Source organism: Pseudoalteromonas sp. SR45-6 (assembly GCF_014163545.1).
GTDB lineage: Bacteria > Pseudomonadota > Gammaproteobacteria > Enterobacterales > Alteromonadaceae > Pseudoalteromonas > Pseudoalteromonas rhizosphaerae.
In genome coordinates this window covers 1-46,691 of sequence record NZ_JACJDM010000040.1, presented here as the reverse complement: position 1 = coordinate 46,691, position 46,691 = coordinate 1, and the positions used below count along the sequence as shown (strand labels likewise).

General features: G+C 41.4%; 45 protein-coding genes. 11 read left to right on the top strand and 34 right to left on the bottom strand.

What is annotated here, in order from left to right; all coding sequences use genetic code 11:
- Window positions 1-894 precede the first annotated feature (894 nt).
- The 18 genes from rplQ to H5158_RS15975 form a co-directional block, all read right to left on the bottom strand.
- Entirely contained in the window at window positions 895-1,296 is a 402-nt protein-coding gene (gene rplQ / locus H5158_RS16060) for a 50S ribosomal protein L17 (RefSeq protein WP_016710207.1), read from the bottom strand.
- A 39-nt stretch (window positions 1,297-1,335) separates the two neighbouring features.
- Window positions 1,336-2,322 carry a DNA-directed RNA polymerase subunit alpha gene (locus tag H5158_RS16055; RefSeq protein WP_145241913.1) on the bottom strand — a complete coding sequence of 329 codons (987 nt, stop codon included), beginning with the start codon at window positions 2,320-2,322 and terminating at the stop codon, window positions 1,336-1,338.
- Between the two features lie 24 nt (window positions 2,323-2,346).
- Window positions 2,347-2,967 carry a 30S ribosomal protein S4 gene (gene rpsD, locus H5158_RS16050; RefSeq protein ID WP_016710205.1) on the bottom strand — a complete coding sequence of 207 codons (621 nt, stop codon included), beginning with the start codon at window positions 2,965-2,967 and terminating at the stop codon, window positions 2,347-2,349.
- Between the two features lie 21 nt (window positions 2,968-2,988).
- Window positions 2,989-3,375, bottom strand: a complete 387-nt coding sequence (gene rpsK, locus H5158_RS16045; protein WP_002959471.1) for a 30S ribosomal protein S11 — start codon at window positions 3,373-3,375, stop codon at window positions 2,989-2,991.
- A gap of 12 nt (window positions 3,376-3,387) precedes the next feature.
- Entirely contained in the window at window positions 3,388-3,744 is a 357-nt protein-coding gene (rpsM, locus tag H5158_RS16040; protein WP_145241916.1) for a 30S ribosomal protein S13, read from the bottom strand.
- 125 nt (window positions 3,745-3,869) lie between these two features.
- Window positions 3,870-3,983: a 50S ribosomal protein L36 gene (gene rpmJ / locus H5158_RS16035; protein ID WP_002959476.1), complete on the bottom strand. Its 114-nt coding sequence runs from the start codon at window positions 3,981-3,983 to the stop codon at window positions 3,870-3,872.
- Window positions 3,984-4,005: 22 nt separating this feature from the next.
- Entirely contained in the window at window positions 4,006-5,334 is a 1,329-nt protein-coding gene (secY, locus tag H5158_RS16030; protein ID WP_145241918.1) for a preprotein translocase subunit SecY, read from the bottom strand.
- 10 nt (window positions 5,335-5,344) lie between these two features.
- Window positions 5,345-5,779: a 50S ribosomal protein L15 gene (rplO, locus tag H5158_RS16025; RefSeq protein ID WP_064668467.1), complete on the bottom strand. Its 435-nt coding sequence runs from the start codon at window positions 5,777-5,779 to the stop codon at window positions 5,345-5,347.
- 5 nt (window positions 5,780-5,784) lie between these two features.
- Window positions 5,785-5,967, bottom strand: coding sequence for a 50S ribosomal protein L30 (gene rpmD / locus H5158_RS16020; RefSeq protein ID WP_016710201.1), 183 nt, complete (start codon window positions 5,965-5,967; stop codon window positions 5,785-5,787).
- 3 nt (window positions 5,968-5,970) lie between these two features.
- Entirely contained in the window at window positions 5,971-6,477 is a 507-nt protein-coding gene (gene rpsE, locus H5158_RS16015) for a 30S ribosomal protein S5 (protein ID WP_002959485.1), read from the bottom strand.
- Window positions 6,478-6,486: 9 nt separating this feature from the next.
- Entirely contained in the window at window positions 6,487-6,837 is a 351-nt protein-coding gene (gene rplR / locus H5158_RS16010) for a 50S ribosomal protein L18 (RefSeq protein ID WP_008115388.1), read from the bottom strand.
- 9 nt (window positions 6,838-6,846) lie between these two features.
- Window positions 6,847-7,380: a 50S ribosomal protein L6 gene (gene rplF / locus H5158_RS16005; RefSeq protein ID WP_145241920.1), complete on the bottom strand. Its 534-nt coding sequence runs from the start codon at window positions 7,378-7,380 to the stop codon at window positions 6,847-6,849.
- Window positions 7,381-7,393: 13 nt separating this feature from the next.
- Window positions 7,394-7,786: a 30S ribosomal protein S8 gene (rpsH, locus tag H5158_RS16000; RefSeq protein WP_145241923.1), complete on the bottom strand. Its 393-nt coding sequence runs from the start codon at window positions 7,784-7,786 to the stop codon at window positions 7,394-7,396.
- A gap of 21 nt (window positions 7,787-7,807) precedes the next feature.
- Window positions 7,808-8,113: a 30S ribosomal protein S14 gene (gene rpsN / locus H5158_RS15995; RefSeq protein WP_058562128.1), complete on the bottom strand. Its 306-nt coding sequence runs from the start codon at window positions 8,111-8,113 to the stop codon at window positions 7,808-7,810.
- A gap of 10 nt (window positions 8,114-8,123) precedes the next feature.
- Window positions 8,124-8,663 (bottom strand): 50S ribosomal protein L5, encoded by a 540-nt coding sequence (gene rplE, locus H5158_RS15990; RefSeq protein ID WP_016710195.1) that lies wholly within the window; start codon window positions 8,661-8,663, stop codon window positions 8,124-8,126.
- A 16-nt stretch (window positions 8,664-8,679) separates the two neighbouring features.
- Complete coding sequence (rplX, locus tag H5158_RS15985; protein ID WP_016710194.1) at window positions 8,680-8,994, bottom strand: 50S ribosomal protein L24; 315 nt, start codon at window positions 8,992-8,994, stop codon at window positions 8,680-8,682.
- Between the two features lie 10 nt (window positions 8,995-9,004).
- Entirely contained in the window at window positions 9,005-9,373 is a 369-nt protein-coding gene (rplN, locus tag H5158_RS15980; protein WP_011329449.1) for a 50S ribosomal protein L14, read from the bottom strand.
- A 277-nt stretch (window positions 9,374-9,650) separates the two neighbouring features.
- The gene (locus tag H5158_RS15975) at window positions 9,651-11,591 is read right to left on the bottom strand and encodes an AsmA family protein (protein ID WP_182740423.1); all 1,941 of its coding nucleotides are present in this window, start codon (window positions 11,589-11,591) and stop codon (window positions 9,651-9,653) included.
- Window positions 11,592-11,733: 142 nt separating this feature from the next.
- On the opposite strand from H5158_RS15975, the gene H5158_RS15970 reads away from it, so the two are divergent.
- The 3 genes from H5158_RS15970 (at window position 11,734) to H5158_RS15960 (ending at window position 14,213) form a co-directional block, all read left to right on the top strand.
- A complete protein-coding gene (locus tag H5158_RS15970) occupies window positions 11,734-11,925 on the top strand; it encodes a helix-turn-helix transcriptional regulator (protein WP_182719227.1) in 192 nt (63 codons plus the stop codon).
- 157 nt (window positions 11,926-12,082) lie between these two features.
- Window positions 12,083-13,246, top strand: a complete 1,164-nt coding sequence (locus tag H5158_RS15965) for a hypothetical protein (protein ID WP_145241931.1) — start codon at window positions 12,083-12,085, stop codon at window positions 13,244-13,246.
- Window positions 13,247-13,535: 289 nt separating this feature from the next.
- Window positions 13,536-14,213 carry a TorF family putative porin gene (locus tag H5158_RS15960; RefSeq protein ID WP_182740422.1) on the top strand — a complete coding sequence of 226 codons (678 nt, stop codon included), beginning with the start codon at window positions 13,536-13,538 and terminating at the stop codon, window positions 14,211-14,213.
- A 148-nt stretch (window positions 14,214-14,361) separates the two neighbouring features.
- Here H5158_RS15960 and H5158_RS15955 read toward each other — a convergent pair whose 3' ends face one another.
- Window positions 14,362-15,255 carry an aldo/keto reductase family oxidoreductase gene (locus H5158_RS15955; protein ID WP_182740421.1) on the bottom strand — a complete coding sequence of 298 codons (894 nt, stop codon included), beginning with the start codon at window positions 15,253-15,255 and terminating at the stop codon, window positions 14,362-14,364.
- Between the two features lie 254 nt (window positions 15,256-15,509).
- Between H5158_RS15955 and H5158_RS15950 the strand changes: the two genes are divergently transcribed.
- Window positions 15,510-15,884 carry a DUF5329 domain-containing protein gene (locus H5158_RS15950; protein WP_149983095.1) on the top strand — a complete coding sequence of 125 codons (375 nt, stop codon included), beginning with the start codon at window positions 15,510-15,512 and terminating at the stop codon, window positions 15,882-15,884.
- Window positions 15,885-16,407: 523 nt separating this feature from the next.
- On the opposite strand, the gene H5158_RS15945 is transcribed toward H5158_RS15950, so the two are convergent.
- From H5158_RS15945 to H5158_RS15925, 5 genes are all read right to left on the bottom strand, one after another.
- Window positions 16,408-17,346, bottom strand: a complete 939-nt coding sequence (locus H5158_RS15945) for a FecR domain-containing protein (protein ID WP_182740420.1) — start codon at window positions 17,344-17,346, stop codon at window positions 16,408-16,410.
- Between the two features lie 2 nt (window positions 17,347-17,348).
- Window positions 17,349-17,864, bottom strand: coding sequence for a sigma-70 family RNA polymerase sigma factor (locus H5158_RS15940; RefSeq protein WP_149983093.1), 516 nt, complete (start codon window positions 17,862-17,864; stop codon window positions 17,349-17,351).
- A gap of 108 nt (window positions 17,865-17,972) precedes the next feature.
- Window positions 17,973-19,469 (bottom strand): surface lipoprotein assembly modifier, encoded by a 1,497-nt coding sequence (locus tag H5158_RS15935; RefSeq protein ID WP_149983092.1) that lies wholly within the window; start codon window positions 19,467-19,469, stop codon window positions 17,973-17,975.
- A 61-nt stretch (window positions 19,470-19,530) separates the two neighbouring features.
- Window positions 19,531-20,241 (bottom strand): Slam-dependent surface lipoprotein, encoded by a 711-nt coding sequence (locus tag H5158_RS15930; protein ID WP_149983091.1) that lies wholly within the window; start codon window positions 20,239-20,241, stop codon window positions 19,531-19,533.
- Window positions 20,242-20,387: 146 nt separating this feature from the next.
- The gene (locus H5158_RS15925) at window positions 20,388-23,387 is read right to left on the bottom strand and encodes a TonB-dependent receptor (RefSeq protein WP_182740419.1); all 3,000 of its coding nucleotides are present in this window, start codon (window positions 23,385-23,387) and stop codon (window positions 20,388-20,390) included.
- A gap of 250 nt (window positions 23,388-23,637) precedes the next feature.
- Here H5158_RS15925 and H5158_RS15920 point away from each other — a divergent pair, with 250 nt between their 5' ends.
- Window positions 23,638-24,315 carry a nitroreductase family protein gene (locus H5158_RS15920; RefSeq protein WP_182740418.1) on the top strand — a complete coding sequence of 226 codons (678 nt, stop codon included), beginning with the start codon at window positions 23,638-23,640 and terminating at the stop codon, window positions 24,313-24,315.
- Here the strand turns inward: H5158_RS15920 and H5158_RS15915 are convergent.
- From H5158_RS15915 to H5158_RS15905, 3 genes are read right to left on the bottom strand one after another with little or no spacing between them, the layout of a single operon-like run.
- Window positions 24,308-25,369, bottom strand: a complete 1,062-nt coding sequence (locus H5158_RS15915) for an efflux RND transporter periplasmic adaptor subunit (RefSeq protein WP_182740417.1) — start codon at window positions 25,367-25,369, stop codon at window positions 24,308-24,310. The two genes, H5158_RS15920 and H5158_RS15915, sit on opposite strands and share 8 nt — an antisense overlap.
- Window positions 25,359-28,646: an efflux RND transporter permease subunit gene (locus H5158_RS15910; RefSeq protein ID WP_182740416.1), complete on the bottom strand. Its 3,288-nt coding sequence runs from the start codon at window positions 28,644-28,646 to the stop codon at window positions 25,359-25,361. Before H5158_RS15910 ends, H5158_RS15915 begins: the two co-directional genes overlap by 11 nt.
- Window positions 28,647-28,650: 4 nt before the next feature.
- The gene (locus H5158_RS15905; protein ID WP_149983086.1) at window positions 28,651-28,953 is read right to left on the bottom strand and encodes a metalloregulator ArsR/SmtB family transcription factor; all 303 of its coding nucleotides are present in this window, start codon (window positions 28,951-28,953) and stop codon (window positions 28,651-28,653) included.
- Between the two features lie 130 nt (window positions 28,954-29,083).
- Between H5158_RS15905 and H5158_RS15900 the strand changes: the two genes are divergently transcribed.
- From H5158_RS15900 to H5158_RS15890, 3 genes are all read left to right on the top strand, one after another.
- Window positions 29,084-29,272: a DUF2892 domain-containing protein gene (locus tag H5158_RS15900; RefSeq protein ID WP_149983085.1), complete on the top strand. Its 189-nt coding sequence runs from the start codon at window positions 29,084-29,086 to the stop codon at window positions 29,270-29,272.
- Between the two features lies 1 nt (window position 29,273).
- The gene (locus tag H5158_RS15895; protein WP_182732369.1) at window positions 29,274-29,618 is read left to right on the top strand and encodes a rhodanese-like domain-containing protein; all 345 of its coding nucleotides are present in this window, start codon (window positions 29,274-29,276) and stop codon (window positions 29,616-29,618) included.
- Window positions 29,619-29,697: 79 nt separating this feature from the next.
- Window positions 29,698-31,479, top strand: a complete 1,782-nt coding sequence (locus tag H5158_RS15890) for an alkaline phosphatase (RefSeq protein WP_182740415.1) — start codon at window positions 29,698-29,700, stop codon at window positions 31,477-31,479.
- Window positions 31,480-31,566: 87 nt separating this feature from the next.
- Here the strand turns inward: H5158_RS15890 and H5158_RS15885 are convergent, their stop codons facing one another.
- Both H5158_RS15885 and H5158_RS15880 read right to left on the bottom strand, forming a co-directional pair.
- Window positions 31,567-32,481: a DMT family transporter gene (locus H5158_RS15885; RefSeq protein WP_182740414.1), complete on the bottom strand. Its 915-nt coding sequence runs from the start codon at window positions 32,479-32,481 to the stop codon at window positions 31,567-31,569.
- A gap of 402 nt (window positions 32,482-32,883) precedes the next feature.
- A complete protein-coding gene (locus H5158_RS15880) occupies window positions 32,884-33,429 on the bottom strand; it encodes a PH domain-containing protein (RefSeq protein ID WP_182719217.1) in 546 nt (181 codons plus the stop codon).
- A 215-nt stretch (window positions 33,430-33,644) separates the two neighbouring features.
- Here H5158_RS15880 and H5158_RS15875 point away from each other — a divergent pair, with 215 nt between their 5' ends.
- Together H5158_RS15875 and H5158_RS15870 are read left to right on the top strand one after the other, a co-directional pair.
- Window positions 33,645-34,568: a homocysteine S-methyltransferase family protein gene (locus H5158_RS15875; protein ID WP_182740413.1), complete on the top strand. Its 924-nt coding sequence runs from the start codon at window positions 33,645-33,647 to the stop codon at window positions 34,566-34,568.
- 25 nt (window positions 34,569-34,593) lie between these two features.
- Window positions 34,594-35,919: a basic amino acid/polyamine antiporter gene (locus tag H5158_RS15870; protein WP_182740412.1), complete on the top strand. Its 1,326-nt coding sequence runs from the start codon at window positions 34,594-34,596 to the stop codon at window positions 35,917-35,919.
- Between the two features lie 127 nt (window positions 35,920-36,046).
- Here the strand turns inward: H5158_RS15870 and H5158_RS15865 are convergent, their stop codons facing one another.
- The 5 genes from H5158_RS15865 to H5158_RS15845 all read right to left on the bottom strand — a co-directional run bounded on the left by H5158_RS15865 (window position 36,047) and on the right by H5158_RS15845 (window position 44,790).
- The gene (locus H5158_RS15865; RefSeq protein WP_182740411.1) at window positions 36,047-40,357 is read right to left on the bottom strand and encodes an alpha-1,6-glucosidase domain-containing protein; all 4,311 of its coding nucleotides are present in this window, start codon (window positions 40,355-40,357) and stop codon (window positions 36,047-36,049) included.
- Window positions 40,358-40,378: 21 nt separating this feature from the next.
- Window positions 40,379-43,261 (bottom strand): TonB-dependent receptor, encoded by a 2,883-nt coding sequence (locus tag H5158_RS15860; RefSeq protein WP_182740410.1) that lies wholly within the window; start codon window positions 43,259-43,261, stop codon window positions 40,379-40,381.
- Between the two features lie 303 nt (window positions 43,262-43,564).
- The gene (locus H5158_RS15855) at window positions 43,565-44,182 is read right to left on the bottom strand and encodes a LysE family translocator (RefSeq protein WP_145241971.1); all 618 of its coding nucleotides are present in this window, start codon (window positions 44,180-44,182) and stop codon (window positions 43,565-43,567) included.
- A 9-nt stretch (window positions 44,183-44,191) separates the two neighbouring features.
- A complete protein-coding gene (locus H5158_RS15850; protein WP_145241973.1) occupies window positions 44,192-44,380 on the bottom strand; it encodes a hypothetical protein in 189 nt (62 codons plus the stop codon).
- Window positions 44,381-44,391: 11 nt separating this feature from the next.
- Entirely contained in the window at window positions 44,392-44,790 is a 399-nt protein-coding gene (locus H5158_RS15845; protein WP_145241975.1) for a DUF3224 domain-containing protein, read from the bottom strand.
- 78 nt (window positions 44,791-44,868) lie between these two features.
- On the opposite strand from H5158_RS15845, the gene H5158_RS15840 reads away from it, so the two are divergent.
- Window positions 44,869-46,650, top strand: a complete 1,782-nt coding sequence (locus tag H5158_RS15840) for an ABC transporter transmembrane domain-containing protein (RefSeq protein ID WP_182740409.1) — start codon at window positions 44,869-44,871, stop codon at window positions 46,648-46,650.
- Window positions 46,651-46,691 lie beyond the last annotated feature (41 nt).

Below are 46,691 nucleotides of genomic sequence, written 5' to 3'. Positions count from 1 at the left end.
AATTGAGACTCTAAATTTTTTGCCTTGCTTAGCTATCTAAAAGAAAGTTAAGCTCGGCTGTTAGAACTCAATCTGTACGAGTGCCCACACAGATGATTGCTTTATATTGTTAAAGAACGTTGCGATTAAAGTTAAACTTTATCTCGCTAGGGCTGCGCATATTACGCTTTCCTATTTTTTTGTCAACACTTAATTTTAAACTTTATTAAAAATCTAAACTTAAGTTTTACTCGACTAACTGATTAACTCTTGCCTCGCTAAGCGTTGCTGTCTGCCGTCTCAGTGGGGTCGCATTATAGGGAGATCCAAAAACAGATCAACCTTTTTTTGAAGAAAACTTAAAATAAAACACTGTTCGCTGAGTATTTAAGCTAAACGCTCAAAAACAACACTAAACTAGACTGTTTTTAACTATATAAGTGCAAGTTAAATGAAGAAACCCAGATTCAATCTTTAATCGAAAAAACGATCCACTACTGAAATGATCAATATTTTGATCAAATGACCTAAGTTTATAATCTTTACCTATGTATATTGTTAATAACTTATGAGGGTCAAACACTGACAGTCGCAGTTATCACGCATTTAAATCATAGGTAAAAGTAGACTCTATAGATTTATACAGCTACATATTCAGTAGCAAGATAACTTTCAAAGCTATAAATGTTATTACCGACCATGAAATTTAAATTAACAAGCTAGTTGAATAACAAATGGTTATTAAGGGAAGTAGATTCTAGTGACGCTTAGTGGGCTTACAAAGATGTTGGTTTGATAATGGTATAGTTGAAATGTTGCGCTATATACAGGGATACTGATAGCGATATTATTTTTTGCCAAATTTTAGATATTAAAAAGCCGAGCTTATGCTCGGCTTTTTGGTGTCTTTAAGACTTACTCAGCAGACTGCGCGTCTTCTTGAACTTCTTCGTTCGCAGATGTGCGACCTACTAGTTCAATATAAGCCATTGGTGCATTGTCACCAGCACGGAAGCCACACTTAATAATACGAGTGTAACCACCTGGACGGTCTGTATTGCGAGGACCGATTTCACTGAACAACTTACCAACTACTTCTTTATCACGCGTGCGAGCAAACGCTAAACGGCGATTTGCTACACTGTCAGTCTTAGCCAGTGTGATTAAAGGTTCAATTACACGACGTAACTCTTTCGCTTTTGGCAAAGTAGTTTTGATGATTTCATGTTTCACCAAAGAACCTGCCATATTGCTGAACATCGCTTTACGATGGCTGCTGTTACGGTTTAATTGACGACCACTCTTACGATGGCGCATGACCCTATCCTTCTAACTAAACTAATATAGTGATTTAGATTATTCAGCTAGGCTTGCAGGTGGCCAATTTTCTAGGCGCATACCTAGAGATAGACCACGTGAAGCTAGCACGTCTTTAATTTCAGTCAGAGACTTCTTGCCTAAGTTAGGCGTTTTAAGAAGCTCGACTTCTGTGCGCTGAACTAAATCACCGATATATTGAATTTGCTCGGCTTTCAAACAGTTTGCTGAACGCACTGTTAGTTCAAGATCATCAACTGGACGAAGTAGAATAGGATCGAATTCTGGCTTCTCTTCTTTCTCTTCTGGCTCAGTAACATCACGTAAGTCTACGAATGCTTCTAGCTGCTCAGCTAAGATAGTCGACGCACGGCGGATCGCTTCTTCTGGATCTATAGTGCCGTTTGTTTCCATATCAATGATTAACTTGTCTAAGTCTGTACGTTGTTCAACACGTGCTGATTCAACCGAGTACGCAATACGTTCAACTGGGCTAAATGATGCATCAAGCAACAATCTACCAATTGGACGCTCATCGTCATCAGAGGATAAACGGCTAGATGCCGGCACATACCCACGACCACGTTCAACACGAATTCGCATGCTGATCGCACTATTATCTGCCGTTAAATGACAAATAATATGATCTGGGTTGGCAATGGTTACATCGCCGTCGTGCTGAATATCAGCCGCAGTCACAGGGCCTACACCAGACTTAGTCAGGGTAAGAAAAACTTCATCTTTACCTTCCAAAGTAACTGCTAGACCTTTAAGATTTAACAGAATTTCAATGATGTCTTCTTGTACGCCTTCTTTCGCGCTGTATTCGTGCAACACACCGTCGATTTCAACTTCGGTTACTGCACATCCTGGCATTGACGAAAGAAGTATACGGCGTAAGGCATTCCCAAGAGTATGACCGAAGCCACGCTCTAATGGCTCTAAAACTACTTTAGAACGAGTTGGGTTAATAGCGTCGATATCGACTAACCTTGGTTTTAGAAATTCTGTAACAGAACCCTGCATTTTATCCTCTCTTAACTCTTAACTTTACTTAGAGTAAAGTTCGACGATTAGTTGTTCATTGATGTCCGCAGACAGGTCTGAACGCTCTGGTAGGCGTTTGAAATTACCTTCCATTTTCTTACCGTCAACTTCAACCCAAGTCGGTTTTTCACGTTGCTCGGCTAGTTCTAGAGCAGCGATGATACGAGCTTGTGTCTTAGACTTTTCACGGATAACTACTACATCTTCTGGAGTAATTACGAATGAAGGAATGTTCACTACACGACCATTAACTAAAACCGCTTTGTGGCTTACTAACTGACGTGCTTCAGCACGTGTGCTTGCAAAACCCATGCGGTATACAACATTGTCTAAACGTTGCTCTAAAAGCTGTAACAAGTTTTCACCTGTGTTGCCCTTAAGGCGAGCAGCTTCTTTGTAGTAGTTACGGAATTGCTTTTCTAATACACCGTAGATACGACGTACTTTTTGCTTTTCACGTAATTGTAAACCGTAATCAGATAAGCGACCTTTACGAGCGCCGTGCTGACCAGGTGCAGTCTCAAGTTTACACTTAGAGTCGATAGCTCTTACGCCGCTCTTAAGGAACAGGTCAGTACCTTCACGACGACTCAGCTTGAGCTTAGGGCCCAAATATCTTGCCATGTTATTTCTCCTAACCTATTGTTAAACGCGACGTTTCTTCGGTGGACGACAACCATTGTGTGGTATTGGCGTCACGTCAGTAATGTTGGTGATACGGTAACCAGCAGCATTCAAAGCACGTACAGCAGATTCACGACCTGGACCTGGACCTTTGATGAAAACTTCTAGATTTTTTAAACCGTATTCTTGAGCAGCAGTACCTGCACGCTCTGCAGCAACCTGAGCAGCGAATGGTGTAGATTTACGTGAACCACGGAAACCTGAACCACCGGCAGTAGCCCATGATAGTGCATTACCTTGACGGTCGGTAATTGTAACAATAGTGTTGTTGAAAGAAGCATGAACATGAGCCATACCATCAGCAACTTGCTTTTTAACCTTTTTACGACGAATTGGTGTCTTAGCCATAATACTATCCCCTTATCGCTTAATAGGCTTACGAGGACCCTTACGGGTACGCGCGTTAGTCTTTGTTCTTTGACCACGTAGTGGTAAAGAGCGACGGTGACGTAGGCCACGGTAACAACCAAGGTCCATAAGGCGCTTGATATTCAAAGTAACTTCACGACGAAGATCACCTTCTACAGTGTACTTGCCAACTGCTTCACGCAATACGTCAAGTGTTTCGTCTGAAAGTTCACCGATTTTTGTGGTTTCGGCGATACCAGTCGCTACTAAGATAGCCTTAGAGCGAGTCTTACCTATGCCATAAATAGCTGTTAAACCAATAACTGCATGTTTATGATCAGGGACGTTAATGCCAGCGATACGGGCCACTAACACATCTCCTATATTTGAATTCGGTTATCATCTGTTTGAAGAGCCCGTAAGGATACTCAAACGAAGACCAAATCACAACTGAAAACACAGGCCGAGAAACCTCAGCCTGCACGACTTATAAATTAACCTTGCCTTTGCTTATGCTTAGGCTCACTGCAAATTACACGTACAACACCGGCACGTTTAATAACTTTACAGTTACGGCATATTTTCTTAACGGAAGCACGTACTTTCATTGCTCAACTCCGTAAACTGACCTTATCGACCGTAGCCTTTAAGGTTCGCTTTTTTCAGCACAGAATCATATTGATGAGACATCATATGAGTCTGTACTTGTGCCATAAAGTCCATGATCACAACAACGATAATCAAAATTGATGTACCGCCGAAGTAGAATGGCGTTTGCCATGCCATGGTCATGAATTCGGGCACCAGACAGATAAAGGTTATATACAAAGCACCTGCCAATGTCAGGCGTGTCATCACTTTATCAATGTATTTCGATGTCTGCTCGCCTGGACGAATACCTGGGATAAATGCGCCAGATTTTTTCAGGTTATCTGCTGTTTCACGTGGGTTAAAAACCAACGCTGTGTAGAAAAAGCAGAAGAAGATAATAGCCGCAGCTAAAACTATTGCATACAAAGGCTGACCTGGAGTCAACGTTGTAGCAATCGCTTGTAGCACATCAGCGACAGGACCTTCACCCTGGCCGAACCAGCTGGCAATAGTACCAGGGAACAGAATTATACTGCTAGCAAAGATTGGTGGAATAACACCCGCCATGTTTACTTTTAGTGGTAAATGCGTGCTTTGGGCAGCAAATACTTGACGACCTTGTTGGCGCTTTGCGTAGTTAACGACGATACGACGTTGTCCACGTTCAAAGAACACTACAAGATAAGTAACAGCGAATACGATTACCGCAATCAATAACAGTGCTAAAACATGTAAATCACCTTGGCGCGCCATTTCGGCTGTCGAACCAATAGCAGACGGCAGGTTAGCTACAATACCAACAAATATTAGAACTGAGATACCGTTACCGATACCACGTTCAGTTATTTGCTCGCCCAACCACATCAGGAACATAGTACCAGTTACTAAACTCACCACTGCGGTGAAGTAGAAACCGAGACCTGGGTTAACAACTAACCCGTCCATCATACCCGGTAAGCTTGTGGCAATACCGATCGATTGGATAGTAGCAAGCAAGAGCGTGCCGTAGCGTGTGTACTGGCTAATTTTCTTACGACCTTGTTCACCTTCTTTCTTAAGCTCTATAAACGGAGGATACATATGCGTTAATAGTTGCGTAATAATTGAAGCTGTGATGTAAGGCATTATACCCAGTGCTAACACCGAAGCGCGCTCAAGCGCACCACCGCTGAACATGTTGAACATTTCAACAATGGTGCCCTTTTGTTGCTCGAAGAAATCGGCAAGTACAGCGGCGTCAATCCCAGGGATTGGCACAAATGAACCTAGACGGTAAATAATGATAGCGCCCAATACGAATAGTAATCGACGTTTCAATTCCGAAAGCCCACTTTGTGCACTTTGTGTATCTTGACCTGGTTTAGCCATTAGTACTTCCTTAGTCTTCTACCTTGCCTCCGGCGGCTTCGATAGCTTCGCGAGCACCTTTAGAGGCTTTAAGGCCTTTAACGGTAACAGCGCGTGAAACTTCGCCAGATTTAACAACTTTAACGAACAGAACGTTCTTTTTAACTAGACCAGCTGCCTGTAGCGTACCTAGGTCTACCACATCGCCTTCAACTTTAGCGATCTCGTATAGGTTTATTTCTGCAGATACTAAAGATTTGCGAGAAGTGAAACCAAACTTAGGTAGACGACGTTGCATAGGCATTTGACCGCCTTCAAAACCAACGCGTACTTTACCGCCAGAACGTGACTTTTGACCTTTGTGACCACGGCCACCAGTCTTACCTAGACCAGAACCGATACCACGACCAACACGTTTACCAGCAGATTTAGAACCTGCAGCAGGAGAAAGTGTATTCAAATGCATTCGAATTACCCCTCAACCTTAACCATGTATGAAACTTGGTTGATCATACCACGTACACATGCTGTGTCTTCTAACTCAACAGTGTGATTGATACGACGTAAACCAAGACCGCGTAATGTAGCTTTATGTTTCGGTAAACGACCGATAGAGCTCTTTACTTGTGTTACTTTTACAGTTTTATTAGCCATGGTTTACCCCAGAATCTCGTCTACTCGAAGACCACGTTTTGCAGCGATCGACTGAGGAGAATTCATATTCTCAAGAGCTGAGATCGTTGCACGTACAACGTTGATCGGGTTAGTAGAACCGTAACATTTAGAAAGTACGTTCTGCACACCAGTAACTTCTAGTACTGCACGCATAGCACCACCTGCGATGATACCAGTACCTTCAGATGCTGGTTTCATAAACACAAGAGAGCCAGCATGACGTCCTTTAACAGGATGCTGTAATGTGTTGCCATTTAGGTCTACGTTGATCATGTTACGACGTGCTTTTTCCATTGCTTTTTGAATAGCAGCTGGAACTTCACGTGCTTTACCATAACCGAAACCTACTTTACCTGCGCCGTCACCAACTACAGTTAGTGCAGTGAAGCTAAAGATACGACCACCTTTAACTACTTTAGACACACGGTTCACCGCGATTAGCTTTTCAGCTAGATCAGGCTGTTGTTGCTTTGCTTCTACGTTAGCCATTGTCTACTCCTAGAATTGCAAACCGGCTTCACGCGCAGCATCTGCTAGCGCCTTCACACGGCCGTGATATTTAAAGCCACTGCGATCAAAAGCAATCTTTTCGATGCCTTTGTCAGCCGCACGTTCAGCAACCGCTTTACCAACTGCTTGCGCAGCTGCAACGTTGCCTGTGCCTTTAACTGTTTCGCTAATAGCTTTCTCAACAGTAGAAGCAGCAGCCAGTACATTACCCTCAGCGTTTACAACTTGAGCGTAAATGTGACGTGGCGTGCGGTGGATAACAAGACGCGTTGTGCCTTGTTCAATATAATTTCTACGAGTGCGTTTAGCACGACGTAGACGAGCTGTTTTTTTATCCATCGTCTTACCTTACTTCTTCTTAGCCTCTTTACGGCGTACATTCTCATCTGAATAACGAACACCTTTACCTTTATAAGGCTCAGGTTTACGGTATGCACGAATGTTAGCAGCTGTTTGACCAACTAACTGCTTATCTACGCCCTTAACTAGAACTTCTGTTTGGCTTGGAGTTTCAATCGTAATTCCTTCAGGAACTGCGAAATTAACTGGGTGTGAGAAACCAAGAGTTAAATCTAATGTTTTACCCTTAGCTGCAGCACGGTAACCAACGCCTACTAACTGAAGTTTCTTCTCGTAACCTTCATGCGTACCAACAATCATATTGTTGATTAGAGCGCGAGCAGTACCTGCTTGTGCCCATGCATTGGCTACGCCTTCACGAGGTAAAGTTGTAATAACGTTGTCGTTAAGTTGTACTTCAACTGCAGAGTTGATAGTACGCGTTAATTCGCCGTTTTTGCCTTTAACTGTGATGTCCTGGCCTTTTAATGTAACTTCTACACCGGCAGGAACATTAATTGGTGCCTTTGCTATGCGAGACATAGTTCCCCTCCGATTAAGCTACAAAACCAATGATTTCACCACCAACACCAGCACTACGTGCGGCGCGGTCTGTCATTAGGCCTTTAGAAGTTGATACGATAGCGATACCTAGACCACCCATTACCTTTGGTAATTCGTCACGTCTCTTATAGATACGCAAACCAGGGCGGCTAACACGCTGGATATTTTCAATAACAGCTTTGCCTTCGAAGTATTTCAACTCGATAGAAAGCTCAGGTTTAACATCACCGCTGATTGTGAAATCAACGATATAACCTTCATCTTTTAATACTTTAGCTAATGCTACTTTCAGCTTTGAATTAGGCATCGTTACAGATACTTTTTTCGCTGACTGACCGTTACGAATTCGTGTAAACAAATCCGCGATAGGATCTTGCAAGCTCATAGTCTTACTCCCGTGATTCTATTACCAGCTAGCCTTTTTAAGGCCAGGAATTTCACCGCGCATAGCTGCTTCGCGAACTTTGATACGGCTCATGCCGAATTTGCGAAGGTAACCATGTGGGCGGCCCGTAATGTTACAACGATTACGTTGACGTGCAGGGCTAGAATCACGTGGTAAAGCTTGTAGCTTAAGTACCGCGTCCCAACGATCATCGTCAGATGTTTTCACATCACTGATGATAGCTTTTAGTGCTGCGCGCTTTTCAGCGAACTGAGCAACTAATTTCGTGCGCTTTGCTTCGCGCGCTTTCATAGAATTCTTTGCCATAACCCTACCCTTATTTCTTGAATGGGAAGTTAAACGCTTCTAACAACGCACGGCCTTCCTCATCTGTTTTCGCAGATGTAGTGATTGTGATATCCATACCGCGTACGCGGTCTACTTTATCATAATCAATTTCTGGGAAGATGATTTGTTCACGTACGCCCATGCTGTAGTTACCACGTCCATCAAAAGACTTAGCACTTACACCACGGAAGTCACGGATACGTGGGATAGCGATTGAAACCAAACGCTCAAAAAAGTCCCACATACGCTCGCCGCGTAGGGTTACTTTACAACCAATTGGGTAGCCTTCACGTACTTTAAAGCCAGCAACAGATTTGCGTGCTTTAGTAATGAGTGGCTTCTGACCAGCGATTGCTTCTAGATCCGCAACAGCGTTGTCTAGAATTTTCTTGTCAGCTAGGGCTTCGCCCACGCCCATATTCAATGTGATCTTTTCGATCTGAGGGACTTGCATGACAGAGCTGAAACCAAACTTCTCTTGAAGTTCAGCAACTACTTTGTCTTTATATACTTCATGCAGTTTCGCCATCATTCTACTCCAACTATTAGATAGTTTTACCAGTAGATTTAAAGATACGTAATTTCTTACCATCTTCAATCTTGAAACCTACACGATCTGCTTTACTCGTTTCCGAGTTGAAGATCGCAACGTTTGATACGTCAATAGACGCTTCTTTCTCAACAATACCACCTGGCTGGTTCAATTGTGGAACCGGCTTTTGGTGCTTCTTGATTAAGTTAATGCCTTCGACAAATACTCGACCAGACTCGGTAACAACTGAAAGCACTTTGCCGCGCTTACCTTTGTCTTTACCTGCTAGAACGATTACTTCGTCATCACGACGGATTTTTGCTGCCATGATTGACTCCTTACAGTACTTCTGGGGCTAGTGAAACGATTTTCATGAACTTATCATTACGAAGTTCGCGAGTCACAGGGCCGAAAATACGTGTACCAATTGGCTGCAAGTTATCATTTAAGATAACAGCCGCATTGCTGTCAAAACGGATCAAAGAACCATCTGGACGACGAACGCCTTTCTTAGTACGCACAACTACCGCGTTTTTAACATCACCTTTCTTCACTTTACCGCGAGGAATCGCTTCTTTAACAGAAACTTTAATGATGTCACCAATCGCTGCATAACGACGGTGCGAACCGCCTAAGACTTTAATACACTGCACTTTGCGAGCGCCGCTGTTATCAGCAACTTCCAGCTGAGTTTGCATTTGGATCATGTTAATGACCTCCGGTGTAGTTATTACAACTGTCTTAAATTTGTTTAAAATCAAGACATTTAGGTTAAAAACCACTCAAAAAACAATCTAGTTGTCTCCCAAGGGCGGGCAATTGTATCAGCATTGCGGGGGTAGTGGTAGGTTATTTTTTAATTAATTTAGAATAACGAGGATGGTTGTTTTGTCGATGAAACATATTTTGCTATTTTAGCATTGATTATAAAACAATCAGGGTAATTTTATGCCCTGATTGTTTTATCACCGAATAAAATCGGCATTATTTGCCAAACAAACCTTTTAACTTATCTTTAATTTTATCTTTCGCTTTTTCTTTTACTTCATCTTCTGCCGCTTTGCTTACATCTAAGCTGATGCCAACATCATGAAATGGTCCTTTGATTCGTACTGGAATTTTAAAGCCGGTACTATCATCTTTGGTCCCCTGCCCTTCGAGTGAATCGACTATGCCTGTCACTAAGCGGTAGTTAACTGTCGTTGCGGGTAGATTAACATCCCCTTCACCACTAATACGTACTAATGGACTTAACAAACTCAGATCTGTGTTTTTACCTACGCCATTGGTAAAGTTAAAGCTACCCGTTAGCGCAGAGAAGTCAGTTTGCTGGGAATTATCAAAGCCAGTATCTAGCCCTTCGGATATTGCACCAAAGTTACCCTTAATTAGCTCTTTGCCTTTGCGAACCATTTCAGCAATGTTGGCGCCTTTTACTGCACCATCGGCAAATTCAAATGCTAGTTTACCCTGTAGGGCACTCATAAAGTCTTTTTGGCTCTGACCTGATGTTGCTAAGTCCCAATTGAGTGAGCCTTTGCCCATTAGCTTATCGAAGCCAGCGGCATCTGTCAGCAATGGTTGTGCGTCTATTTTATCTAACGAGAAGTTGGTGCTGATTTTGTAAGGAGCTTGTTTCGCATTAACTGTTACAGTGCCTTTACCATTACCTTCGTAGGCGGCAAACTTATCTAGGCTAATTTTCGCTACGCCTTTGTTAAGGTTTACAGTGAATTGATTAGCGCCAAGTTTGATTTCATTTGCTTTTAAGCCACTTGAACGGATCACCACATTCGCATCTAAGGCATTTAAGCCACTTAAATCCATTTTTGTGTCATCCCATACAATTGGTTTGGCTGGCTCGTCACTTTTAGGTTCTGGTTTCTCTGCTGGCGCTACCACCTCAGGTAAGTAAGGATTTAAGTCCAGCATACCTAAATCGATGTCAGCATTAACGGCTAAACGCTTACCTAAATTAAGCTCGCTTTTTCCTTTGATCTCTAATGCATCAAGAGTGGCGACTAATTCAGCTAGGTTGAACTTATCACCTTGCATACGCATTTTGCCACTAACACTAAATGCATTAAAGGCGCTTTCTTTAGCGTTCAGCTCGACTCCCTGCCATTTAGCAATGTCTTTTACTGAATCACCACTGAGCGCTAATTGACCTTGAATATCTTTACCTTGACCGGCTATTAAGCCTTTAAACTCAACATCAACTAACTTTGAAGTGACATCAGTTGTCACATTAAATGTATCACCTGCTATTGCTTTAGCTGGGTTATCAACTGTTACATCAAGCTCAAAGCGCTCTTGCATATAAGTGATCCCACCTTTGACTTCGAGTGATTTATGCAGTGAAGGCAGTAAGATAGCCAATTCTAAATCGCTAATTTGCTGTTTAGCTCCCGTTTGACCATCTAAATAAGTAAACGACCCACCATATATAGCCACTTCACCTAATTGAATATCAAAGTTTTCAGGTAGTTTGACTGCCTCACCTGCTTGAGTTTGCTGCTCAGGTTTCGCAGCTACTGCATCAAATAACTGCCAGTTAGCTTTACCATTTTTATCTGTTTCAAGCAGAATATTGGGTTCATTGATCACAAACTTTTCTAGTTTAAGTTCACCACCAAATAGCGAAAACCAAGGAATATGAACTGCAAGTTGCTGCATGCTTGCCATATCTGCACGTGAGCCAGTTTTCATATTGGCAAAATGCACATCTTCAAGTTCAAGCTTCAAAGAAGGAAAAACGGATAATGTTTTATCGCCTTTAATAGTTAAAGTACGCCCAGTGGTTTGCTCAACCTGCTCAGAGACTTTATTAAAAATGGCATCGGTTGGAATTAAAAACGGTGCAGCAATAATTAAAGCAACAAGCAATAATAATATGACACCAATAACTTTAAATAAGGTCTTCATGATGGTCCTTTCAAATGTGCAAATAATGTTCTTATCATAGCGGGAGTTAGCATTAAAATCATTGTGCAACGAAGAAAAATGCAATTTCCTGCATTCTACAGTGAATATATGAATTGTTACTGAAACATTTTGATACCTTTAGCTGCAAAACCATATAGCTGAATTTCGCAAAGCCGCGGGGCTTTCACAGCAAGAGCTAGCCGATGCTAGCGCCGTTTCACGCAAAACAATCAGCACGGTCGAAACATCACGCTTTACACCTTCAGTGATCATTGCATTGAAGATAGCTCGGCAGTTTGAAACTACTGTAGAGCAGTTATTTTCACTTGAATAAGCAGATTAAACCCTTTAAATGCAATCTTGTGCAGATTTAACTTATCAAGATTGCATCCCCTGTATTCTTCGGTATGATGCACAGCCCTGTTGTTTTAAGACGTTTTGCGCTAAAATTAAACAACTGAAAAATGTATTTAACCGGAGTACCATCAGGCATGAAAAAATTGCTCATTTCACCTTCACAAATGGCATTAGGCGAACAAGAAGGCCATATTTATCAAAATATTCTAAAGCAGGCTTCTGAAATCAGCTTAAACCTGATGGCGGTGAAAATAGAAAATCATCCTGAAGACTTCTTAGGTTGGTGCTATGAACTACTTAATGCTAGCCGTGACCGTATTAATCATGATTTACTCGAAACCAATCAATTACCAATTTTAAAAAAGCTTAATGACTTATTAGTTTCAGCAATTAGCTTCTTACAATTGAAAACATTACGCGTAGCGCCTTGGCCTGTAGTTAGTGTATTTATAGAGCAGCATAAAGATGTGTTAGCCCTTGATGAACAGTTACGCCTTGCCAACTATATAGCTGGTATTCGCGAGCAATCACTGAAAGAGATGATCCCTGAAGATTTATTAGCATTTAGTGGTAAACATACTTCTGCACTGGATCCAAGTAGTTATAATTTTGATGTCGAATGGTTTAGCTCTACTAAAAGCGCCAAAGCTTTTCATCAAATGCTTGCCGACCTGCCGGCATTATTTGATGAAGCATTAGCACATATACCTTTAGAAGGTGAAGTAACTGAAGCTGATTACCAAGAATTTGTGGTCAAATATTTAAAAGCCTTTACTGATAGCAATGAAAAGCCAACGCTTGCACCGGCAACTCGTCTATTAGCAATGCGCCGCCCAGATGTTTTTACACCAATTAATAACACCCGTTTAGATGCACTTTGTTCAGCATTGGCTATTACTAAATTAAATAATCGTGACTTTGCGCGTTATTGGCAGGATATTGTCCAAGCAGTTCATGGTATGTCTTGGTTTAAAATGGCAAGTGGTGACAGCGAGCTGGATCAACAACTTGTTGCAATCAAAGCATTAATTCCGTGCTTTTTCTATCATGCAGACAAAAACACGCCTGAAAACTCTAACTACATCAAGTTATTGAGCAAGCCAAAGCGTACAACTACCACTGGCACTAGAAAAGTGCGTCGTGGTAAAGAGTCTGCTGAAATACTTGTTGATCGCGCACTTGCTGCTGACGATATGCCTGAGCATATTCGCGCAAAGCGTGATTCAATTATCAGCGAAGTACAAAAAGGCCGTGGCGTGAACGAAACAATCAGCCTAATGCGTACTATTTTTGGTTAAACCACAGTAAAAAATACAAAAACCCGCTGCAACTGAGTTGTGCATGCGGGTTTTTTTACGCACCAATAAAGTGCGCAAGCTTCGTAAAAAACAATCTCCTCCTTTCACTATAAATATTTATACCTTTGTTTATAAAGTAATTTAAATATAAATTATTGCTTTTCATTTAACTTGGCACAAGCAGTGCTATTACCCTAGTAGACAACTAAAAATAGGATCCGCAATTATAGACTGCAATCTAATTAATAATTGCGAGCCAAAAAATCAGCATAACAACAGGATACCAAACATGTTAAAACTAAAATCAGCAATTGCGATCAGCACACTTGTACTCATGGGTGCAACATCTACAGCAGCATATGCAGAAGTAACAGCCAATGCCGCAGCAACTTCAAACTACTTATGGCGTGGTCAAGAACAAACCGGTGGTGATGCTGCAATTTCAGGTGGTATTGATTATGCCAACGAATCAGGTTTTTATGCTGGTACTTGGGCTTCAAATGCAAGCTGGGCCGATGAAATGACCTACGAGCTTGATCTCTATGCTGGTTTTGGTGGCGATATTAATGAAAATATGAGCTACGACGTTGGCTACATCTATTACGCTTACCCTGATGCAGCTTCTGGCGCAGACGCTGATTTTTCTGAAATTTACGGTAGCATCAGTATGGGTGGCTTTAGCTTTGGCGCATCAGTTCTTGCAACTTCAGCCGCAAGCGGTGATGGCACAGACTTTGGTGATTCGTTATACCTGACTGCAGATTACGGTTTCGCTGTTGGCAGTAATGGCACTGAAATGGCTTTACACTTAGGTCACTACTCTGGTGATTTTATTGGTGATGACGATATCATCGACTACGGCGTATCTATCTCTAAAGATGGCTTCACTTTTGGTCTATCTGATACCGATATGGATGACAGTGAGATTAAGGCTTACGTTGCTTTTTCAATGGACTTTAGCCTATAAAAAGAATGTGTTACTTGCTGCAACACTAAGGGCCGTAAGGCCCTTTCTCGATCTTGGTAAGCGGTAAAAGTGACTAAGTTCAGATTTTATGTCAAGACTTCCCCTAAACTCAGACTGCTTAAAACTTATAGCTTAAAACTTACAACTCCTACGGTACACTGTGCCCTGTTGAACCTTGCCAAATACGATACCATTGTTCGCGACTGAGTTTTAACTGCTTAGCAGCAACAGCCGATTTAACACGCTCAATGTTGCCAGTGCCCAGTACCACTGATGGGGAACTTGGGTGCATTAATAACCACGCGTAAACCACTTGATCAATAGAACTTGCACCAATTTCGCTGCCGACTTGCTCAAGTACTTGACGCAGGCGAATCGCTTTTTCATCATTTTCTGCAAAAATGCGACCGCCAGCCAAAGGTGACCAACACATAGGTTTAATATCAAGTAACTGACATTGGTCTAAACTACCATCATCAAGTGCTTGCATTTCATACGGTGAAAATTCAATTTGATTGGTCACCAATTCAAAATCAAGACGCGACTGCAATAAACTTAGTTGTGATGGCGTAAAGTTTGATACACCAAACTCGAGTACATCACCATTTTGCTTAAGAGTAGTGAATGCCTCAGCTACTTCGTCTGCATTCATCAAATAATCAGGGCGATGAATAAGTAATGCATCTAATCTATCGGTATTAAAATGCTTTAACGATTGCTGTGCTGAGCTAATAATATGTGCGGCACTCGAATCGTAATGATTAGCTTGGCCTGCTAACCCTAAGCTTGCAAAAGCAGGTTTGATACCACACTTAGTAATAATTTTGATCTCATCACGAATACTTGGCTTTAAAGCTAAAGCTTTACCAAACTCTGCCTCACAACCATATCCACCGTAAATGTCAGCGTGATCGGTGTGCCTTACGCCGGCTTCAATTGCTTGCTCAAGAAAAGTTAAACACTGTTGTGGAGTAATTTGCCAATCTAATAATCGCCAAAACCCAAGTACTAGTTCGTCAATAGCGCGATCTGAGCTGTTCATATTTCTACCTTTATTTTTGTAAAAAATATTGTCCCGGCAAGTTCAATGCAAGTACCAAAACAGTATCCCAATAAGCCATGATAATTTAATTGACCTTATTGATGTATTATTCTACATAATAAATAAGGTATTAATAGCTGAAAGTTATACCAGCACATGCATTAGCACATCAGTTTTATTCAGAGCTTTACCTTTTTTTGATGGCACAAGTCACAGGTAACGTAATAAACTTTTTGGATTAAATGAGGCTACAGATGAAAGACTTAACCCACACTATATACAGGCTGATGGCTTGCCTTTTACTCACGGTTAGTCAGTTGAGCTTTGCAGCAACCACTGAACAAGAAGTCACTCATTTGCTCAGCTTTATCGCGCAAAGCAACGCGACTTTCATTCGTAACGGTGATCAACACACCAGCACCGAAGCCGCTGATCATCTTGCTATGAAATACCACAAAGGTAAACGCTACGCTAAAACTACTGATGAGTTTATTGAAAATCTTGCCAGTAAAAGCTCATGGAGTGGCAAACCTTATACCGTTATTCTCAAAGATGGTACAAAAATAATCAGTAAAAAATGGCTTACAAACGAGTTAGCTCATTTTAGAACCACAGAAAAGCCGCAATAAGTGCGGCTTGGTTTCACTCTTAGGAGGGGTGATTTAAATTCTGAAATACAAACGATTCTTGAGCTGATATTTGTGAGTTCAAGAAATTGCTTAACTTTCATATTATTCATTTAATGAAGTATCATATGCAAACATAGCTGAACATTTTGTGAACACAACCTTAAAATAATAATCAAATAAAAATAAAATAGCAAAGTTGTAAACTAGATAGTACTTGCACCTGATTTTGCCACGAATGCTAAAACGAAACACAAAAAATAATCACCGATTTTAACTAAAAGTGAAAGCCACACAACAGCACAGTAATCAAATAGTAGCTCTGTAAGTGATACTAGCATTATCACTATAATTTCGTCATGCTGGATAGTAATAACATTTTGGCTTGCCTAATTTCAGCGCGCAAACAGCTGCATAGTTGTTTGATGTTAAAGCGAATAATAAACCCAATTAATACACTCAGCTATGCATATCTGCAGCGCCTTTTCATTAGCACTGAATTATAAGCCTGTAGAGCTATGACACTTTAATTTCGTTCTTTAATTGATAACCAGAAAGGCAAGCGATAGTGGATTTCTATAGGCAATATTTCACTCAAGTGCCGTAGAGTTTTATCTGTATCCTTTGTTGAAAAAGTCCCTGTAACTTTATACTTCGCAAGCTGCGGTTCAACACTGATAACACCCCGTCGGTAACGAGCAAGTTCGGCAATAAAATCGGTTAATTTGCTGCCATTTGCTTGTATTTTATGCTCAAGCCATAACGGCTTAGTTGTGAGTAAATGCTGTATTAGCATAATACTGTTTATATCAAAAACAGCTTGCTGCTTGGCTTTCAATCTAAGTAACTCTACGCCCTGCTTGGGTCGAAGCTCCACAACCCCTTCATAGACTTCAACTAAAGTGCGATACTCTTGTTGCTTGACAGTAAAACGTGTACCAATTGGCACAGCTTTTCCATCTCGCGTGGTCACATATAAAGGGGCTGTATGGCGTGCGCTGGTGACAGATATTTCTCCTTGTAATAAGTGTAATCTTCGTGCTGACTGATCGAAGTCAATATAAACGAGAGTATCTGTATTCAAAGCCATGATCGTACCGTCATTTAGGGTAACGGTTTTAATTTCTCCAACGGCAGTAACATATTCACGCCCACGAGGTTGGCTTGCTCGCCCCGCAAAAATCAAACTCAGATTCGCTAGGCTAAAGAGACCTAATACAAGTAGCTGTCGCCGTGATAATCCCTTTTTCTTACGTGCTAATACTGCACGACTAAGTTCAGATTGCGGAGCTTGATGAAATGTCTCCTGCAGTTGCTCTAACCGCTGCCATACTAAGGCATGTTCGGGCTCAGCCTCATACCAAGTTTTAAAAGCACTTTTATCATCTTGGCTAACATCTTCAGCCCATAATCTAGCCATCCAAACCGCGGCTTGTTGTATTGTCTCAGGCGAGATTTGCGTCATGATTAAAACAACATTTCTAGGTTAACCATTAAACAACTTTGTAATGCTCTGGCTATGTATTTTTCTACCGACGACACAGAAACATTTAATTGCTTTGCTATTTGTTTATAACTCATATTTTCAAGCTGACGCATCAATAATGCTTGGCGGACTTTTTCGGGTAACCGCTGCAAAAGATTATCTATTTCCGTCAGCGCTTCAATCATTAGCAGCTGAGACTCTGCAGATGCCGACAGAGCAATAGGATCATTTGCAATTAACTCTAAATACGCAGCTTCTACATTGCGCTTGCGATACAAATCTATCACCAACCCTTTAGCAATATGCGTTAAATAACGCCGAGAGTCTCGCATGCTTGGTAGTGTTGTTTTTGCTAACATGCGCAAATAAGTATCTTGTACTAAATCTGCTGTGGTTTCAGGACAACCTAAGCGGCGTTGAATATAAATAGACAGCCAGTTACTGTGCTTTTTATACATATCATCAATACACGCTATATTGACAGGATTGCTTATCATTCTGTATCACCCCTAAAAATGAATGCGAATGATAATACTTATTAATTGCAGTTAATTCAAGGCAAACCTCCTTTTGCCTTTACATTAACTTGTGAATAAAGAGAGTTTTTAAAACTTTTTCTCAAACTTTAAACTGACACTGTTTTTATCATAACTATATAGCCAATCTACATTACTGTTAACAGCAGTATGATTTAAGGTAAAAATTGGTGTCATACTAAATACAGCTAGATTTGGCATGCTTACAATCAGTGTGTAATTTTGCTCAAGGTCTTTACGCTTTTGCGCCAATAAAGCACTATACTGTTCATATTTACGCGATCTGAGCGATGCAAAGAAAGTTGTCTCTACCCCATTACTCCAGCGCTTATTGACACCAAATCTACTCGAAAATAATTGGTAAGCATGTACCTGTTCACTGTTATTCTTTTTACTGTAATCTAGACCACCAAACAGTAACCATTGTTCATTAAGCTGATACCAAAGGGTATTGTAATTTGCCAATTGTGTACCGGATTGATAACTATAGTGCTGAGGTTGATAAGACTGCTGTTCAATTTCAAGCTCAAGTTTTACATTTAGTTTTTTCGACAGGTTTGTTAGCCAATCAAGCTTAACACCCGCAGCACTGTAAAGCGTACTATTGCCTAATGCATTGTATTTAAATTGCCCAGATGCTGAAAATTGCTCATAAGCCGTTTGATAGCTATAACCTAAATTAGCAATCACAGTGTGCTCATTATATTCACTGTTACTTAGATAATTACTGCCATACGCAAGACCTCGGAAACTCAATCCGTGGTGACCAGAATAAGCGAATCGTTTACTAATATTTGCATCAAAGTCAACACCGTCTCCCGATACAGCCTGAGGGGTTTCACGCTCAATTAAACACTCTTCGCTCGGCAGCGAAAGCAAACACGTATAACTTTGTGATGACTGATTCAAGTTATCGCTAAAACTTGGCCCTAACGCAAAAGACCCCCGCCAAGCTTGACGATAGTTAAGCGCATCAATAAAACTATTTACAGTGTGGCGCACACCGTCAACCTTAGGGTTGTCATTTGGTAACTGCTCAGCAATATGTTCAAACAATATAAGCGCATCAGTATTTTTATTATTATCAAACAACACCCGCGCCAACTCTAATTGACTAGGTAAAAAGTCTTGTCGCTGAGCTAATACAGCCAAATGTTGCTGTTCAGCTTCGTTTAAACGTCCAGCAGATCGAGCAATCGCACCTTGCGCATAATGAGCTAGCATTACATCGTAATTTTTTAGTGCCACATAGCGAGATAAAAAATCTTGTGCTGCTGGCCATTGTTTATGCTGAACTAACAAATAGACTGCTTGGCCTAATTCATGAACATTGTTATTAACTTGGATTTGCTGACCATTAATTGTAAAAGAGGAAGACTTAGCTGAATCATGCGCCGCATCGGCAACCATTGAATGCTCATTTTGTTTTATATTTTGCTCTATACGTTGCTGTAAATGTAATCGCGTTTCAGTCGATGCAGATAAGAGAGGGGAGTTTAACACTAACATTACTACCCATAATTGCACTGTATTACGGTAATAATGACTTTTATTTTGATGGTTCATAATAATACTCAAAAGCGTCAATTAAAGGGGCCAAATATTAGCCCCAACTAAATAATTGCGATTACTTTTTAGTTCCACCAAACGCAGTATCTAATTGACGATCAGCAAAGGTAGCAATACCTGCAAGTGACGCAGCATCAGCACCAAAGAAATGGCCTGTAGCTACACCCCGAGAAGTACCATTTGCTAACGAGGTACCATTAAATGCAGCTGTGGATGATGTTATGTTTGCATTCACTGTTAATGAAAGAGATGAATTAGCTAGGCTACCTGTTAACTTCTGAGCACCAAAATCAGCCGTAAAATCGCCTGTAAGTTGATTATTACCACTGAACTTATTTACTCCTTTAACTGCATAACTAGCTATACCACTTACTGGTACTGTCGTGTTGGTATTATTACCAACATAATATACTGCGCGGTCGTTGCCATTACCGTTAAAATCTTGTGACCATTCACCAAACCAGACATCGCTAGTACCCACTTTTGCAAAATTAAATGTGCCAGTACCACCATGACCCATGCTTAAAGAGTGAATACCGTTAGTTGGTTGGGCATAAGCTGATAACGCCTGAAAATCAACTTTCTGTTGAGTAGAGCCCATTGCCGCAATGCCAATACCAGCTCGACCTGCTACATGAGGACCACCATTAACCGTAGACTCTCCTACTTCAATATTGGTATTGTCATTTTGAGTACCTACGTAATTTGCATGGGCAGCAAAGCTAAAAGTGGTTGTAAGTACGGCGAGTGTTGCGAATAATTTGTTCATTTTTCAGTTCCTTTTAAATAAAAAATCAATGAAATAAAAAGCACAACTAAGGTGCTTTCATTAACTACACCGAACGAAAAATAAAAACCCACAAAAAATAATAACTATTTAGTTTGTGGGTTTATTTTTTAAGCTAATTCAATAAATTAAAAGTTCATTTGTAGTTTTAACTTCACAGTTCTACCAGGAGCTGGAACGCTCGAACGAACCAGTGGGTCAATATAATAAAGATCAGTCAAGTTAGTGGCTACTAACTCAACGTTAAGGCGCTCACTCCAAATATACTTTGCGTATGCGTCAAAAGTCAGCGCTTTATCTCGCTCAAGATCTTCTTCAGTTTTACTGGCTGATAAATACACACTTCGTAATCCGGTTTCTAAGGAATTTTCGAAATAACGACCACCAAGGCTCAAGTTAACCGAGTCATTAGGAATAGCTTGATCACTTAAGTAACCACCTGCAAAACCAGCATGTACACAATTAGGAACAGAGCCCTCGACAGGGTCCTGAGTAATTGCAAGGCTTTCATCACAGACTTCATTCTTAGTCATGTGAGATAAACTTAAATCAGCAAAAAACGAACCATTGTCATAGCGGCCTTGAAACTCAAATCCTTGCAGCGTTTGCTTATCAATATTATAAAAACGAAGTAAATTACCTGAGCGTTCTATGACATCTTTTGTTTTATGATGAAAGTAGGTTAATTTAATGTCCCCTTGTTCAAAGTTATGTACAAACGCAGTTTCATAATTATAGGTATGCTCTGGTTTAATATCTGTGTAAGGGTTGTTATTAGCCGAGAAGCCTAAAGTACTTTCGAACATACTCGGGAAGCGGATGCCCTCGGTATAACGTATGTACACTCGACTATGTTCATTAAGTAAATAAGTTGCAGCAAATCCTGGAGCCCAGTGGCTGCCCTTTTTTTTACCGCCCTCAATTGGCTTCTCGTACTCATTAACAGGCCCACCCGCTTGGCGACAACTGCCTTCTATATAATTAGCTACGTTATTCAATTCACCGTTAACACATATATTATTTGCTCTGCGGTATTTACCCTCACCATTATGTAACCAAGGCTCTAAATTGACTTTATTTTTCATTTCTCGGACATCTTCAAGGTAGCTTAAAAAGTCTTCAAGGCCTGCAGCATCGCCTAAGAAAAGATCGCTATACTGCTCTCTCTCTTGCTCCCTTATTTCTTGATGTTCCGCTTCTGTGTAAGCTGTTTTATACTCTAAATATACCCCTTCAGCGGCAGAGTGCTCTTTCGTAAAGCGCTCATCCTCAGCCGCAATTCGGCTTGATAAAAAGTCATCAATCGCCCAATAACTTTTATAACTCGCACCAGCTGAAAGTATCAGCGACTCACTAGGCATCCATTTAAAATTAAACTGCCCTTCAAGCTCTTCTCGTCTGCCCTCACGAGGCCAGTGCTTCCAACCATCGACTGTACCGCGATATTCATCTTCTGAGCGAATTTTATGATATTGATAACGCGCTGACATAGTTAGCTCCAACTCATCCGATAACATCATTTGGTTACTTACATCAAAACCAAAACGATTCTCACGGTTATTGGCAACTGCTGTATTACGTATTATTGGGCTTGCATCAGGATCCGCTAACTCCCAAATAGCATTAGCGTAATTTGGGAACCCCCCAGCAGAGTTAGTATTGCTAATGGTATGAGTGCTCCAGAGGTTTGAAGTGACGTTAATAAACTTACTTTTCGGGTTCCACTGATATTTTATGTTATAGGCTTGTGCTTCAACTTTACTAAGAGGCCATTGTGCCATTTCACCATTTTCACCTATGTCACCAGCTCGACTTGCCATAATTTCACCGTATTGCGCATTAGTGATACGTGCACCGAGGTTTAATTGCTGGTTTTCACTAATATTAAATTCACCTTTGAGTAAAAAAGATTCCAACTCGCTGGATGTATTTGGCACTTCATAACCTGGTCGTTGACGGTGCGCTAAAGAACGCGGATTCATTTTAGTAATATTAAACTCTTGGTCATTAGGCTGATTGTAAAACTCTGATTTTTTGGTGCCACTAAAATAGTTGCCCTTATTACGATATGCATAGGCGGCGAGTAATTCATAGTTATCTTGGCGCGTAGCTAGCGCTAAACGATAAGCATAGTCTTCACCAGACAAGGGGTTATTTTCTTTATCACCACTCATCTCTTTCCATAAAGAAGGGTCGCCGTAAGCAAAATTAGGTGTCATTTGCGGGAAACCTTCCACCTCCCTGTAATCCTGCCCAGTCAATAAAGTCGGCAGCTTAGGAGCAACGGCATTATTACTACTTTCCATTACAAGACCCCCACCGCTGGTTTCCCCTTCAAGCAGTACGTCGCTAGCACTAATAGTGCTAACTTGTACCCCCCCACCAACTGAAGTATGTGCATTTGGAGTTAGTGAAGGGCCTTTTATTGCTTTAATACTGCCAATTAAATTTGAATCAACATAATTACGATTTGAAACGCCGCGATAGCCGCGCCACACTGTAATTGCTTGCTCAGTACCGTCTATTGATAATGGCACTCGCCCTGGGCCTTGTACCCCACGAATACTCGGGTCAACACCTCCACCATTTCGTGCATCACCGCTGTAAATATTGAGCATACCTTTGAACAAATCAGCAGCATCTTTGCCCTTATATCGCTCTATTTCATCTATTGATGTATATACCGTTGATATATCATCATCATAAATTGCATGCTTACCAGCTTCATCACGAGTGACACCATAATTATCTCCAGTAGCCACATTGATGGTATCTAATATCATTCTATTTTCGCTAGCTTTAGCTAAAATTCGATACGAGCCATCTGTTTGAGCCACACTATAAAGCCCACTATTAGAGAGTAGAATATTCATAGCCTGCTCAGGACTATAACGACCTTGTAATGAAGGGCTTTGGGTTTTTTGCGACAAACTAGCATCTAAATGAAACTCTATACCTGCGGTGATCGCCAGCTGATTTAAACTATCATCAAGCTTACCTGCGGGAATATTAAAGGTATGAATCTGCGGTGTAGCCGCATATGACACCCCGGGCGCTGCTAAACTAGCCATTCCAAGATGGGCACTGAGCAATAAAGTGAGTAATTTAGGTTTAGGTAAAAATTTCATGTCGACTTCCTTTCTTGTAGTTAGGTATTAACTAAGCAATACACCGAATGAAAGTGACTATTCCTCAAAAAATAATTTAATTTTTAATCTTTCACTATCTTGTTTACCCAAAAATGAATCATCTTAATGAAGACCGACAAAGTAATTTTGTTATCTAATTACAGGAAAATGTAAGTGAAATATTACTTGCACCTAATCTCGCTACTGGGTATAAAAATAGTTATCAACATTTAATAAGAAGCGAAAAGCCATGCAGCAACATGACCACCAACCACTTACAGACTTTATTGAATATCCACATGAACAGATGCTTGAACGCGCTAATGAGTTTTTAACGACAAGCCAGCGTCGTCATACAATTCGTAGTTTTAGCGACCGACCGGTGCCAAAAGATATTATTCAAACCTGCATTAAAGCCGCAGCTACAGCACCAAGTGGTGCAAACCACCAACCGTGGCATTTTGTAGCAATTAATAGTAGTGATGTGAAAAAGCAAATTCGTGAAGCAGCCGAGAAATTAGAACGCTCATTTTATGAAGGCCGCGCTGGTGAAGAGTGGTTAGATGCTCTAAAGCCATTAGGCACTGATGCCAGCAAACCTTATTTAGAGCATGCACATTGGCTAATTGCCGTATTCAGCCAAAAGAAAGGCGGCTTAAATACTGATGATAAAAACACCAACTACTATGTGCATGAGTCAGTCGGTATTGCCACCGGCTTTTTAATTCAAGCATTACATCGCGCAGGGCTTGCAACACTAACTCACACACCTAAACCAATGAGCTTTTTAACCGACATTTGTGGCCGCGACAAAGACAACGAACGCCCCTATATGCTGCTCATTGCCGGTTACCCAAGTGATGATGCTACTGTGCCTAATCATGCCTTGGTGAAAAAATCACTCGACGAAGTTGCGACCTTCATTTAGGTTTAAAATCCACCGCTAATGTGTCGCCGGCGTTAAGCCCGGCGATAATATGCTGTTTAGCATTAATCACCTCCCCTAAACGAACAAAGCGGCGCTCAATCTTTTGCTCGTTAATAACATATACCATGGCTAATTGACCGTACTCATGCACCCAACTTGGCTCAATTAAAATTCCTTGCTCGGTATCCAGTGGCAAGTGAAGCTGTGCATATAAACCAGGCATCAAGTTTGATTGTGTTGGCAACTCTAAACGAATTAACATACTACGTGCAGCACTATCGGCAATCGGAACAATTTCACTCACCACCGCAACAGCGGTTATATTAAGTGAAGGCAAACTGACCGTTAAGCTTTGACCCAGTGTGAGGCTAATTGCCTGACGTTCTCGCACATTAAATTCAAGCTGTAATTGTTGTGGATTATAAAGTGCCAATAAAGGTGAACCAGGCACTGCGGTATCACCTGGTTCAACTAACCGCTCTACAACAACTCCAGAAATGGGCGCTTTTATACGGGTAAATTCAAGTGCGACTTGTGCTTGGGTTTGCTGTTGCTTGGCAACAGCTAAGCTTGCGGTTAAGTTATCAAATTTCGCTTTTGCCTCATCATTATCACTAACCGATACCAACCCTTGTGAATATAAGTCAGTTACGCGCTTAAGCTGTTTATCAGCTTGTGTAAGTGACGCTTGAATGGCTTTTATTTGCGCATCACTTTGTGCCAATTGCGCTTTAAAATCGTCTTGCTGCAAAGTAATGAGAACATCGCCTTGCACAACACTATCACCAGCACGTACATTTAAACGTTCCACTTGTGCCATCACTCGTGACGAAATTTGCGTGTTTTGTTTTGCAATCACAGTACCGGGAACATCTTCACTGCGCTTGATCGCCGTCCGCTCAACGGTAGCGACTTTTCCCTCATATGTCGTTGCTAATACGGGTTTATTTGCTGCGGCTTGTTTATTTGAAAAGCTGCCTGCCATATAAAGCACAGCAACAATAATCACTAGCAACGCAATGATTGAGCCGAACAGTTTTGATTTACCTTGCATGAGCTTCATCCTCGGTTGTTTGTGTGTTCGCAAACACTAAATAATAAACTAGCGGCACCACAAACAACGAAAACAATGTTGATGCCACAATGCCAAAAATAATAGCGATAGCAAGACCACTAAATACGGGGTCTAACGTAATCACTAAGTTGCCTAATAAAGTTGTGCCAGCAGTCAGTAATACTGGCCGCATCCGCGTTGTGCCTGCGGCAATCAATGCCGCTTTTATTGCCATCCCTTGCCCGCGAGCTTGATTAATAAACTCAACTAAAATAAGCGAGTTACGCACCACAATACCAGCAAGTGCTATCATGCCGATCATCGCTGTTGCGGTGAATAGCACAGGCTCTGGAGCACCGGCTATGGAGCGCTCACCAAACTGATTTAATAACCAAAAACCCGGCATAATACCAATCACAGTAAGTGGAATAGCCGACATAATAATCAGCGATAAACTGGCAGATTGCGTTTGTATTCGTAAAATAATAAAAATGGCGGTTAACGCAAAAGCAAACGCAATTCCCATATCTCTAAACACATCAATTGTGATCCGCCATTCACCTTCACCACTAAACGTTACATGCGTGCCTTGTGGTAATTGCCAAGCCTGAGTTCCACCGTTATTAAAAAAGCTGCGGGCTAACCAATTTGTTTGCTCAAAATCATCGCTACTTACATTTAAATCAGCGTTTACGTCCGCAATGATTTCTGCAGGAGTACGGCCATTAAGCTCTGCCATCACGTATACAACCTCGCGTTGGTCTTTACGCATAATCGGTTTTGCGACATTTAGGTTATGAAATTCACCCAGCTCAGATAAAGCCACCAACGGTCGTGGCGCACTAGTTAAACCAAACTCATTAGTTGATTTTGCCAGCTCTCTATCACCTCTGATTTGTATAGCAAGCAGTTGCGCTAATTGGTTTCGCTGCTGATATGGTAATTGCATTTTGATATCAACGGGCTGCGTTTCACCACTGACATACATTACGCCCACATTTTTACCCGCAGATGCAATCGCTAATGTATTGGCAATATCTTGTGTTGATACCGCCGACAAAGCCGCCTTGGCTTTATCGGTAATAAAGCGCTGCATCGGAGCCGTGGCTGCAATACTTGTATCAACTTCAACTACATGGGGCTCTTGCTTCAGTCGTTGTGCAACTTGTTGAGCCGCTTGATGGTGGGTTTGCGTATCAACAAACGGATCACGATACACTTCAGCCACTAAGGTGCTAAATACTGGCGGCCCGGGTGGAACTTCAACCACTTTTATCACAATGCCATTAACGCCCAATGGCTCAAGCTGTTTACGTAAACGCATCACGACACCATGAGACTGTTGCTCGCGCTGCGCTTTGTCTAATAGTAATACTCTAAGCTCAGCTAAATTAGCGGCCTCACGGCGATAATAACCGCGCACCATACCATTAAAATCCATGCTTGATGGTTGCCCTACATACGCAGCTATTTCACTTACTTCACTAAGCTGCCATGTTATTGCTTGTACTTTACGAGCGGTCAGTGTTGTTTGCTCCAGATTCGTCCCCTCGGGCATATCTATCAGTACTTGTAGTTCATTTTTATTATCAAACGGCAATAACTTCAGCGGCACAATTCGCATCACGGGCAGCAATGCACTGATAATAAATAATCCTAAGGTTGCCCATAAAATCAGTTTTGCGCGCCCTTTACTGGCCAGTAAAGGCGTTAATAAGCGTTCATAAATAGCTACTTTAGGGGAAGTTAAATCATTGTGCTCAACAACCGGTTCTTTTAATAACTTCATGGCAAGCCAAGGAGTTACAAAGAATGCCACAATGGTTGAGACCATCACGCTTACAGGCACATTAAATGCCATTGGTGCCATATATGGGCCCATCATGCCAGTGATATAAGCCAAAGGAATAAAAGCCACCATGATGGTCAGTGTCGACATTAATAATGCACCACGTATTTCGCTCATTGCAGCGACAATCTGTTGTTTTTTATTGCCTTTGTTTTGTAAAAAACGGCTAATATTATCAATGCCCGTTATCGGATCATCCACCAGCAAGCCCAGTGATAATATCAATGCAAATAACGTTACTCGGTTGATGGTGTAACCAAACGCAAAATCGAGGCTTAAGGTTATGCCATAACAAATTGGCACAGCTAAACCAACAACGATAGCGGGTCGCCAGCCTAAGAACACGCCAACAAAAATCACTACGGTAAATACCGCAAACACTAAGCTTGAGGTTAAGTTATTCACTTTTTCGTTAGCGGTTTGCCCGTAATCTCTAAGTATTGTGTAATCTATTTGCGAAGGTAAAAAATTAGTTTTTAAATCAGCCATCATCGCGTGTACATCATTTGCGACTGCGACTGCATTTGTGCCCGCTTTTTTAGCAACACTTAAGGTGACTAAAGGATGCTCTTGTGTGGTATCAGATTGCGCTAGCCACTGATAATTTTCAGGCTCACTTGGTCCATCGAGTACTTTTGCAATATCTTTTAAATAAACACTTTTGCCGTTAATAACATTTACAACAAGCTGCTCAATCGCGGCTTTTGTTCGTAACACATCACCAGCTTGTAGCATGATTTGTTGCTCTGCATTAACAACACTGCCAACCTGAGATAATTGATTAGATACACTCAGTGCATAATAAACATCGCTGAGCGTAGTTTGATGAGCTGCTAGGGCCGTCGCATCTAAATTGACCGTTAAAGTGCGTTTGCGCCCAGCAATCACTTTAACTTCACTGGTGTTTTCTATGCGCTGTAAACTATTCGCAATTTCGTTAGCAAAACGGGTTAACTCATAGTCGTTATATAATTTAGGATCTTTACTAAATAAGCCTAGCATCACAATCGGCACGTCATTTACTTCGACCGGGCGCACCTGCCATGAGCTAATAACTGACGCCATGGTATGTTGATAACTATATAGTTTGGCGTAAGTATCGAGGATTGCTTGTTCACGATCATGACCCACAGTAAAGCGCAATGTCACCACAGTGCCATTACTTTGTGTGGTTGAATAAATATGCTCAACACCGCGTAATTGCGCCAATAACTTTTCGAGTGGTTGCGTGACCAGCCTTGCCACTTCGGGAGCTTCAATGTTAGGAGCTGAGACATAAATATCCAGCATCGGCACCACTATTTGCGGTTCTTCTTCACGGGAAGTTTGCTGCAGCGCCATAATGCCAAGCAACACAGCCATTACAAAAATAATGATAGGAATACGCCCGTTAAGACTATTTTTTACTGCACTGTCGAGCTTATCCATTTGGTTATTCCTTACAAAATAAACCATAGAGCGTGGCTAACATAGCCTGTGCGTTGTCGTTAATCACCCGATAATAGATGGTCTGGCTTTCGCGACGAGTACTAACAATATTTGCTTTTCGTAGTGCAGCCAAATGCTGCGATAAAGCAGACTGTGCCAATGGTACAGCCGCATTTAATTCAGAAACACTCATTTCACGCCCCTGCAAAGAGCACAAAATCATTAAACGGTTTTTATTTGCTAAAATTTTTAATAGCTGCTCAGCATGCTCTACGTTATTAGCCATAGCTGCAAAGTCGATAGTCATAGTTCCACTCTTATATTCAAAGTACAGCAGATTATAGTTAGCTATATTAGAAAAGTCTAATATTATAATTTACTAATGTAGCTTTATCTAATATATTAAATAGTAACAGTCACTATTACTAAGGTTAACCGTGAAACTAAACGATGCTCTTCGCTTGATAGCAGGTGTAATGATTTGCATATCATTGTTACTACAGCAATTTCATGATCCATTGTGGATTTGGTTTACAGTGTTTATTGCTCTAAACTTAATTCAATCAGCATTTAGTAAATGGTGCCCGATGATCACTCTTTTAAAAAAACTAGGTTTCGAGGAATAACATGCTTACTTCAATCCCAGATCTAATGAAAATAATTACGCCAAATCAACGCCGCATTGAGGCTACACAGGCCAAGCAAGAAATTGCTGACAACAAAGGACTACTAATTGACGTACGTGAACCCGCCGAACATGCGGCAAAAGCAGCTATCGGCGCAATTAATATTCCCCGAGGTTTACTAGAAATGAAGTTAATGGAAATCGAAAAAGACCCAGCTCGGCCAATTTACTTACACTGCGCCAGTGGCGCACGCGCAACATTAAGCGCTGAAGCACTTACCCGCGTTGGTTATGAAAACGTCACCGTTATTACCTGTAATGCAGAACAGGTTTGCCAAGTATTTTAATGCAATTGGCATAACAGCTTCACATAAAAGTCATACTGGTCGGATAAGCTCTTACTTTTAAATTTAGCGGTACAGAGCAATGACGTTTACACGAAGAAATTTTTTAAAAGCCTCGGCGGCAGGATTTGGTGTCGCCGTTTTATCATTAGGATTAACAGCTTGTCGGTTTGACGATGAAGATGACGACATTCTTGACGTGAGCTTTGTTCATGGTGTTGCCAGTGGTGATCCATTAGCTGACAGCCTAATTCTGTGGACTCGTGTAACCCCTCTAGATCCAACAACCACCAGCATTAAAGTACAATGGCAAGCAGCAACCGACCCTAACTTTGCTAATATCAGCCACAATGGTGAAACACATATAAGTGCAGCTACAGACTTCACCCTAAAAGTCGACTTACAAGGCTTAAACGCCAACACCACTTACTATTATCGCTTTAAATCGAATGGCAAAACCTCACCTATTGGTGCAGGTAAAACACTACCAACAGGCAGCATTGATAAAGTGAAATTTGCTGTTATATCGTGTGCCAACTACCCCGCAGGCTTTTTCCATGTGTATGGTGAAATAGCCAAGCAAACAGACATAGACGCTGTATTGCATTTAGGTGATTACATCTATGAATACGGCAATGATGGCTACGCTACTGAAGATGCTGGTATTTTAGGCCGTTTACTGCCAGAAGATAACAGTGACGAAATAATTAGCTTAGCTGATTACCGTAACCGCTATGCCCACTATCGTACTGATTCAAACTTACAAGCTGCGCATAGTAACTGTGCATTTATTACTGTGTGGGATGACCACGAAATTACCAATGACACATGGCGAAATGGCGCAGAAAACCATAATGAAGGCGAAGGTGAATTTAGCGAACGTAAGCTACATGCCCTACAGGCCTATTTTGAATGGATGCCAATTCGTAATGTAGCTGATAAAGAAAGAATTTACCGTCGCTTTGAGTTTGGTAATTTAGTCTCTTTATACATGCTAGACACGCGTGTACTCGCCCGTGATGAACAGCTAAACTATGCTGATTTTGACCTAACCAGTGCACAAGGACAAAGTGATTTTGCAAACGCACTAAGCTCACCATCGCGCGCATTACTTGGCAATGAGCAGCTAACATGGCTCACTGATGGCATGACAACATCAAACTCAAAATGGCAGGTACTTGGCCAACAAGTACTGATGACCAAAATGCATTTGCCGTTTGAAGTACTGCAACTACTAGTGAGCTTACAAATAAGTCAAGCAAATGGCGGCGACACAAATGCATTATTAGCACAAGCATCGGCATTATTTGCTGAACTTGCACAAATCAAAGGCCGTGTGCTTGCAGGCGATCCAAGTGTTACTGATGTCGAACGTGCCCGAGTTGATACTACTGCACCATACAATTTAGATGCATGGGATGGTTACGCCTACGAACGTGAAGTGCTGCTTGGTACTGCCATTGCCGCACAAAAGAACTTAGTGGTTTTAGCGGGTGATACTCATAACGGTTGGGCTGGGCAATTAGTTACTGATGCTGCAAACCCAATTGCAGCGTCACAAAATGCCGGTGTAGAATTTGCTACCTCTTCGGTGTCTTCGCCTGGTCTTGAAGAATACCTAGCACTGAATACGCAAGGGCCAGAAGCAACCGCACAAATGGAGCAAGTAATCCCATTATTGGTTAATGATTTAATCTATAACAACCTCGTAGATCGTGGCTACTTAACCGTTACTTTTACCCCAGAGCAAGCCACCGCTAAGTGGAATTACGTGAGCAGCATTAAAACCGCTTCATACGAAATGCAAACCGAGCGCAGTAAAGAACTACGTATGCTAGCAGGTCAGCCAGTAATACAAGGGTAAAGATTCTAGGTGCTAGGAAAAATGTTTAGATGAAAGATTAAAACAGCCCGGCGATCACTCGATCGCCGGAATTTTTGCGTTACGACTTTAATCATTGGTAATTCCTTTCATATTCTTAGTGTCGCTATTCCTCTCAAAGTGCATGAATAAAACATGAGCGATACTTGATAGCACGATCAATACAATGCCTGTGATACCCAATAAAGTTTGAGTTTGTTGAAGAAAAATGTAGCCCAAAATACTAGAAAATAGAATTTGCGCATATTCAAGCGGCATTAGCTTAGATAAGTCACTTTTATTAAAAGCGAAAAAACGTGCTGCAAGTTTAGTAATAAGGAGCCCACCATATAGCATAATTAGTAGAGCACTATTTGTACCTAAAGGTTTCCACACAAAAATAGCGACGGGTAATAAGATAATCGCCGAATAGAGGGGAGCAAAAACCATTTGAGGCACAACTTTCTCTGCATTGCCTATTTTCTTTAAATTAATATTATAAATGACTAAAATAGCTACCGCTGACAGTGCAAAGATCAATCCTAGATAGAGGTTTTGCTGCGTTACTTGGCTCGCCATTAGTTTTGGAGAAAGCAGCATCATCACTCCAGCTAAATTCAAAATAATAGCGATATAGACATAGGCTTTTGGTTTTTCTCTAAAGATAAACACCGACAAAATGGACGTTATAAGTGGCACAAAAAAGTTAATCGCGGTTACTTCCGCTAAACTTAGATATTGCAGAGCATAAAACAAACATATTGTTGAACTAACACCAAGCAGTCCTCTGAAAATATGTAGCTTCATTTTTTGGGGTTTGATATTTTCCCATTTGCCTTTCGAGAATAATATAATGGCCGCAAAAGCTGCAATTACATTAACCAAAAAGACAACTTGGAATGGGCTGATAGCTTTACCTAAAAAACCACCGATTAGTAACATCACACTTAAGATAAATGAATCTGACAACATCCAAATCACTGCGGTTGACTCTTTACTAGCCATTTAACTTCTCTCCATGTGTTTGTGTAGCACAAATATATGCTACAAAATTAGAGTCCTATTAGAAATCAACTACTTTGACCCCTAATAAAGCTGCATCCTTTTCAGATAAAACCGCTTTAAATTACACCCGTAAAAGGTACAAGGCAAGAGGTTTAGAGATAATTTGAGCTAATAGCATAAGACACTTTGGGAGGGTTAAAACAAAAGAAGACCCTTGCTGTTAATGAAAAAGTTCAGATATTGGCCTTACGTTATCACACCCAAAAAATAATGACTTATTTGCTTAATAGTCACGGTTTTTGTACAAAAAATCTTTACGTGATTTATTCACAAAGAGGTTAAGAGGCACTGTAATGTGGGGGGAGAACAACCTAAACAACACAGTATAATATAAAGCTGTTCTCACTTTTTATCATCCAGCATTGTCACTAACATTTGTTCAATATTTTTCACACTGTAAGTAAGTGCGCGTATTAGCTCAACTTGGCTTTGTGGTTCATGATCAGCCGATTTTGTAGTTGACTGCTGTGCGGTTAGATTATCTTTTTGAGTTAAGATTGCCTCGCGAAACTCACTGGCATCAACTACCCCAAGTAACGATACTAATGCGCCATGACCAGACTGACCTGCGGTTTCAAAACTCAAGCGGTACAAACCAAACAAGCGCATCAGTGGACCTTGGCTTAACCCGACGTCAGTTATTTTTTCAAGTGGGATGGATTTTTCTTCTTTGAAAAATACACCGCGCTTAACAACTAGCTTTCGCTCTAATAAGTTAGCTGACATAGCTGCCAATATTCGCCCTGCCACCAGCCAGATAATGAAAGCGACGAATGGGATAAATGGAATTCCCACCAAACACAATACACAAGTGATAACTCCAAGCACTACCCAGTATGATTTTACTTTAGAGTCGAATTTAGCACTTTTTAAAATAGGGGTACTCATAGCTTACTCTTAATTTGATTAAACATTTAAATTACGTGATCACTGAGTTGAATGCAATTTAGCTAAATTGTTAACCTATTACCAAGTATTGCCAATAAACCTAAAAGATTAACACAAAGGGTTGTTTAAACAGGTCGTGTGTTCTATATTCTCGCAATCGGATCTATAGACGTCTAAACATCCACAGCAAGATTATCTCATACAGAGGAAGCGCAATGACAACTCACACCTTAACTTTACTTGATGGCGGCATGAGCCGAGAGCTCGCTCGCATTGGCGCTCCCTTTCAACAGCCGGAGTGGTCTGCGCTTGCCATAATAGAGGCGCCTGAAAAAGTAACCCAAGCACACAATAGCTTTATTCAAAGTGGTGCCAATATTATTACCACAAATAGCTATGCGTTAGTACCTTTTCACATTGGTGAAGAGCGCTTTGCACAATCAGCCAAATCACTTGCTGCAACAGCTGGCCAAGCCGCAAAAGACGCTGTGATACAAAATAATATAGGAACTAAAATAGCAGCCAGTTTACCACCTATGTTTGGCTCTTATCGTCCAGATTTATACCAAGCAGATCAACTTAGTCGTATCGCAACGCCTTTAATCGAAGGTTTAGCGCCTTATGCTGATTTATGGCTAATAGAAACGCAAAGCCTTATTCAAGAAGCGCTAGATATAAACACGTTAATTAACCAGATCTGCAACAACCAAAAACCGGTATGGGTTGCTTTTACCCTTGAAGATGAACAACCAAGTAATCAAGCAACTCTGCGCTCAGGAGAATCTGTAAAAGATGCAGTAACTGCCATGCTAAATGCAAAGGTAACGGGCATTTTATTTAACTGCTGCCAACCAGAGGTTATTGAGCATGCTTTAACCGTAACCTTAGATGTTTTAAAAGACCTGCAGGCAGAGCACGTACAAATAGGTGCGTATGCGAATGCATTTGCACCACAAACTAAAGAAGCTACGGCTAACGAAGGTTTAGATGAAGTACGAGAAGATCTAACCCCTCTTTCATATCTAGAGTGGGCTAAAAAGTGGCATAAACAAGGCGCCACCCTAATTGGAGGTTGCTGTGGTATTGGACCTGAGCATATAGCCCAATTAAACCATCACTTTGCGCCTTTAAAAGGTTAGTAATTAACACAGTATAAGCAGTCAAATGAAAGAAAATAAAATTGGATTAGTAGCGCTAACCGCGCTGGTATTTAGCGCCATGGTGGGTGCGGGTATATTTAGTTTGCCACAAAATATGGCTGAAGTTGCGGGCGTAAATGCAGTATTAGTTGGCTGGCTTATTACTGGTGTTGGTATTTTGCTACTTGCTGGATGTTTTTTGCAACTCTCTCGCGCTAAACCTGAACTTGATGGCGGTATTTATATTTATGCCCGAGAAGGTTTTGGCGAGCTTGCTGGATTTTTATCTGCATGGGGCTATTGGCTGTGTGCCACCATTGGTGTTGTTGGTTATTTAGTTGTGGCGTTTGCTGCTTTAGGTGCATTTATTGATACCCCAGAACGCACTCTATTTGGCGATGGTAATACTTTTGCAGCCTTTATCGGTGAATCTATTATTTTATGGGCTGTGCATTTCATTATTGTTAGAGGCATTAAGCAAGCCTCTTTTGTAAACCTACTTGGCACCATAGCTAAAGTGATACCCTTATTATTATTTATAGGCTTTGCTTACGCGTACTTTGACCCTGCAATATTTAAAGCAAATCAAAGTAATGTCAGCGTGAAAACTGATTTTATTGAACAAGTAAAAAACACTATGCTAATTACTTTATGGGTGTTTACTGGCATTGAAGGTGCGGCAGTCCTTTCCGCTCGAGCTAAAAACCGTAAAGACATAGGCCTTGCCACATTTATAGGCGTGATTGCTGCGCTAATTTTATATATAGCCATCACTATGTTGGCATTTGGGTTAATGAGTCAGGCCAATATTACTGAGCTTAGTAACCCTTCAATGGCAGGTATTATGGCAATGATAACAGGGACCAGTGGTAAAGTTATTATTAGCGCGGGACTTATTGTGTCTGTATTAGCCTCTTATTTAAGTTGGATTATTTATGCTGCAGAAGTACCTAACAGCGCAGCCAAATATGGCGCATTTCCTAACATATTTAAGCAACAAAATAGCAATGGGACATCTATTGCATCACTGACCTTAACCAGCCTAACTGTGCAACTTTGCTTAGTGCTTATTTTATTTACCGGTAAAAGCTATAACACTTTAGTTCTTGTTTCTACGTCCATGATATTAGTGCCTTACTTTTTAGTGGCCGCTTACATGGTAAAAGTAGCCTTTGCAAAAAAGCTTTCTGTTGCTATTAAGCTGATGGGCTTTGGTGCCAGTATTTATGGACTATGGCTAGTATATGCTGCGGGGCTAAACACGCTGCTGCTATCTGTTATTTTATACATTCCTGGCATCATGCTATTTATGTATAGCCGTAAACAATTTAAGTTAAATAAAAATGTTTAAAATCAGTGCATTAAAAACATTCACCCGAGTTCAAGTTAAGCCTTTTAATGCAATTTTAAATAAGTAGGCACTAAAAAAGCCGAGCATACAGGGTTATGCTCAGCTTAAGCCTAGGAAAATATAATCACTACTGTTTAGTAATAAGTAGGTTCATATTGTCCTTATCTGGGCCAATCACTTTAAACGTGTAATTACCTGATTCGGTAATACTCAGCGCTATATTGCCACCTATCACTTCAAGCAACATTATCTCGTTAATATTAACTATTGGTGCATCGCCTACCCCGCCGTAGTCCACAGTGTTCCAATCTTCAGAGGCTATTTTAAACTCATAATCACCGGCATCTAAATCAAGTGATGTACTATAAATAGCATTCCCTTGATAGATTAGGGGGTTGTCGGTACCCCAGCCATTTAAGCTGCCACGTAAGTAAACTTGAGTGTCTGCAAACATTTGCGCATTAAATACACTCAGCGTGGGTGCATTCAAATCACTGGCATCAAAAATGAACTGATATTCGCCCTCGGTTGCAACATCCATCGTCATATTAGCGCCTTTAACAGCTAATAACTTATCTTCGGCAACGGTTACGATTGCATCCGCTTCACCGGAACCATAATCAACGGTATCCCAATCTTCAGAAGCAATTTTAAATTCATAACTGCCTACACTGAGTATTTTAGTAAAGGTATAAACGCCTTTACCTTGATAGATTAACTCATCACTGGTGCCCCATTCATTTAAGCTGCCACGAACAAATACAGGCGTGCCAACGAATCGTTCTTCGTTATAAATTCTCAGCGTTGGATTGTCTTTATCGCTGGCATCAAACGAGAATACATAAGTTGCATCAATTGCGGCATTAAAGGTCATATTCGCGCCACTGCGCATTAAAGGCTCGGTTTGATTTTCCAACACTGCTTTATCAGCATCAGACAGCGCGCCAAAATCCACACTCGACCAATCTTCAGAGGCAATTTTAAATTCATAATCTCCCGCAGTTAAAGTAATAGCGATACGGTATTCACCATTGCCCATATACTCAAAGCTGTCAGCTGTGCCCCAATCATTTAAACTACCTCGCACATATACTGTGGTGCTGCCAAAAGGCACTACGTCTGGCGCGCCCACTGTTGCATTCGCACTTAAGCCTACACCTTGGTTCTCGCCTTGTGGTTTTACAAATACCGCGATTGTATAAGCTGGGACTGTAAATGTACCGTCGGTTTCACTGGCAGTAAAACTCACTCCAAACATACTGCTATCGGTGCTGTTTTTAAGTATTGGATGTAATTCAAACCCAGCAGCGGTTGGTACTGTATGTGAAAGCGCTTGCTCAGTTGCATTAATTACTACTACGAGCGCGTCAACTTGGTTATCTAAATCTGCAAAACCTTGACCGTCATCAATGCTCATTACAATCAAACCATGTTGCTGGTTTTTACCAACATTGTGAAAACCTACACGGTCAATAACATCTTGCTCTGTGGTTAATCTAAATAATGGGCTGCTACTACGAATAGCTAAAAACTCTTGGAACACATCCCCTGCGTAAGCTATATCTTGCGGCTGTGCAGCAGCTTGTGGATTACCTGAGAGCTTAATGATTTCAGGCCATTTCTGTTGGTTTTTCTCAGCATTAGGTAAACCAATATTCCAATTATTATTTTCTTTCGTTAAATCTACCGCATTAAACCAATCCCCTGCATTGTAACTGTCACGATCCATTGATTTTGAGCGTAGTAAATCAGCCCCAAGTTGCATAAACGGGATACCTTGGCTTACTAATGGAATTGCTAATGCCATATTATGCGCACGCACTCGTTGCTCAATACTCATACTTGTTGCATGTTTATATTGCAGTTGATCCCATAAGGTTTCGTTATCGTGCTTTGATACGTAGTTAATGCTGTCAGCAGGGTCTAAAGCATAAGCCGTCGGCTGAGTATTCCAGCTAAAGCTATTACCTTTTGCCGAATTACCTTTAAAGTCTTTCAGGATATAGTTTTGTAAATTACCCGCCAGTGATAAACGCAGAGTATCTTGGTCTGCTAAATTACCATCGGTCGGGTTATTGCTAAACATAGCCCCACCGCGCACAGCCTCACGGATGCGGTCATTGAATGTGCCAACTTCAGAGCCTGCCATATCAGCTTGCTTAGCTTGAGTGAACAATCGGTTATTAGCGACTTCACCAAAATCCCAGCCTTCGCCATAAAAGTAGTTGTCAGGGTCAACAGCTTGCACCGCTTCACGCGCTGCTAAAATTGATGATTTAGGCATGTGCCCCATAACATCAAAGCGAAAGCTATCGTAGCCAAAGTCGCGAGCAAGTATGACTAGTGAATCGCTAACAAATTTATCCATCATTACATGTTCAGTCGCGGTGTTTTCACAACAGGTTGAACGCTCGATATCGCCCGTTACTTCGCTGTATCTGTGGTAATAACCCGGTACGAGTTTATCAAACACTGACTTTTCCCAAATGCCTGATGAGGTTGTGTGGTTGTATACCACATCAAGAACCACGCGAAGGCCGATCTCTTGAAGTGACTGTACCATGGCGCGTGTCTCTTTAACCCGGGCAACCCCTTCACTGCTTGATGCATACGAACCTTCTGGGGCAATAAAGTGATGCGGGTCGTAACCCCAGTTAAAACCGTCTAAATCACGCATCGCGCTGGCAAGTGCTTGAGCATCATCAGAACCCGGAAAGTAGCTTTGCATTAAATTAGCAATGATGCTGTTTTTATTTTCGATTTTACAAGCATCGGCGGCATCGTCTATTCGCTCACATAACTTACCTAGAGTGTCAGTGATTTCAACGCGCTTATCCGCATCTTCTTCAATGGTGCCAATGTCTGTTACAGGGAGTAAGTGAAAATGCGTTAAACCTTTGTCAGCTAGTTGCTTAAGGTGCTGCATAGGGATGCTTTCAAGCTCAGTAAATGCTAAATATTTACCTTGGTTTGCTGCACTTACTGACGTATCGCGAATACTAAAATCACGTACATGACCTTCATAGATAATGGCATCTTCCGGGTTGGTAATTGTTGGTACACTGCGCTCATCCCAGCCTTGTGGTTTGGTATCGTCATCATTTAAGTTGATCAACTGCGAATACAGGCCATTGCTTGATACATTCAGTGAGTAAGGATCGGTACTCCATAAACTTTCAATCGCTTGAGTAGTAGGGTGGTAAACATCAAACGCATAGCGGTAATAATGACGGTCGTATTTGCTGTCTAAACTCACTGACCAAATACCTGTATTGCTGTCTAACGTCATGGCAGTGCTATGTACTTGTGCTTTATCGGCGTCAAATACATTAAGCATCATATTGCTAGCGGTTGGTGCCCATACTGAAACATCAATTGCATTGTTATTATAATGCACGCCTAGCATGGCTTCATTTGCGTCGTTTTCACCTTGGGTGTAAAGTGCATCAAGGGCTTTGGCGGTTTGCACAAAACTTGCTTCAAGTAGCTTGCCTTCTGCATCGTAGCCCGCTACAACGAGCTGTTGTTTTATAAGTTGTTTTGCAGTAGCGGCATCCCAATTACCTTGATAGGCAGTCCAATCTGTTAAGTGCGGTACTTTCGCTGCTTGTGCATCGGTTAAACTCGTTGCCATTAATTCAACGGTTTCACCATTTAAGCCAGTATCAACATCAACAACCAAATCGGCAGCAGCTGATGAATGCAGCTTAATAATCTGCGTAAGCTCATTGCTTGGCTTATACAGCACAGTATTTAAATCAATCCAGTGTGCTGATGCACCGTCAATTGCAACCGGGCGTTCGCCAAGCGCTTCTACTGGGTATTCAAATACTGTTGGCTCACCATCAAAGGTAAAGTTCATACGTACAAAACGCTCGTCGTCCTGCATCAGTGGCATGGTTAAATCCACATCACCATGGGCTTTACCTGAACCTTCTGTGCCAATATGAATAATAAAATTAGCGCACTCGGTATAACCGTCTTTTAGCGCGACAATCCAATAAGCTCCATAGTTTGGATCGACACCATTATATTCATGGCCATTAGCCCAATCGGTGGCATCAAACGGCGGCGCGTAAGCATCACAGCCGTCGGTATTCCAAGAGTGTAAACGATAGCCTTCGTACCCTTCATTCTTATCACGTTTATAAAATAATACGGCTTCATTTTCCCCGGCGAATACCACTGGGTCTGGTAAGTCGGGGTTATAGCCACTGGTACAGCTTTCATTATTTGCATCTGGAAACAGCGGTGCGTCACAAGAGATAGGCTCAGGAGCAACACATTGAGTGCCTGCTGCATTAGGGACTTGCGGTACATCACAAGTCAATAAGGCTTGGCCTGCTTTTACATCGCTACTGCCTGAGCCTCCACAGCCAAACAGTAGTGTTAAGCTCACTGCTAATAGCAAATGAGTCAATTTAGTTATTTTATTCATTATTTATGCTCCAATTTGCTATTAGTGGCTATAGGTAAAACCTAAATAAACCTGACGACCAAAGTACTGGGTAGTACCGGTGATGTTTTCATTGCCAAAGTAACTTTGGGTTGGTTCATCAGTAAGATTATTAACCTGTAGCAACATGCCAAATGAGTCTGTAAATTGATAAGAGGTTTGAAAATCGACCACGGTCTCGGCATCAAAATTAACCACTTGCTCATTGATCGCCACTTGCTCTGAAACAAAGTCTGAGCGGTAACGCACATTAAGGCGGGTTTCAAAATTATCTAAGCTGTAAAATAAAGTGCCGTTTAACACGTTTTTAGACAAACCAGGTAAACCTTGTGTAACCGTTTCACCACCTAAGCTGGTGATAGATTCAACTTCGCTCTCGGTGTATGAATAGCTACCGTTAAACCCAAGGCCATCAAACGGCGCGGGTAAAAACGAAAATACTTGCGTGTAGGCAAGTTCAATACCGCGAATATAACCGCCATTGGCGTTATTTACCGCCGTTGTGTAAGTGCCGTTAGTTGTGGCAACTTGCTCACCACTGACTGGATTTTCTATATAGTCAGGGACGTTAAAACCATTACCTTTAAAGTCAAACCCTTCAATGGCGATGGTATCGATAAACGAATCGATGTTTTTATAAAAACCTGCGATCACTAGCGCACCATCTGACTCATCAAAATAATGCTCGTAAGAGATATCGTATTGGTCGGCATAAAATGGTTTTAAGAATGGATTATTGGTACTTGAGCCGTTAATTTTGCCGCTGGTTTTATCAGCCTGCGCACTGGCGTCCCCCGCTAGGCGATTAATCGGTGGGCGCGACATTACTTTAGCCGCCGCAAAGCGTAATTGCGTATTATCCGTTAGCTGAAAGTTTAAATTAAGGGATGGCAGATAATCGGTATAAGTTGTGCCAAGTACATTAGGTAAATAATTTTTATTTATGATGCCGATACTGTCGGTAATGTTTTGTGCACCGAGTGATAAATCGCCATTAACATTTTCTAAAATAGTGGCCGATTGGTCGGTATCAACACGGCGAATACCAATATTACCCAGTACTGGCATAGTACCAATTTCAGTATTAATATTAAGCATGGCGTAAGCTGAAAGCACTTCTTCATACACTGAGCCACTTTGTAGCATGGTCCATGAGTAGTTAGTGGTGTAACCTTGCGAGTCAACTATCCCATCTGCATTACCCCAAGTTTTAACTGGCTCTGGTGCGCCTTCAGGAAACCAAGCATTAAGCGCTTTGTCTAAATCAATCGCCAAATATGATGGGAAATAACTAAAGTCACCTTCCCAGTCAACGACATTTACCATGTCATTGGTTAAACGCAGTGGCGGCTCACTCACTGAAAAATCACCATCATTACCGTATTCAAACACTGAGCGGTTATTGCTGTATTCGCGATCTGAATAACGCGCGCCAAATTCAACAGAGCTAAACCAGCTGTTATTCAGCTCGTATTTAAAATCAAGACGATAAGCGCTTACTTCATCTTCATTTTGATAAGGGTAAATACCGTATTTACTAACCATTACTCGGTCGATATCACTAAATGCAGCCGCTTGATTAAAGCCTACATCAGGTAAATTTAAACCATTAAGTTGGTAGTTTATTGATACGTTTTTATCTAACACAGGTTCTTCGGCTGAGGCGTCTTCGGCAACCAACGCCCACAATAAGCCATTGCGAAAGTTACTTTTAGCCCGTGACAGCGACACATCAACATTAACGTTTAAACGTTCTGTCACTTGCCAATCGGCGTTAACACCGTAGCTATCTACTTCATCAAAGTCTTGGTTATCATCATTGACAATTTCAACGCGAGTGTAGCCTTTTGAAGTACGATTAACAGAGGCACCAACTACTGAATTTCCCTCTAGCTGAGCGTTTGTATAAGTGGCCGTTGGGCCACCTAATTTCACTCGTAACCCACGGGCAAATGACTCAGTATCAAAGCGTGATAAAAACACGTCCCCTTTTAATTTAAAATTATCCACCGGTGCCCATTCAATCGCCGCCATATAACCGTTACGGGTTTCTTCTCCACCTAAATGCTGAAGCTCAAAACCTTCGCTGATATACTCATTTTCAGGTTTAAGTTCGGGGCCATTAGTATCATTTGTAACACCATCAACGTCTTTATTATCGTTATAGGCAAGGCCAATAAACTGTGTTGCTACGCTGGGTTGAAATAACCGAGCATAACCAAGTGCGACACCTAAAGTATCGTCAAGATATTTACCTTGATAGGAAAAACTAATGCGGTCGCCAAACTCAGTGGCATCGTTCACCTCTGACGCTCGGTCGTTGTACATACCTCTGGCGTTAACCACAAACTTATGTTGCTGATCATTATCAAGCGGGCTAGCTGTTTGCAGTTCTACCGTACCTGCAACACCACCTTCGATAAGCGATGCTTTTGGTGATTTATACACGGCTGCTGAGCTGATCAATTCAGACGGATATTGGTCAAACTCAATACTACGGCTGCCACTAGTTGATACCTGTTCACGGCCATTTAAAGTTGAAAATACAAATCCACCGGACATACCGCGAATGTTGATTTCTGCCGCTTGCCCGCCGGTTCGTACCGCTGAGATCCCCGGTAACCGAGTGAGCGCATCAGCCATAGATACATCAGGCAAAGCACCTAAGTCATCCGCCGATAACTGCTCAGATACCGTATCAGTAAAGCGTTTTTGATTAAGTGATTGGATTAAACTACGACTAAAGCCACGCACTTCAATGACTTCAAGATCTTCTTCTAGTTGTGTTTTTTTTACGGTACTTTGCGCGTCACTCTCAACCGCAGCTAATACACTGCTGGCTGCAAACATTGCGAGCATTAACGCACTTAGTTTGAATTTCCCCATGAGCTTTCTACCCTATTGATTTTATAATTGTGTGCTGTTTGTTTTGAAATTGTGGATAAAATAAAACCAATAAAGTGTAACTAAAAAGTAAAATAAGTGTGATGAATACGTATGCAGCAGTAAGGGCAATAGCTAGCAAGGTGAGGAACTTAGTTTAGAAGTGCTGCGATCATGTAGATAACGTAAAATAAATTGACTGACTAACGGAATAACTCAGTCATAAGCCACTATTACACAGGTGAATTAGAAATTGCTAAAAACAGCTTTAAAGGGAAGTAGTAAGGATTAGTTAAGTTTAATAAACTACACCATTAGCACCACCCTTATTGCTAGACCAATAAAAATCACCGCTAATATTTTATCAAACCATGGGGATGATTTAGTAAAAGCAAAGCGCTTCTTTGAAAGCTCTGTCAATGCTGCAACAATCAGATACCAGCCAGTATCAATAGTAAAAACCGTTAAGCACATAATCAAACCGACCTTAAAGCTGAGATTGGCAGGATCTATAAACTGTGAAAACAGGGCTAAAAAGAATACCGCTAATTTAGGATTTAGAAACGCAATAGCAAAGCCGTCTTGCAAGGCTTGTTTTGCACTGCCACTTTGCTGAGCCACTTTTAACTCACTATTACTTGGTTTGGCTAATAAGATTTTAACCCCTAAATATGCCAAGTACGCTGCACCTAAGTAAACTAACACTTGATACACAGTAGGAAATTGCAACATTAGTGCACCGAGGCCAAGTAACGATGCTGCAGCATAAAAACCGACGCCAACACCATGACTCAGCGCTGCCAACATGCCGTTCTTCATACTGCCATGAATGCTGTGTTTTAACACCACAGCCAAACTTGGCCCAGGAGACATTGCACCCATCATACAAATGGCGACTAAGCTTAGCCACAGTGATAACGTCATTTATATTCCTTATAGTTCTTCATTTTCAATAAGTAAGATGTATGCATAAACTTGGCCGTATAATCCTGTAGAGGCGCTAACATTTATTACTTTCCAGCCATCTTGGTTTAATTGATAAATTCGCTCATTAAGTGCGTCAATATCAATACCGCCTCTAAAAAAGCCACGCTGCTTTTTAAACTCAATTATTTTCTGCATGGCTGTATCGCTTATAATTGATACTCAAAATCATAAATGTGTATACCTGCTTCGATGCGAATTGCCATTTTTCCGCTAAGGCCTGCAAGTTCATTACTGCCAGAATCTGGCACCACGTTTAAAATTAATGAATCTTGGCCTTTATCCATAGTGCCAAAATGTTGCAGCACAAAGCTGCCTTGAAGACCTGCAAGTGTGCCAACTACTTGTTCAATTGCCACATAACCGGCACTGCCTTGAGTTGCGGTCATGGCACTGAGCATTTCGCCAGTGCTGGTTGCATCAAGCTCACCTGTAAACGTTTTATCAATCGACATACGACCCAGGTTTACGCCATCAATGCCCTTTGCATAACCTTCAATAGGATTGAGTTTAACGTTAAATTCGCCCGTTACTTTTTCAGTTGTCATGGTTAGTCCCTTAGTTAGTTATTGAAATTATGATTTAAGTAACCATATCTATACCCTATTCATCTAAAAGAATCCACTATGAGCAATAGTAAAACCGAGCAAAAAGACAAAGCTGCTTTTAGTAGTTTAATTCCTATTTTTCAGTTTATTAAGCAGTATAAATGGGTGGTTTTTGCAGCTCTTGCAGCATTACTTGTTACTGCCGGGGTTAATTTATCATTGGGCCAAGGAGTTAAATTTGTTATTGATCACGGCTTTATTGCGGGCTCTCAAGAACAATTAAAACAAGCCATAATCGTGCTAATTGGCTTGATCAGCTTATTAGCCATAGGAACATTCAGCCGTTTTTATTTAATGTCATGGATTGGTGAGCGCGTCAGTAATGATATTCGTAAAGCGGTATTTTATCGCATAGTCACCCTGCACCCGAGTTACTTTGAAGAAAACCGCAGTGGCGAATTAATGTCGCGCTTAACAACCGACACCACTTTGTTGCAATCAATCATTGGCTCGTCATTTTCAATGGCACTGCGTAGCGCTCTGATGCTAGTCGGTGGTTTAGCCATGTTGTTATTTACTAACTTAAAACTCACTTTAGTTGTAGTTGCCTGTGTGCCGCTGGTGTTAGTACCCATGATGATTTTTGGTAAAAAAGTACGCAAACTTGCCAGCTCCAGCCAAGATGCGATTGCCGATATCAGCACTTATGCGGGAGAAATAATTCAAAATATTAAAGTAGTGCAAAGCTATAGCCACGAACAACGCGAACAACACGCTTTTGCACTAGAGACCGAAAAAGCCTTTAACGTTGCGAAAAGCCGCATTAAACAGCGCTCATTTTTAATTGCTGCAGTAATATTTTTGACCTTTAGCGCAATTAGCGTGATGCTCTGGGTAGGTGGCAGTGATGTACTGGCAGGCACAATGACTGGCGGTGAGTTAGGTGCATTTGTGTTTTACGCTATTATGGTCGCGATGTCGGTAGCAACCGTTGCGGAGGTGTATGGCGAGCTACAACGTGCAGCTGGCGCTGCGGCGCGGTTACTTGAACTGCTCGCGGTTAAAAGTGAGATCACGAACCCTACAGCACCACAAGATCAGTTATTACATAACAACTCTAACGCTCCAGCCATAAGTCTTGATAAAGTAACCTTTAATTATCCATCTCGTCCTGATGTGAGCGCCTTAAAAACTATTTCATTAACGATTGAACAAGGCCAAACAGTAGCAATCGTTGGTCCGTCAGGTGCTGGTAAAACCACGTTATTTGAATTACTACAACGCTTTTATGACCCTGCTGGTGGCGACATTAAGTTTCATGATATTAATATCAAAGATCTATCCCTTAATACACTCAGAAACAGCATGGGCATGGTGGCACAAAACCCGATTTTATTTAGCTCTGATGTGATGCATAACATTCGTTATGGCAACCCAGATGCAAGCGACGAACAAGTATATGCTGCCGCTAAGCATGCTCACGCGGATGAATTTATTGCACAATTACCTAACGGCTACGAGAGCTTTTTAGGCGAGCAAGGGGTGCGCTTATCAGGCGGCCAAAAACAACGAATTGTATTAGCAAGAGCGATATTAAAAGACCCAGAAATACTGTTACTCGATGAAGCAACCAGCGCTTTAGATGCGCAAAGTGAGCATCATGTACAAGCTGCGCTTGAACATTTAATGCAAAACCGTACTACGCTTATCATTGCCCACCGCCTCGCCACAGTAAAACATGCAGATGTTATTGTGGTAATGGAGCACGGAGAGATAATCGCAACAGGTACTCATCAACAATTGCTAGCGAGTAATCCACTTTATCAAAAATTATGTGAGCTGCAGTTTAATAGGGATTGAAGCGGTAAGCGGTAAGCGGTAAGCGGTAAGCGGTAAGCGGT

Bases quoted from the DNA above. Each gene is read 5' to 3' on its own strand.
- rplQ (WP_016710207.1), bottom strand. From the start codon at position 1,296: ATGCGCCATCGTAAGAGTGGTCGTCAATTAAACCGTAACAGCAGCCAT.
- H5158_RS16055 (WP_145241913.1), bottom strand. From the start codon at position 2,322: ATGCAGGGTTCTGTTACAGAATTTCTAAAACCAAGGTTAGTCGATATC.
- rpsD (WP_016710205.1), bottom strand. From the start codon at position 2,967: ATGGCAAGATATTTGGGCCCTAAGCTCAAGCTGAGTCGTCGTGAAGGT.
- rpsK (WP_002959471.1), bottom strand. From the start codon at position 3,375: ATGGCTAAGACACCAATTCGTCGTAAAAAGGTTAAAAAGCAAGTTGCT.
- rpmJ (WP_002959476.1), bottom strand. From the start codon at position 3,983: ATGAAAGTACGTGCTTCCGTTAAGAAAATATGCCGTAACTGTAAAGTT.
- secY (WP_145241918.1), bottom strand. From the start codon at position 5,334: ATGGCTAAACCAGGTCAAGATACACAAAGTGCACAAAGTGGGCTTTCG.
- rplO (WP_064668467.1), bottom strand. From the start codon at position 5,779: ATGCATTTGAATACACTTTCTCCTGCTGCAGGTTCTAAATCTGCTGGT.
- rpmD (WP_016710201.1), bottom strand. From the start codon at position 5,967: ATGGCTAATAAAACTGTAAAAGTAACACAAGTAAAGAGCTCTATCGGT.
- rpsE (WP_002959485.1), bottom strand. From the start codon at position 6,477: ATGGCTAACGTAGAAGCAAAGCAACAACAGCCTGATCTAGCTGAAAAG.
- rplR (WP_008115388.1), bottom strand. From the start codon at position 6,837: ATGGATAAAAAAACAGCTCGTCTACGTCGTGCTAAACGCACTCGTAGA.
- rplF (WP_145241920.1), bottom strand. From the start codon at position 7,380: ATGTCTCGCATAGCAAAGGCACCAATTAATGTTCCTGCCGGTGTAGAA.
- rpsH (WP_145241923.1), bottom strand. From the start codon at position 7,786: ATGAGCTTGCAAGATCCTATCGCGGATTTGTTTACACGAATTCGTAAC.
- rpsN (WP_058562128.1), bottom strand. From the start codon at position 8,113: ATGGCAAAGAATTCTATGAAAGCGCGCGAAGCAAAGCGCACGAAATTA.
- rplE (WP_016710195.1), bottom strand. From the start codon at position 8,663: ATGGCGAAACTGCATGAAGTATATAAAGACAAAGTAGTTGCTGAACTT.
- rplX (WP_016710194.1), bottom strand. From the start codon at position 8,994: ATGGCAGCAAAAATCCGTCGTGATGACGAAGTAATCGTTCTAGCAGGT.
- rplN (WP_011329449.1), bottom strand. From the start codon at position 9,373: ATGATCCAAATGCAAACTCAGCTGGAAGTTGCTGATAACAGCGGCGCT.
- H5158_RS15975 (WP_182740423.1), bottom strand. From the start codon at position 11,591: ATGAAGACCTTATTTAAAGTTATTGGTGTCATATTATTATTGCTTGTT.
- H5158_RS15965 (WP_145241931.1), top strand. From the start codon at position 12,083: ATGAAAAAATTGCTCATTTCACCTTCACAAATGGCATTAGGCGAACAA.
- H5158_RS15960 (WP_182740422.1), top strand. From the start codon at position 13,536: ATGTTAAAACTAAAATCAGCAATTGCGATCAGCACACTTGTACTCATG.
- H5158_RS15955 (WP_182740421.1), bottom strand. From the start codon at position 15,255: ATGAACAGCTCAGATCGCGCTATTGACGAACTAGTACTTGGGTTTTGG.
- H5158_RS15950 (WP_149983095.1), top strand. From the start codon at position 15,510: ATGAAAGACTTAACCCACACTATATACAGGCTGATGGCTTGCCTTTTA.
- H5158_RS15945 (WP_182740420.1), bottom strand. From the start codon at position 17,346: ATGACGCAAATCTCGCCTGAGACAATACAACAAGCCGCGGTTTGGATG.
- H5158_RS15940 (WP_149983093.1), bottom strand. From the start codon at position 17,864: ATGATAAGCAATCCTGTCAATATAGCGTGTATTGATGATATGTATAAA.
- H5158_RS15935 (WP_149983092.1), bottom strand. From the start codon at position 19,469: ATGAACCATCAAAATAAAAGTCATTATTACCGTAATACAGTGCAATTA.
- H5158_RS15930 (WP_149983091.1), bottom strand. From the start codon at position 20,241: ATGAACAAATTATTCGCAACACTCGCCGTACTTACAACCACTTTTAGC.
- H5158_RS15925 (WP_182740419.1), bottom strand. From the start codon at position 23,387: ATGAAATTTTTACCTAAACCTAAATTACTCACTTTATTGCTCAGTGCC.
- H5158_RS15920 (WP_182740418.1), top strand. From the start codon at position 23,638: ATGCAGCAACATGACCACCAACCACTTACAGACTTTATTGAATATCCA.
- H5158_RS15915 (WP_182740417.1), bottom strand. From the start codon at position 25,369: ATGCAAGGTAAATCAAAACTGTTCGGCTCAATCATTGCGTTGCTAGTG.
- H5158_RS15910 (WP_182740416.1), bottom strand. From the start codon at position 28,646: ATGGATAAGCTCGACAGTGCAGTAAAAAATAGTCTTAACGGGCGTATT.
- H5158_RS15905 (WP_149983086.1), bottom strand. From the start codon at position 28,953: ATGACTATCGACTTTGCAGCTATGGCTAATAACGTAGAGCATGCTGAG.
- H5158_RS15895 (WP_182732369.1), top strand. From the start codon at position 29,274: ATGCTTACTTCAATCCCAGATCTAATGAAAATAATTACGCCAAATCAA.
- H5158_RS15890 (WP_182740415.1), top strand. From the start codon at position 29,698: ATGACGTTTACACGAAGAAATTTTTTAAAAGCCTCGGCGGCAGGATTT.
- H5158_RS15885 (WP_182740414.1), bottom strand. From the start codon at position 32,481: ATGGCTAGTAAAGAGTCAACCGCAGTGATTTGGATGTTGTCAGATTCA.
- H5158_RS15880 (WP_182719217.1), bottom strand. From the start codon at position 33,429: ATGAGTACCCCTATTTTAAAAAGTGCTAAATTCGACTCTAAAGTAAAA.
- H5158_RS15875 (WP_182740413.1), top strand. From the start codon at position 33,645: ATGACAACTCACACCTTAACTTTACTTGATGGCGGCATGAGCCGAGAG.
- H5158_RS15870 (WP_182740412.1), top strand. From the start codon at position 34,594: ATGAAAGAAAATAAAATTGGATTAGTAGCGCTAACCGCGCTGGTATTT.
- H5158_RS15865 (WP_182740411.1), bottom strand. From the start codon at position 40,357: ATGAATAAAATAACTAAATTGACTCATTTGCTATTAGCAGTGAGCTTA.
- H5158_RS15860 (WP_182740410.1), bottom strand. From the start codon at position 43,261: ATGGGGAAATTCAAACTAAGTGCGTTAATGCTCGCAATGTTTGCAGCC.
- H5158_RS15855 (WP_145241971.1), bottom strand. From the start codon at position 44,182: ATGACGTTATCACTGTGGCTAAGCTTAGTCGCCATTTGTATGATGGGT.
- H5158_RS15850 (WP_145241973.1), bottom strand. From the start codon at position 44,380: ATGCAGAAAATAATTGAGTTTAAAAAGCAGCGTGGCTTTTTTAGAGGC.
- H5158_RS15845 (WP_145241975.1), bottom strand. From the start codon at position 44,790: ATGACAACTGAAAAAGTAACGGGCGAATTTAACGTTAAACTCAATCCT.
- H5158_RS15840 (WP_182740409.1), top strand. From the start codon at position 44,869: ATGAGCAATAGTAAAACCGAGCAAAAAGACAAAGCTGCTTTTAGTAGT.